Raw genomic sequence first — 56,459 nt, 5'->3', positions numbered from 1 at the left:
GCGGCACCAAAGGTTCCGATGACACTCATCGCGGGCGTGCCAATCAAAAGTGAGACGACAAGCCAGAAAAAGCCGGGCAAAGGCAAATTAAGCAGAACGCCCAGGAAGGGCGCGGCCAGAACCAGTGGCAAGCCCGTAGTCAGCCAATGCGCCAAAGACTTGATCGTTACGACCGCTTCTAACGGCAGGGGCGCCGTCGCCAATAGGTCGAGCGAGCCGTCCTCCCAATCCAGCGCAAGCAGCCGGTCAAGTGACAGAAGGCAGGCCAAAAGCGCCCCCAGCCATAGCACGCCAGGTGCAATCTTGGACAACAACGCGGATTGCGGGCCAACTGAAAAAGGCACCAGCACGGTGACGATAAGAAAAAATGCCAGGCCAAGGCCAAACCCACCGCCCGCACGGAAGGCCAGTTTCAAATCACGTAAAAGTAGGGCGATCACAGGAAACCTCCGTCGAGATCATCGACAGGTTTCGGTTTAGCCTTGTTGGGCCCCACATCCAGGACCTCTCCGTCCAGACCAAGGTCGATATGGGTGGCAATCAGGGCAGACCCACCCTGCCCCAGATGCGCGCGCACCGCGTCAGCAAACATCTGCACTGCATTCTTATCCAGCGACACAGTGGGCTCATCCAACATCCAGATCGGTCGTTCGGTGACCAACATCCGCGCCAACCCCAATCGACGTTTCTGGCCTGCCGACAGATTGCCTGCATGGCGATCCGACAGCTCAGTCAAAGCAAACGCATCCAGGGCCGGTTGAATGCTGTGACTGCCGAAGACCTGCGCCCAGAACGACAGGTTTTCCACCACGGTCAGAGTCGGCTTGAGTCCGTCGGAATGTGAGGCATAGGCGATCCGGTCCTCAGCCCCGTCGATCTGCCCCTCAAGCGGAGGCTGCAGGCCCGCCAGCGTTCGCAGCAGCGTTGTTTTACCGATCCCGTTCGGCCCGCGCAGGATAAGCGCCTTTCCGGGCTCCAGCGAAAAGCTGAGATTTTCCAGCACAGGAACGCCCCCTCGGGCGATCGACAGGTCGGTCACGGTCAATGTCATGAATCCCGCTTATCCTATTGCCGTCAGAGGCAAAAGGCGGGATTTGCCGCAGCATACCGACAGCAACGTATTTGGGTGGCATCTAAGCGCAAGGCCAGAGGAAAAGAATCCGATCAGACCGGTAGCAGCGCCAGCGCAATACGGCGCCCTTCGGATAACAGGATATTGTATGTGCGGCACGCGGACGGAGAGTTCATGATCTCAACCCCGATCCCCGAATCTTCCAAGGCGGCGCGCAGATCAGAAGGAATATGGGCCAGCTCAGCGCCGGTTCCGATAAACAGCACATCGACCTGACCCGCCAATTTCAACAGACCATCCCTGTCGTCGTACCCGCCCCATTTCGCTGATCCTGCAGGGCCGGTCAGCACCGACCCGTCATAGACCTGACCACCGATGCGGAAAAACCCAGGACCATATCCGTCAACAGGGGCCGCATTGTCATAAGAGATTTCATTCATACGCATAGGAGGCATCTAGCCCCAAAGCGGTAAGCCCGACAAGGCTGCAAGCGCTATCGCCAAATACGCTGCGGCACGATACAGCTTTTCCCGCTCGGGCCGGAACATCCAACCACCCAGCCAATTACCAGCCAGATTGGGGACTGCCAGAGCCAGACCCAATATAACAGCAGGCAACGTGATACGGTCCATGCCAGTCAGGTACCCGAGCAGAAGAAAATCAAAGGCGAAAAGGTATAACAGAATCGTCGCACGGATCACGGCCACGGGCAGAGGTCGAGACATATAGAACAAGATAACGGCCGGTCCGGGCAGGCCCGCGACACCGCCCAAAAACCCACCAGCGCCTCCTATTCCCAAAACCATTTTGCGGCTGACATGACCGTGATAGCGCAGACCGAACACCAGAATAGCCAGCATAAGAAACGCCAACAGGCTAACGGTATAGCGAAATACATGTGGATCGACCGTGGTCAGCAACCACAGCCCCAATGGCAGAGCGAGTGCGCACCCTCCCACCAGACGGACCAGATCACCCCTGTCGACCTCGCGCCAGGCCCGGCGAAGGTTGGGCAGCGGGCCCAGAATATCCATGATTGTCAGGCAGGTCAGCGCCTTGAAAGGATCAAGGAATGGGGTTGCGATAGGCAGGAAAATCAGGGCGGTCCCAAATCCGGAAAAGCCGCGCACAACACCGCCAAGAAAGGCAGCAAATACTATGATGGCCAGCCCTGTGGGGGACTGGCCAAAATACTCAGGCATCGATGTTGGCAAACTGGTTGCCAGAAGTGTTTGATGGCTTGGACCAGTCGCGCTTGACGCCCAGCCACAACAGGATGGTTGAGGCCACAAAGACGGACGAATAGGTACCTACGATCACACCCCAAATCATAGCAAAGACAAACCCGCGGATCACATCCCCACCCAGAACATAGAGCGAAATCAACGCCAGCAAGGTGGTGACAGAGGTCATGACTGTCCGGCTGAGCGTTTCGTTGATCGAAAGGTTCAAAACCTCCTTTAGGTCCTTTTTCTTGTATTTCCGCAAGTTCTCGCGCACCCGGTCGAACACGACCACCGTATCATTCAACGAATAGCCCACGATGGTCAGCAGCGCAGCGATGATCGCCAGATCAAAGCGGATCTGCAGTTCGGAAAAGATGCCGATAGTCAGGATGACGTCATGCACCAGCGCAGCGACAGCCCCCAGCGCAAACTGCCATTCAAACCGCAGCCAGATGTAGACAAGCACCGCCCCAATGGCGAGCACCACCGCGATTACGGCGGTCTGGATAAGCTCTCCCGAGACTTTGGGTCCTACAGATTCGACGCTTTCGAAGGGCAGTTTCAACCCGGGGTCCGCTGCGGCAAGAGCTTCGCCAATTTGTTCAATCGTGGCCGCATTGACAGCCTCAGCATCATCCTGCGCCTGAATGCGGATCATCGCGACATGTTGATCTGGCCCGAAGCTCGGATCGAAAATCTCGGTGATCGTCACGTCGCCAAGTCCAAGCGGCGCAATAGCGTCACGATATGTGCCGACATCGATTTCCTGCGCGCTTTGGGTCCGAATGGTGGTCCCTCCACGGAAATCAATGCCGAAATTCAGGCCCTGCAGCATGAATGACGTAAACGCGACAATCATCATCAAGGCCGAGATACCCAGCCAGATCTTCCAGCGACTGAAGAAATCGAACGAGGTATTCTGGGGTACGAGTTTCAGTCTCATGTCAAACCTCGATCGTTTTCGGACGGCGGCGTTCGAACCAAATCACGATCATCAGGCGCGTCACGAAGATCGCGGTGAAGACCGAGGTCAGAATACCCAGACCCAAAGTGATTGCGAACCCGCGCACTGGCCCGCTGCCCATAGCAAACAGGATTACAGCGGTAATGAAGGTGGTCACGTTGGCGTCCAGAATGGCCGACAGCGCTTTTTCATAACCCAGCTCAATCGCGCGGGCAGGACCTTTGGCAGATTTCAGTTCCTCTCGGATACGCTCGAAGATCAGTACGTTGGCATCCACCGCCATACCTACCGTCAGAACGATCCCCGCGATCCCAGGCAGGGTCAACGTCGCCCCAATCAGGGAAAGCAGACCGAACAACAGGCCAACGTTGATGATCAGCGCAATATTGGCGAAGATACCAAACAGGCCATAGCTGAGCGCCATGAATGTCAGCACCGCGACAAAGGCCACGACGGTTGCCACCTTACCCGCGTCGATACTGTCCTGGCCCAGCTCGGGACCGATGGTTCTTTCTTCCAGAAACTCCAGCCCGGCGGGCAGTGCCCCTGCGCGCAACAGGACAGCCAGATTTGTACTTTCCTCAACGGTGAAATTACCGGTGATGATACCAGACCCACCGGGGATATGACTTTGGATCACCGGGGCTGAGATCACTTCGTCATCCAGAACGATGGCAAAGGGTGCCCCGATGTTTTCCAGCGTGTAATCACCAAATTTGCGCGCGCCTGAGGTGTTAAAGCGGAAACTCACCGCCGGGCGGCCATTCTGGTCAAACGCGGGCTGCGCATCGACCAGTTCCTCGCCCGTTACAACAGGCGCGGCATCCAACGTGTAATAGACGCCATTTTCGTCAATCGACGGCACCACCTCTTCGCCAACGCCCGCTATCGCATCGGGGTCGGTTCCGCGCCCAACGACGGGGTTAAAGGTCAGTTGCGCGGTCGTGCCGATGATCTCTTTCAACTCTCCTGCGCTGCCGATACCTGGCACCTGGATCAGGATACGGTCGGTGCCTTGCCTTTGGATGGTCGGCTCGCGGGTGCCCACCTCGTCAATCCGGCGGCGAATGATTTCCAGCGATTGACGCACGGTGCGGTCGTCTGAGGCCAGTTTCTCGGCCTCAGAAAGTTGCACAATGATCGTATCACCTTCGGCGCGAGCCTCGATATCCGTGGCCCCTACACCGCTGAGGGTCTGCACCTGACGGGCCAGACCGCGGACAACCTCCAGCGCGCGGGACATGCCCTCGGGCTGACTGATGCGAAGGCGAATCTCAGCAGGCGCCGAGTCCTGGCGACGGATGGTGCCCACGGTGGCACGTTCGTCCCGCAGCGCATCCCGAATTTCGGGCCACATGGCGTCCATGCGGGATTCGTAGACGTCACCCACCCGAACTTCGGCCAAAAGATGCGCGCCACCACGCAGATCCAGCCCTAGATTGACCAGCGACGACGGCAGCCAGTTCGGCCATTGCGCCGCCTCGGCCTGCATTTCAGGAGTGTCGAAGCCAAGCTCAATCGCCGCCTTGGCGTCATTGGATTGTTCAACGCGCGTATAAAACGCATTCGGCAGGGCCATCAGCAAGCCAGTCACGCAGACCAGCCAGATCAGAACCCGCTTCCAGGTATCAATTTGCAGCATTACCCTGCCTTTTCAAGGGATTATATCGCGAAGTTACTTCGCCGGCTCAGTCTTGTTCAGAACCTGCGAAATGGTCGATTTAACCACGCGGACTTTGACTCCCTCGGCGATTTCGACTTCGATCTCGTTATCGCCTTCTTTGACCTTGGCCACTTTACCAATCAGCCCACCCTGGGTAACGACCTGATCGCCCCGGCGCACGGCCTCGACCATGGCTTGATGTTCCTTCATTTTCTTCTGCTGTGGACGGATCAGCAGGAAATACATGATCGCAAAAATCAGGATCAGCGGGAGAAACTGGGCGATTGCGCCACCTTCCATGGGATATTCCTTTTGGTTTGGTACTGCGAAAATGCTCCGCAAATTTTGCGAGAACCTATTCTCTGAACCACCTGTTTGCAAGGAATGGCAGCACAGGTTTTTACAATGATTGGCTCATAATGATCAAAGAAATACGCCGGGGTCGCAGATCGGTCCTTTGATCCGGGCTCGGCTGGGATATAGTTGGCCGGCAGGAGGACCGATGATTCAATTAATCCAAACGCTTGGCACGCTTTCGCGCATCTGGTTCACGCTTGTCTGGATTATGTTCAGCACAGCGATGGCGCTAGCACAGGATGCGCCAATCGAAACGCCTGAAACCTCTGAACAATCAGAGAATTTCAAAGCACCGGTCATCATCGACGGCGAAAGCCTGTTTTTCCTGCGCGGATCCAGCGCCCTGCCCGCGCCCGAACGGGCCGAGACCGTTCAGAACAACATTATCCAAGTGGCCCTATCCTCGGAAAATCCTGAGGTTACCGTTACTTATGAGGATACGGAACTGGGCACGCGTATTCTAGTTGATGGCGTGCCGGTATCGACGGTCACCGTCGCCGATGCCGAAATGGACCAGATGGAGCTGGACGTCATCACCTATCTCCATGGCTCGGCCATCCATGATGCGATTGTCGCCTACCGCGCAAACCGAACCGAACAGGCGCGTGTATCCGGCGCGCTTGAGGCTTTGGGCTGGACGTTGGGGTTTGCCGTATTCATCGCCTTTATTCTGTGGCTGCACCGGCGCATCAGACGGCGTACCCTGAAATTCGTATCGCGCCATCTGAAGGACGTGGAAACGGCAACAGCCAAAAGCGTTCAAGCCGAAGCCATTGCAGCCCTCGTCAGTTACGGTCTGAACTTCATATTGCTGGTCGTCTTCTTTCTGGGCTTTTACTACTACCTGTCTTTTGTTCTGCTTTCCTTTGCCGAAACCCGTTATTTCGCTCAGCTGTTGCTGACCTATCTGACCGAACCGGTTCTGCTGATCTTCAAAGGAGTGGTCAGCTATATCCCCAACCTTATCATGCTGGCGCTGATCGCCTGGTTGGCGATGTATATCATCAAAGGGATGCGCGTGTTCTTTGACGCGGTCGAGGCCGGCACATTCGAGCTGGGCGATTTTGAAAGCCATTGGGTAAACCCGACATTCAACATTGCCCGCGTTTTGGTCATCCTGATCGCATTGGTGTTTGCAGTACCCTATATCCCAGGCTCGGATTCCGCAGCGTTTCAGGGGCTGACTATTCTGGTGGGTGCGATGCTATCGCTTGGTGCGAATTCGGTGGTCTCCAACATGCTGGCTGGGCTGTTTGTGATCTACCGCCGCTCAACCTCGATTGGCGATCGCATCCAGATTGGCGACCACATCGGTGACGTTGTTCGGATCAAACTGATGGAGACTCATCTGAAGTCGATCAAGAACGAGTTGATCTCGATCCCGAATGCACAGCTGATGAATTCGGATGTGATCAATTTCTCAAAGAAAACAGATGGTAGCGGGCTGTTGCTGCACACCACTGTCGGTATCGGCTATGAGGAGCCTTCGGAGAAGGTCGAGGCGATGCTGATCGAAGCCGCGCGCCGAACAAAGGCGATCAAGGCAAAGCCGGAACCTTTCGTTTTGTGGACCGCCCTGGCCGACTATGCGATCAACTATCAGATCAACGGCTATACCACGCGGGGCAGCATCATCCCGAAAATCCGGTCAGACCTGCATCGCAATATCGTGGCCGTGTTCAACGAGAACAATGTGCAGATCATGACCCCGTCCTACATGGCTGATCCTCCCGAGCCTAAAATCCCCACAGAAGCCTGGCATGGCCATCTGGCACATGAAGCACACGAGGGAACGGATAAGTCGTAACCGGTGCTACACCCCGCCTTTCATATGGTGCATAAGCGGGGTCAGTGATTCACGCATTAAGGACCTGAACCATGCACGACATCCGCGCCATACGCGAAAACCCAGCCGCCTTCGACGCCGCCCTTGCGCGCCGTGGGGACGCGCCGGTGTCGTCGGACCTGTTGCGCCTGGATGAAAGCCGCCGTGCCAAGATTCTGGCCGCCGAAACCGCTCAGGCTGAACAGAACAAGGCCTCTAAAGAGGTGGGCGCGGCCAAGGGGCGCGGCGATGAGGTCGAGTTCGAGCGCCTGCGCGCGCTGGTCGCCGAGAAAAAGGCCGAGATCGCCCAGATGCAGACCGAAGCCAAGGATCTGGACGCCCTTCTGACCGATCAACTGATCCGCATCGCCAACCTGCCCGCCGAAGATGTTCCCGAAGGTGCGGATGAAAACGACAATGTCGAAGTCAACCGCTGGGGCACTCCGCCCACGCTGGATTTTGCGCCCAAAGAGCATTTTGAGATCGAAGCCGTCCAGACCGGTATGGATTTTGAGACCGCCGCGAAACTGTCCGGCTCGCGTTTTGTGCTGCTGTCCGGTGGCGTAGCCCGCATTCACCGCGCATTGGCGCAGTTCATGCTGGACACACATATCAACGAAAACGAACTAACCGAGGTCAACGGCCCGGTTCTGGTTCTCTCCGAAATGATGCAGGGCACCGGGCAACTGCCGAAGTTTGGCGAAGACAGCTATCAGACCCGTGAAGGCTGGTGGCTGATCCCGACCTCCGAAGTGTCGCTGACCAATATCGTCAATGAAACGCTGATCGAAGAAAGCTATCTGCCTCGCCGCTATACCGCGCATTCCCTGTGCTTCCGGTCCGAGGCTGGCAGCGCTGGCAGAGACACCCGTGGGATGCTGCGCCAGCACCAGTTCGAAAAGGTCGAGATGGTCTCGGTCACCCATCCGGACAAATCGGATAAGGAACAAAAGCGCATGTTACGCTGCGCCGAAGGTATTCTGGAAAAATTGGGCATACCCTATCGCACCGTGATCCTGTGTACGGGCGACATGGGCTTTGGCGCGCGCCGTACCTATGACATCGAGGCGTGGTTGCCCGGACAGGATACCTATCGCGAGATCAGCTCGGTCTCGACTTGTGGTGATTTTCAGGCCCGCCGCATGAACGCGCGGTTCCGCCCCGAAGCGGGTGGCAAACCGGAATACGTCCATACACTGAACGGCTCCGGTCTGGCTGTCGGTCGTTGCCTGATCGCCGTGCTGGAAAATGGTCAGAACGCAGATGGTACCGTGACCTTGCCCAAGGTTCTGGCCCCCTATCTTGGCGGTAAACTGACCTTACAGCGGGACGGCACGCTGGTATAAGAAAACCGGCGCTAACCAACTGCGCCGGTCCTGAGAAAATCAAAAGGTGGAGGAGGTCTACTTCTTCGCCTTTTTCTTATCTTTTTTCTTACTCTTCTTCTTGCCGACTTTCTCTTTGGCGTCCTGTTTCTTTTGATCTTTTTTCTTGTCGTCCTTTTTGGACTTTTTATCCTTTTTGGCTTTGGCTTTCACCTTGTCCTTTGCCTTTGAGAATGCGGCCTCCATTTCCAGCAGCTTTTTGGCAGCTTTCTCAGCCTTGGCTTTTGCCTTGGCCTTTTTTCGCGCTTTGGCTTCAGCAGCGGCTTTCTCTTCAGCAGCCTTCTGGGCGGTTTCCTCAGCCCGCTTCCGGGCGGCGGCAGTAACGCCCTTCCGAGCAGCTGGGCGCTTGGATGCCGCGCGCGCAATCGTGGTTTTGGCTGAAACAGCTGCTTTCGCCGCCGCTATAAGAACCGGTGCCCGTGCCACACCAATGCGGGGAACTTTGACGAGCTCTGCGGGTTTCGCGCTCGCAAGGTCTTCTGCGGTCTTGAAGCCATTGGCAATCAACGCTTGCCCAAGCACCTCGCCTACACCCTTTACATCGGTCACTGCGGTCATCAGAGTTCCTTTCCTTCTCACATCGGGCCGGAATACCGGCTAGCTGCTATGGGCCAGCCCCCGGGATTGATCCTTAGGAGGGAAAGGCACAAGCCGTTTGGTGTCCTCATCCCAAAGTTTCAGATTCAAAGCCGCTACCGCCTCGGGGAATTTGATCCGGCGCGGCGTATATTCGGACGGCAGGTTATAGTGGCATTCCCGCAGCCGGTAAGACGGGATGCGCGCGTTGAAGTGGTGTATGTCGTGCAATGTGATGCAGGCCACCGCATTATCAAACCACCAGCCGAAATCCAGCGCCGACGACCCCTGCAGCGCGGCCAATTTCGGATCCAGATCTGGGCGACGGTCCCAGTATGTGTCTTCGAAATTATGCTGAAGATAGACTAAGAAAACTCCCAGCATCCCGCCAAGGAAGGAAAAGGCCACCCAAACCAAAATACCGGTCGCACCGGCGATCAGATACAGCAGGCCCAGGAAAATCAGGATCGACAGGTTGTGCAGCAGCACGCCTTTGACGCCGAACCGCACCGTATTCTTGGGCCAGCGGTAGCGAATGAAATAAGTAAACAGTGCTCCGACCGGTACCAGCACAAACGGGTTGCGGTATAGGCGATAATACAGCCGCGACCACCAGTTCGCCGCATTCCATTCCCTCACGGTCATGGTATGAATTTCGCCGGTCTCACGATGTTCCAGATTGCCGATGCCGGAATGATGCAGGTTGTGGTTTTGCTTCATCACTTCGAATGGAGCGAAAGTGAACGGGGAAAGCCCATGCCCTGCCCATTCATTCTGTGCACGCGTTTCAAATAGCGAATGATGCCCGCAATCGTGCTGCAGCACGTAAAGGCGAACAGCGGAAAACGCGAAAACCACCCCGGCCGGCATCATGACATACCAGCGGTCCACATAGATGATGGCTAATGCCAACGATGAGAAATAAACCGCGAAAGTCCCAAAGTAGCTGATCGCGGCCAATCCATTATCCTGAACCGCGTATTGACGTGTGTATTCTCTCAAATCCATTCCGTCGGCTCCCCACAATGGCCCGTTGCAATGTGATTCTAAAAATGGGTGCGGTCTTCCCGCAAACAAGCGACACGCTTGGAAACAAAAGCGCGCCAGCGAATGCTAGCGCGCCATCAAAGGGCTGTCACGCCCCGAGATGAAAAATGCAACAGATTGGCGCAGTTACGCGCGTCCCTTCAAATGTTTGGCCAAGGCACCTGCGTTTTTCTTACGCCGTCCCTTATAAGGGTTCTTGTCTCCCTGTCCGCGCAAGGTCAGTCGGATGGGGGTCCCGGGCATATCGAAACTCTCACGCAGGCCGTTGACCAGATAACGGTTATAGCTTTCAGGCATCTTGTCGGGGTGCGAACACATAACCACGAATCCAGGGGGGCGGGTTTTGGCCTGAGTCATATACCGCAGCTTGATCCGGCGACCCTGCGGCGCTGGCGGCGGGTGCTGTTCCAGCATTGCGATCAACCAACGGTTCAAAGCAGCAGTCGGCACACGTCGGTTCCAGATATCATGGGCGCGTAGGATAGCAGCTCGCAGGCGCTCAAGCCCCCGCCCTGTTTTGGCCGAAACCGTGACCAGTGGCGCGCCGCGCAACTGCGGCAGAAGACGTTCGAACGATTCTTTCAGATCGCGCAGTTTTTCCTGCTTGTCCTCTTCGATATCCCATTTGTTAATGGCGACAACGACGGCTCGGCCCTCGCGTTCGGCCAGATCCGCGATGCGCAGATCCTGCTGTTCAAACGGAATCGCCGCATCCAGCAACACCACCACAACCTCGGCAAATTTTACTGCACGCAAACCATCCGATACAGAAAGCTTCTCGAGTTTTTCCTGTACCTTGGCTTTTTTGCGCATCCCCGCCGTATCGAAGATCCGCATCGGCGTGCTTTCACCCTCGGGGTCGGCCCAGTCGATCCGCAGGCTGATTGCATCGCGTGTGATCCCGGCCTCGGGTCCGGTCAACAAGCGATCTTCGCCAACGATCTTGTTGATCAGGGTGGATTTTCCAGCATTCGGGCGACCAACAACGGCAACTTGCAACGGCTTGGCGTCGGTGATCAACGGGGTTACGGCTTCGCCGTCTTCATCAAGCTCGATATCAGTCACGGGCGCTTCTTCGATCGCTTTTTCCGCAGCAGCATCCGCCAGAGGCATCAGATGTGCGTAAAGATCGGTCATCCCTTCGCCATGTTCACCCGACAGGCGGACCGGCTCGCCCAGACCCAGATTATAAGCTTCGAGCACACCGGCATCAGCCGCCGAACCTTCGGCTTTGTTGGCCGCAAGGATCACGTGTTTCGATCGTTTGCGCAGAATCTCGGCAAACATCTCATCTGTGGGCGTCAACCCCACACGCGCGTCGATCATGAACAGGCACACATCAGCCATGTCCACGGCGCGCTCGGTCAGGCGTCGCATCCGGCCTTCAAGGCTGTCGTCTGTCGCATCCTCAAGACCCGCCGTATCAATAACGGTAAAGCGCAGATCGCCCAGACGCGCTTCGCCTTCGCGCAAATCGCGCGTAACACCTGGCTGGTCGTCGACCAATGCCAGTCGTTTGCCGACGAGGCGGTTGAACAAAGTGGATTTGCCCACATTGGGGCGCCCCACGATAGCGAGGGTCAGGGACATGATACTCAACTTTCAAGACTCAGACGCGCCCTTTAGCGCATCTTGTCGTCAACGGAAAGCGTGCAGTTCACCTTTGGTCGAAACGACGTACAAGGTTTGCCCGGCAACAACTGGCGCCGTAGTGGCACCGCCGGGAACCTCGACGCGGTGAACCAGCGTGCCGTCGAGCGGGTTATAGAACCTTAGATAACCATCGTTCGATGCAACAACGATACGCCCACCAGCCATGATCGGCCCGTAATGCGCATAGATTGCGCCACGCCGACCGGGCTTGTCCTTGACGAATCCAGGCAAGTCCTGCGCCCACACAATCGAGCCATCCGAGGCATCCAGACGCACCAACTGACTGCGATCACTAATCAGGAAGATGCTGTTTCCAGCCGGCCAAACCGTATCAACGGCGCCTTCATCCGCGGTCCATCTCCGCTCACCCGAAGTGGAATCGAATGCCACGGTGCGGCCTGAATGGTTGCCGATATAGATGGTATCGCCGACCACCATCGGGCCGCCTGTTACGTCAACGATCTGCGCTGCGGCGCGCCCTCGACGCCCACCAGCAACCGACGCGTTCCAGCGGCGAATACCACCTCTGCGGAACGTTGCAGCTATATCGCCCGAGCCAAATGCAAACACCGAGAAATCCGAGGCAATCACCGGCGCAGGCGCGCCCAATACATTGCCAACGCTTGGGGTGCCCTGAACCTGCCAGAGGATGCGCCCATCTTTTGTATCAATCGTCCATCCGATTTCATCTCCGGCGACAAGATACAGCAGGCCATCATTGATCAGAGGTGAGCCGCTGCCCGTAGCATTCAGGCGCTTTTGCCAACGAATGGCACCGGTTTTGCCATCCAGAGCGGTCAGGCGACCAAAACCAGAAGACACATAAAGAACGCCATTAGCATAGGCCAATCCACCGCCAGTTGCATCTGAATCTCCGTCGGTGCCAGGGATTAGATCTGTACTCCAGGCAACCTGCCCCTGCGGTGAGACCGCTGAAACGGTCGCTCCGGAATCCAGCGTGTAGACCAAACCACCTGCAACGACCGGCTCGGCCGTGATGCGCTGCTTGCGCGAATCTCCATCACCGATCGACGTTGACCACAGTTTCTGTGGAGTATTACGCAAAGAGGCATTTGTCGTCCGATACGCAGCGGTTCCCGGGCTTTGTGACCAGTTGGCATTGGCCGTCTGGGCAGGAAGGCTGATCGGCTTGGCTCCCTGGGTCTCAACCGTTTCATTGTCGGATGTGGGTCGGATGTCCTCACGAGCTCCGGGCAGGATGACCTCGGGCTCCTGACAAGCCGCCAGCAATGTCAGGGAAACAACCGCGACCGGCAACCCAATACGGGGGAAGAGACTAATCACCATGATACTCCGAACTTGCCTGTCATTTATTTTCTACCGGTTCAGCTTTGCCGTGCGACCAGCGGTTCCGGTTCACCACCCAGCGCAACAATCAACTGTGTTGCGCGTTGCTGCAGATCTACGCCGATTTCAGCGTCCTGCCGCATTGCCTGCAAACGGGAAATGGCGGCATCGACTTGACCTTCGGACACTTCGATCAGTGCCAGTTGCTCCTCTGCCAGCAACCGCAATGGGGCTCCCGGCACGGCCAGCGCTTCGAATTGCTGACGTCGGTCTGCTACCGGCATTGTCTCGCTTTGCAGCAGCAAAGCCTTGAAGGTCGCGATGGCCCGGTAAATTTCAGGCAGATCACCCTGAACCGCAATGGCGTTCAGACTCTCAACAGCGCCCTGCCCGGACTCGATTTCGGTCTGCGAGGCAGAAAGCAGCATCTTTACAATCGCATCTCCACCGGGTGTTGGTGCAGGTACCAAGGCAAGATCATCGGCACGATCGGCGGACTCATTCTGTGCCATAGCGGCCAGAATCGCATCTCCCAGATCCTGTGCCTGACTGGTTGCGCGCGCCTTGCGTAGTTCGTTGAACGCGGCACCACCAACGATCAGAACAACCGCCACTACGCCAACCCAACCCCAACGGCGCAAAAGCAAGAACAGACGGTCGCGGCGCACCTCTTCGGTCACCTCATCAATGAAACTGTCGACGTCGCTCATCCCTGCTCCCCGGGCTTGTGTTCTGTGATATTGGGCAATGTCATACCCCGCTGCCATTGCCAAGCCAAGGGTCCGATTTCATACAATTCCCCCACCTGCGGATACCCTTGCAGAAAAAAGTGAACCGAACTATTCAGTTTAGTGTGGAAAAGATGAGGCCCCGCCCCCATTTCTAAGCATGCGCGCCGAGGGACAGTCGGCAAAGAATTCTGGGAGAGACCCTGTATGCGTTTGATTTCATTCGTAAACGCCTTTTTGGTGATTGTTGCCTTATTCTATTTGGTATTCGAAAGGGATGCATTATTAGCATTCGCCGGCCGCGATGATTCAAATTCGGGCACTACGTCCGAGGCAGAATCTTCTGAAATTCCCGCAGAGGATCGGCACGTAATCCGTGTAGTTGCACAGCGCTCTGTCGCCCGCGAAGTAGACAGTGCAGTGACTCTGCGTGGACAAACCAGAGCAAACCGCGAGGTCGAAGTTCTGGCCGAAACGACGTCAACTGTCGTATCAGAACCCAAGCGCAAGGGCAGTTTTGTCGAAGCCGGTGATTTGTTATGTGAGCTGGATCCAGGCACCCGTCCGGCAAGCCTGGCCGAAGCAGCAGCCGCCAAGCTTGAAGCCAAAAGCCGGGTGCCCGAAGCCGAAGCGCGTCTGCTGGAAGCACATGCGCGCGTGGCCGAAGCCGAAATCAACTTGAAAGCCGCACGAAAGCTATCAGAGACCGGTTTTGGGTCGGAAACCCGCAGGATTTCCAGCGAGGCAGAAATGAGTACAGCCCAGGCTGGTATCAAAAGCGCCGAAGCCGGGCTGGAAGCAACACGTGCCGGTATCGAAGCGGCATCAGCCGAAGTCGAGGCCGCCGAACGTGAAATCGAACGCCAGACGATCGAAGCTCCATTCAAGGGTCTGTTAGAAAGTGACACAGCTGAGCTTGGAAGCCTTATGCAACCAGGGTCGCTGTGTGCGACTGTGATCCAGTTGGATCCAATCAAGTTGGTCGGGTTTGTTCCCGAGGCAGATGTAAACCGGATCATCGTAGGGTCCGAGGCTTCGGCCCAGCTGATCTCGGGGCTTCAGGTCTCTGGGCGGGTCACCTTCCTTAGCCGGTCGGCCGATGAGACCACCCGGACCTTTGAGGTCGAGATTACCGTTCCTAACCCCGACCTGACAATTCGGGACGGTCAGACTGCAGACATCCGAATCTCGGCTGAAGGGACCAAGGCACATCTGTTGCCTCAGTCCGCACTGACGCTGAATAACGATGGAAAAGTTGGTGTACGGACCGTTGGAAATGGGAACATTGTGGATTTCCTGCCGGTCACTTTGTTGCGCGACACTTCCGAAGGTGTCTGGGTCGACGGGTTGCCGGAAACGGCGGACATCATCATTGTCGGGCAAGAATTCGTGACTCGCGGCGTGATGGTTGAACCAACTTATCGGGATGCAGTGCAATGACCGGAATAGTAAGCTGGGCCGCTGGCCGAGCCCGAATGGTTCTGGCATTTATCGCGATTTCCTTGATCGTAGGTGGATACGCCTATGTTGGCCTGCCGAAAGAAGGTGAGCCGGATATCGAAATCCCTGCGCTTTTCGTCTCGGTTCAGTTCCCCGGCATTTCCGCTGAAGACTCGGAAAACCTGCTGGTCAAGCCGATGGAAACCGAGCTGGCTGATCTGGACGGTCTCAAAGAAATGACGTCGACGGCTGCCGAAGGCTATGCCGGTGTCGCGCTGGAATTCGATTTTGGATGGGACAAGACGGCGATCATGGCCGATGTCCGCGACGCCATGAACAGCGCCCAGGCCGATTTTCCTGAAGGGGCTGAGCAATATACCCTGACCGAGATCAACTTTTCTGAATTCCCGATTGTGATTGTCAATCTGACCGGGGCTGTTCCTGAAAGAACAATGGCCCGTGTCGCCAAAGATTTGCAGGATGATCTGGAAGCATTGGATTCCGTGCTTGAGGCAGGGATAGCTGGCAATCGAGACGAATTGCTAGAGGTGATCATCGACCCGCTGCGGCTGGAAGCGTATAACGTTACCGCCGCCGAGCTGATCAATGTTGTTCAGAACAACAACCAGCTGATCGCCGCTGGTGAGGTAGAAACCGATCAAGGCACCTTCTCGGTCAAGATCCCTTCGTCTTTCAAGACTGCCCAGGACGTGTATGACCTACCCGTCAAGGTCAATGGCGACCGCGTCGTGACCATGGGCGAGCTGGCGCAAATCAACTATACTTTCGAAGATCGCGAAGGCACCGCCCGCTTCAACGGCGAGGCCACCGTGGCACTGCAGGTCGTCAAACGCAAAGGCTATAACCTGATCGACACGGTCGACGAGGTCAAAGCCTCTATCGCAGCGGCCCAATCCAAATGGCCAGCCGAGATGCAGGCTGCGATCAAACTGGGCACCTCGAACGACCAGAGCCGGATCGTAGGGTCGATGGTCAGCCAGCTTGAGGGTTCGGTTCTTACCGCTATTGCGCTGGTTATGATTGTCATTCTGGCCTCGCTTGGGACCCGTGCCGCCCTGCTGGTGGGTTTTGCGATTCCAACCTCATTCCTGCTGTGCTTTGCATTCCTTGCGGTGATGGGGGTCAGCATTTCGAACATCGTCATGTTCGGTTTGATTCTTGCGGTCGGAATGCTGGTCGACGGGGCCATCGTGGTGGTTGAATATGCCGACAAGCGGATCAACGAGGGCGTGGGTCCCATGCATGCCTATGTCGAAGCCGCACAACGGATGTTCTGGCCGATCGTATCCTCGACAGCTACGACATTATGCGCCTTTTTGCCTATGCTCTTTTGGCCCGGCGTTCCGGGCGAATTCATGGGGATGCTGCCAGTTACGCTGATATTCGTTTTGTCGGCGTCGTTGATCGTTGCATTGATCTACCTGCCCGTGATGGGCGGCGTTTCAGGCCGCCTCAGCCGCGTGTTTGACCGGTCGTCGAACTGGCTGAGGGCGCGAACAGCCTGGTGGGTTCGGGCAGCGATGGTTCCCCCGTCGTTATACCTGATCTTCCTGGGGGCGATGCAGACACTGAACCCGGACTACCTGGTCGATTCAGGTAGTTCGGTTCTTGGAATGATCCTGTTCATGCTAGGTGCGTTTGCCGGGTCGGTCACCCTTAGCGCGGCAAAAATCGAACGCGCCCCGGTTGAGCATGTGCAGACCAGCCGCGAACACACACGCTTTGGGCATGTGGTGAAGTTCCTTGTGGGCAACCCGGTCATGCCGCTTGTGTCAATCCTTGTGATTGGCTTCGCCGTGTATTTGGTCATGACGGCATTTGGGGAAAACAACCGCGGAGTTGAATTCTTCGTTGAAAGCGAACCAGAGCAGGCCACGGCCTATGTCCGTGCGCGCGGCAATATCTCTTTGGCCGAAAAGGACCAGATGGTACTCGCCGCAGAAGAGATTATCAGTGCGCACCCGGCTGTTATCAACGTCTTTGCATTCGCTGGTGAAGGTGGTTTGGACACCGGTGGACCCGGTGGCCAATCCCCGGCTGATACCGTTGGTCAGGTTCAGTTCGAGATCATCCCTTGGGAAGACAGACCGAACGTCTCGGAACCGATTTTCGGAGGATTGTTGGACCGGCACACAGTGGCGCCAGACTATGACGGCGACTATGTTCTGGAAGAGTTGAACCGGGAGCTTGCGCAGCTACCGGGGATCATCGTTGAGACCTTGCCGCTTGAGCAAGGGCCAGGCTCTTCCAAACCTGTCCATCTGCGGATCAAGGCCGATGGCTGGCAAGAGCTGACATCAGCCACTTTGGCCGCACGTGAGGCATTCGACGCCACCCCGGGCCTTATTAAGATCGAGGACACGCTGCCCCTGCCCGGTATCGATTGGCAGATTGACGTTGATGTCGCCAAAGCAGGCCGGTTTGGCGCAGACGTAGCCACCGTCGGTGCGATGGTACAGCTTGTTACGCGTGGCCTTTTGCTGGGCGAAATGCGCCCGGACAACGTGGATGATGAAATCGAAATCCGTGTTCGCCTGCCTGATCAGGATCGTGTCTTGTCAACGCTTGACACGCTCAAGGTCCGCACGGTCGATGGTTTGGTGCCACTGTCCAACTTTGTCTCGCGCAAACCAGTCGCCAAACTGGCCGAAATCAACCGTGTCGATCAGGAACGTTATTTTGACGTGAAGGCGGATGTTGAGCCCGGCCTGAGCAATGTTGTGGTCACAGGACCGGATGGCGCCGATCAAAGATTGGCAGTGGTGCGCGAACTCGCAGAGGATGAAAGCCCCACAGCTAGCGCATTGGCATTTCCCGATGGCACTCAGTTCGAACTGATCATGCTGACCGAGGCAGAAAGCACCGATGCTTTGCGCACACTGATCGAATCCGGTGACGCGCGCACCAGTCTGATTAACCCGAACGAACGGATTGTTGTGTTGACTGAATGGCTGGAAACCGATCCTTTTGGCAGTTCCGTCAGCTGGACATGGACAGGTGATCAGGAGGATCAGGCCGAATCCGGGGCGTTTCTTGTGAATGCCTTTATGGGCGCGTTGGGGCTGATGTTCGTTATTCTGCTCGCGCAGTTCAACTCGTTCTACAATTCGATCCTGGTTCTGCTGGCCGTGGTACTGTCCACAACAGGTGTTCTGATCGGTATGATGGTGATGCAACAGCCCTTCTCGATCATCATGACAGGAACGGGTATTGTGGCTCTGGCTGGGATCGTGGTGAACAACAACATTGTTCTGATCGACACCTATCAGGAATATAGCCAGTACATGCCAAGGATCGAGGCGATCATACGCACTGCCGAGGCACGCATTCGTCCGGTTCTGTTGACCACACTCACCACGATGGCTGGCCTTACCCCGATGATGTTCGGGCTGTCGCTGGACTTTATCAACGGCGGGTATTCGATCAACAGCCCCACAGCGCTGTGGTGGAAACAGCTGGCAACCGCAGTTGTCTTTGGCCTTGGTATCGCGACGGTACTGACGCTGATCGTGACGCCTTCGCTTTTGGCTATGCGGGTCTGGGTGACAACCTATGCCATCTGGTTGGGTAAGATTTTGGCTCGCGCCACAGCGGGAAAATCCAGCCAGGTGGCGCTGGATATGGCCATCGGTAAAGCCGCGATGAATGCTCAGGCAACCGAAATGGTCTGGGATGATGAGCTGCGTACCGACGATCCGAGCGCTGACAGTTCCGGGAAAGAACCGACCGGTTCACCGCTGAAAGCAGCCGAATAAAGAGCAACAGGGTTGGGCAATCCAGCCCTGTTTTACTCGCGCGTCCAGGTTTGATGCGCACAAATGTGATGTTCACACCCTTTGACCATCAGAGTGTCACCCTTCAGCGTCATTTGCGGAACTGCATCAACATCCACTAACGGTACCCAGAATTCACCCCCGCCATATTTACCACCGCCTTGGCTGCCGACATCCCAGAACAGTTTCTTTCCGATATTCGGCGTCTGTACTGCTTTTCCGCTGGCGTCATATGCAGATAAAATCTGACCACAGAACTTGTCACCGCAGGCTGTAATTTTGATGTCAGAGACGAGGTTCTTCCGGTCCGGCTCGGTCTTCCAAATTCCGATGATGGGGTCTCCAAGCGCATAGACCGGTGTAAGTGTGGCAACTGCCGCTATGGCTGGCACAATGAACTTGCGGAAATATTTATGCATAACAAAACCTCAGATGAGTGATCTGTAGTGTAACATAGTTTGGGCCGCCTATCAGGCCGCCTGCATATCCGATTGCTGGCGATTCCAAAGCTGGGCATAACGCCCCTCACGTTTCAGCAACTCATCATGCGTGCCTTGCTCCAGGATTTTGCCACGCTCTAGCACTACAATACTGTCTGCCTCGGCGATTGTGCTCAGGCGATGGGCAATCGTCAGAACCGTACGCCCCTCGCCCGCATGGGCCAAAGCATCCTTGATGTCTTGTTCGGTATCTGTGTCCAGCGCCGATGTCGCCTCGTCCAGCAAAAGGATCGGCGGGTTTTTCAGCAGCGTTCTGGCAATACCGACCCGCTGCTTTTCCCCACCCGACAGCTTTAGCCCGCGCTCACCGACTGTGGTGTCATAGCCTTCGGGCAACGTAACTATGAAATCGTGGATCTGGGCAGCCCGGGCGGCGGCTTCGACATCTTCCTGCGTGGCCCCGTCGCGTCCATAGGCAATGTTATAGCGAATGGTATCGTTAAACAGCACGGTATCCTGCGGCACCACTCCGATTGCCGCGTGCAGGCTGGTCTGCGTGACGTCGCGCACATCCTGCCCATCAATTTTCAGCGCACCCCCGGTGACATCGTAGAACCGGAACAGCAACCGACCGATGGTGGATTTACCCGACCCCGTCGCACCCACAATCGCTACGGTTTGGCCCGCAGGAATGGTTAGGGAAACACCTTTGAGAATTTCCCGCTCAGCATCATATCCGAATTGTACATCATGCAAGGTAACCTCACCCCCTGTTACATCCAGATCCGGTGCATCGGTCTTGTCGACCACTTCGGCGGGTTGTTCCAACAGGTCAAACATCTGGCCCATATCGACCAGAGATTGGCGGATTTCCCGATACACCGTACCCAAAAAATTCAGCGGTACGGTAATCTGGATCATATAGGCGTTGACCATAACGAAATCGCCCACGGTCAGCGTCCCGGCCTGCACCCCAATGGCTGCCAAGACCATTACACCGATCAATCCGCAGGTGATCAGAAAGGACTGCCCGAAATTTAGAAACGCCAGAGAATACGCCGTCTTGAGAGCCGCCCCCGCATAGGCTTTCATTGACACATCATACCGTTCAGCTTCACGCGTTTCGGCATTGAAATACTTGACGGTTTCAAAATTCAGCAGGCTGTCGATGGCGCGCTGGTTCGCCTCGGTATCCTGATCATTCATCTCGCGGCGCAGTTTCACGCGCCACTCGGTCACCGCAAATGTGAACCAGATATACAGCGCGATCGTTGCCGCGACGACCACCAGATACCAGACATCAAACAGCCACATCAGAATGATCGCAACAAGCAGCAGTTCAAGGATCAAAGGCCCGATGGAAAACAGCAGGAAACGCAAGAGGAACTCGACCCCTTTTACGCCGCGCTCGATAATACGGCTCAGACCGCCCGTGCGCCGCGTCACGTGATAGCGCATCGACAACTGGTGGATATGCTGGAAAGTTTCCAATGCCAGTGCGCGCAATGCCCGCTGCCCGACAGGAGCAAAGGCCGCATCCCGCAACTGCTGCAAACCAACAGTCATCATGCGCGCGACACCATATGCCACCGTCAACCCAACAGCACCCAGCGCAACGGGGGGAACGCCCTCGCCCGCCAGGCTATCAACCGCGCCTTTGTACAAAATCGGGGTGTAGACCGCGATCAACTTGGCCAGAACCAACATGCCCATTGCAATCAGAACGCGGCGCTTAACCCAGGGTTCATCCTCGGGCCAGAGATAAGGCGCAACTTTCCGGATTGTACGCCAGCCAGAGCTGCGCGCGTCCAATTTTGGGATATTGTCGGAATTCATCGGGGCTACTCGTCTCTTCACGTACCGGAACTGCGGTCAGAGAGTGCCCCTGACCCCGGAAGGTCAGAGGTACAGGATTATTCCGGAATGGTGAATACCTGCCCCGGATAGATCAGATCCGGGTCGCGGATCGCGCCTCGGTTGGCTTCGAACAGTTTGACATACAAGACACCATCGCCAAATCGTTCCCGAGAGATAGCCCAAAGCGTATCACCCTTTTGTACTGTAACCGAACGGATGGCCGGTGTTTCCTGAGAGGGTGCTGGCCCATCGTCCACTTCGGCCACGCTCAGAACTTCTAGAGGCTCACGCTTGAACGGGGTTTCCAGACGGCTTTTAACCGTGCCGTCCGAGGCAACCTCATCCACACGCAACGTATACACACCGGGATCAATGCCTTCGATCTCGCCGCGCCATTTTCCATCATCCGTGGGCTGCATATCAGCGACCAGTTGGTTGTCCAGGTACACGCGTACCGCGGAACCATCAGCCACGCGGCCGGTCAGCTCGACCTCACCCGTGTCTGAATACCCGATCGTATCCAACGCGACCTGATCAGGTTCGGTGCTCTGAGGCGTCGCAGGTTGGACAAGCTCGACCCCGTCTTCCCCCGATCGCAGGATCGCAACCTGTTGTCCTTGCGTGGAATCTGCCGTTTCTTCAGAAGATGTGTCGCCGGTTTGAGCGACCTGCCCCGCCTCGGTTTCATCGCCGCCTGCGGATTCGTCGGCTAGGGTGGTTTCCGCCGTATCAACCGATGCGACCTCTGGTTCGGGTTCAGGCAAAGCCGCAATCAGATAGTCATCAGAGCGGACCGGTTGATCGACCCCATCGGTTTCCAGTGTCAGACCGCGTGCGGCCGTGGAAAACGGGATCGACACGAATTCGGCAAACTGCCCGCTGTCATCAACGGTAAAGCTGTGAACTGCCTCACCGTCCAGCAATACCCGCACCTTGGCGCCGGGTTCTGCATTTCCGGACAGAACAGCATTCCCGTCAGGCTCCACGAAGATCTGATCCAGGGCCGGAGGCGTAACTTCGGCAACATTTTCAGCCGGTTCAGCGGTCTCGTCAGCCTCTTCGGTCGGCGCCTCGGCTGCTGCCATATCCGTATCAGTCGCAGCATCGGCCTGCGCGGTTTCCTCGGTGTCAGAGGCAACAGAGGTGCTCTCGGAGGCATCCTCAACCACATCTTCCTGCGCTGTTGGGTCGAGAGGCGTGCCGTTAAACGCGCCGGAAAAATATGCGCCGCCGACGCCCAACAGAACCAGCAAACCGGCGATCACCCCCCAGGTGAAAGATCTGGGGCTCTCGCTTCCCGAATTGGAATCCATACTCTTCCTTTCACTCCGCAGCGCAAATGCCTTATCTACAACGCATTCTGCCTGACGGTTGAGCCAATCTATCAATACCGCTATCACGGGTCAAAACCCCAGATACAACCCCGGAGAACCCTCCCGATGTCTCAGAAATCCGTCTGTGTGTATTGCGGGTCACGCAATGGCGCCCAAACCAGCTATTCCGACGCCGCCCGGTCCTTTGGCCAGCTTCTGGCGCAGGAGGACTGGCGACTGGTCTATGGTGCTGGCGATGTGGGCCTGATGGGCGAAGTTGCGCGTGCGGCGCAATCCGCCGGAGGCGACACATTCGGCGTAATTCCCGTTCACCTGTTAAAGCGCGAGGTCGGCAAGACCGACCTGACGCGTTTCGTGATTACCGAAACGATGCACGAGCGGAAAAAGGTCATGATCATGAACGCCGATGCCGTGGTCGTCCTGCCGGGTGGTCCGGGTTCACTGGACGAATTGTTCGAAGCCCTGACATGGCGACAGTTGGGTCTGCACGACAAGCCCATTCTGGTCATGAATGTTGATGGATATTGGGATGCCCTGCATGATCTTGTGCAGCAGGTCATCGGCCAGGGATTTGCGGACACATCTCTGGCCGATTTCATAACGTGGGTCGACAGCCCGGAAACGGCGATGTCGACCCTGAGGGCGATGCTGGTCCCGCATAAGGGCTAGTCGGGCAGTATGGTCCGTCCGCAGATCGCCGGATACTCAACTGGCCGGTTTTAGACGGCTGATCAGAACCTGTTCCACTTTGTTCAGCGGGTGGTTGGTCAGGGTCTTATCAACCTCGGCAACCACTTTCCTTAAGACTTCGCTGTGCAGGCGGCGACGCAGAAGGCCCAAAACATGGGGGCTGGCGACCAAAACCAGGCGTTTATATGCCCCCTTCAAACCTTTGCGATTCAACAGGTTAGCCACATCCTGCACGAACAAAGACTTGGCCTGAGATTTCCACTTGGGTTCTTCGACCGCTGATTTCTGATTTGGGCCATTGTCCGAGCGCCGCCCCGCCCGATCAGAGGGCCTAGCGTTTGGGACATCGCTTTCTTCGACCGAGACAACCACCAGATTGGGGTCTTCGGCATCCGTGATATTCTCCATGAACAGCGCCTTTTCCCCGTCGGCGATGACAATCCATGTTCCCTGCGTTAATGCGACCATTGTGATCTCCTGATTTGGTTTTTCTGAGACCATCCCTCGGGTTTCAGGCACGGCTAACCGTTTGTGCAGCTTTGTTTTTCGCCGCGCCGCCTGTGTTTTTTGCAAGTGATTGGCGGCTCTCTCCTCCGCTCCCTTTAAGGTAGGCACTGCGCGCCATCTTACAATCCGGCCGGGTACCGAAACTGCCGCTATAGGCGGGTTTTCACCGGTCAGAAGGACAGTTCGATGACCGTAATCTCGGGCGTTACGCCAAAACGGACGGGCAGGATCGAACATCCGATGCCCCCGGACACCACCAGATCACGATTGCCTTCGCGCACATGCCCATAGGCATAGCGATTGCCGAATTTCGAGGGCACCACCGGCGACCAGCCAAGCAGCCGTACCTGCCCTCCATGAGTATGACCTGACAGGGTCAGGGCCACGCGATCAGGAACTTTGGGGAAGATATCCGGTTCATGCGCCATCATCACCACCGGGGCATCATCCGTGATCTGCCCAAGCGTCGCAGGCAGGTCATCCAGCCCTTGGTATCGACCATTGCCCGTATGAATCGCCAACTGATCTTCGAGGCCTGCAAGCCAAATCCCGGCACCATCCAGTTTGAAGGCCTCGTTTGAAAGCACCCGGATACCATTCCGCCTCAGCGCATCTCCGTACAGATTCGGCCCGCCCCTGCGCTTTTGGGCTGACCGGTCATCCCACCAATCGTGATTTCCCAGAACCGCATAGACACCGTGCTTTGCCTGCAACCCGGACAACACCGGCGCCAGATCGGCAATTTTAACCGGTTGTATATTTATCCTGTGCCCGGCGGCATAGTCACCCAACAGCAGGATAAGGTCAGGTGATAGAGCGTTTGTGCGCCGAACGATCTGCTGGACTCTTTTCAACCCCACATAGGGCTCACCCACATGCAGATCAGCCAGCACCGCGATCCGCAGCGGCGGTGCGGTCCAGTCCGCGCGCCGGATCCGCCACTTACGAACACGCAGGCGCAGCGCGGGTTCGATGAAAAAACCATACGTGGCAGCAAAAAGGCCTGCCAGCATCACTGCCAGCAGGCCCTTTATGAACCCTCTACGGGTCACTGGATCACATCCGCGAAGCGACGTTTTCCCAGTTCACCAGATTGTCGAGGAAGTTCGACAGGTACACCGGACGCTTGTTGCGGAAGTCGATGTAATAGGAATGCTCCCACACGTCGCAACCCAACAGAGCAGTCTGACCAAAGCACAGCGGGTTCACGCCGTTTTCGGTCTTGGTCACTGCCAACGAACCGTCCGCATTCTTGACCAGCCACGCCCAGCCCGAGCCGAACTGACCGGCACCAGCTGCGCTGAACTGCGACTTGAACTCGTCAACCGAGCCAAAGCATTCGACCAGCGCCTTTTCCAGCTCGCCAGGCATGGCGTTGTCGCCGGGGCCCATCATCTCCCAGAACTGGTTGTGGTTCCAAAGCTGACTGATGTTGTTGAAGATGCCGTTTTGCGCGACGGCATTTGCGTCGTAGGTGCCGGTGATGATCTCTTCCAGCGACTTGCCGTCCCACTCGGTACCGGCGATCAGCTTGTTGCCGTTGTCGACATAGGCCTTGTGGTGCAGGTCGTGGTGAAATTCCAATGTTTCGGCGGACATGCCCTTGGCTGCCAGCGCGTCGTGTGCATAAGGAAGATCAGGAAGTTCAAAAGCCATCTCGGCCCCCTGTTGAAAATGAATGTTGCGGTTTCCAAAGGTTAAATGCTTTGGCAAGTGCCGCAGGTCAAGGGCAGAGATCATAAAACCCGGAGGTCCGCGATGCTAACTCAGGCGCGCAAGATGTTTTACCGCGCCCGCGGATACTATGCGGGCAGCCTGAATGGCGAGCCTTTCCGGCTGGATCCCTACCACTCGAAGTTCTGGCGCAAGGCCTCGGCCGGCGCCTGGGAGCCCGAGACTTTTGCCGTGCTGGATAGATATCTAACGCCGGACAGCGACTATCTGGACATCGGGGCATGGATCGGCCCAACGGTGCTGTACGGTGCCCGCAAAGCCCGCCACGTATGGTGTTTCGAACCGGACCCTACCGCGTTTCGGCATCTGGCGTGGAATCTGGACCTGAACGACATTCGCAATGTTTCGGCATTTGGCGTCGCATTGTCGGATCAATTCGGCGTGGCCCGTATGGCATCCATTCGCGGTGAACCCGGGGATTCCACCAGTTCACTGTTGCATGACGGGGTGCATGGGATAGATGCATTGACCATCGAGTGGGATCAGTTCGAGGCCGTAAATGACCTATCGGGTGTATCTCTGGTCAAAATGGATATTGAGGGGGCTGAGTTTTTTGTACTGCCGACGATCCTGCCCTGGTTGAAACGGACGCGACCCACTCTGTACCTCTCACTCCACTCACCGCTTTTGGCTGAAGAGGACAGACATCAGCGGACATACGACCTGCTGAACAGCCTCTCCTTTTATTCTAAAATTACTGACGAAACCGGACGCCCGCTGGATGTTCAGAAAGCGCTCAGCCCAACGGAAATGACACGATACCATACGGTTTTATTTACTGGGTAGTAATGCGGCCATTAGCCCTGTCGAAGTAGGTGTTTCCCCACTTGCAACCCAAGTGTGAGCTCGTAGAAGTGCGCCCACGGATTAGTATGAAGGATAACAAAAATGAAAGCTTCGCTTTCGGCGATTGCTGCGATGATCGTTTCCGCGCATTCAGTTTTAGCTGGTACTGTCGAATACAAATGTGAAATCACGAAGCCGGACGGCCACGGCTGGATCGCGCCCGAATATTTTTTTCAAGTAGATACTGACACGCGTGAGGCCAAAGTTGTCAGCGGCCATCACGATTGGACCAGCGCCCAACTTAAAGTGAAAAAAATTGGCGAATATCGCTTGCTTTGGAACGTCACCCTCCGGTCAAGCGAAGGACAAAATCTGCGCATGAAATATCAGGCAAATCTTAATTCAGCAAAAAACACTGTCAAAGTTCGCGCCAGTTTTGCTCATATAAGCGCTGCCAACAAGCCATATGGATCCGGAGTCTGCAGCGTATTCACCAGGTAAAGAAAGCCCCGGTGTGACCGGGGCTTTTTAGTTCACTTCGGTTCAGTAAATCCCGACGCCGCTGCCGGGCTGCGCCGCAACTTTAAGCAGTTTGAACACGTAGTCTGCGGTTGACCGGAAGCAGACGACGCGGAGAGTTTCGGCGTCATCCATCCAGAACGCACCGGCAACCTGCGCCAAGCGCGAACGGCGGATTTGGCCGGGTTGGAAGGCGTCAGCCGACAGATCTACCGGAGCCAGTTTGCCCAGAACTTCGCGAGCGTTCGCGCCCGAGATGCTGAACACCGCGCGGGCATCCGAGACGTTGACCGCCAGGGCATGCACACCGCTCAGCGCGTTGGTCATCGCGGCCAGTTTGGCCTCGACCTCGGCATATTGGACAAGCACAAGCAATTCGTCGGTGGACATCCAGCAAACACCGCTGTCTCCGTCGACAAATGCCTCGCGCTGGCCGGGTACTTTCTGGCCGGTGGCGTCTTTGACGGCCCTGGCCAGAACCTTGTCGGACAGGTCGCCGCGCAGGGTGATCATGCCCTGCAGGCCGCATTCTTCAACCTTGGCGATGCCCTCATAGCTGGCGTGGTTCAGTGCGCTGATGGGTTCAGACATTCTGCTTCTCCCCGTCCTTGTCGAAGAAGATCGGATCCACGATCTTTGCTTTGTAGGATTTGCCATCGGTGCCGGGGAACTCGACAATCTCGCCCATGCGGTCAGGACCATGCTTGATCAAGCCCATGGCGATGCCTTTGCCCAGATTGGCCGAATAATAGGTTGAGGTCACACGACCGATCATGTTGCGCTGACCGTTGGCGTTGACACCCTCGCCCACTGCGTAAGCCCCATCCGGGATGACAGAACCATCCACAGTCTCAAGACCCACCAGTTTCCAGCGCTCTGGATCGGCCATGTGGCTGCGCGAATGGGCGCGTTTGCCAAGGTAATCCTCTTTCTTTTTCGACAGCGCCCAATGCAGCCCCAGATCCTGCGGGATCACGGTTCCATCGGTTTCGTCGCCGATCATGATAAAGCCCTTCTCGGCCCGCAGGATGTGCAGACATTCAGTGCCATAGGGCATCACGCCGAATTCCTTGCCTGCATCCATCAGCGCATTCCAGAAGGCCTGCCCTTGTGATGCAGGGACGGCGATCTCGTACGACAGCTCACCCGAGAACGAGATGCGATAAGCCCGGCAATCAAAGTCGCCGATCTTGCCATCGCGCCACTCCATGAAGTGCAGCGCCTCTTTCGACACATCCATGCCGCCGAGCTTTTCAAGCACCTTGCGGGCGTTGGGGCCAACAACGGCGACCTGCGCATATTGCTCGGTCACGTTGGCAACATAGACTTTCCAGTCCCACCATTCGGTTTGCAGCCATTCTTCCATGTGACCGTGGATACGTTCGGCCCCGCCGGTGGTGGTGTGGCACAACCATGTGTCTTCGTCGATCCTGGCAACAACACCGTCATCGATCAGAAAGCCATTTTCGGAACACATCAGGCCATAGCGGCATTTGCCGATCTTCAGCGTAGACATCATGTTGGTGTACATCATGTCCAGGAACTTGCCTGCGTCCGGCCCTTTTACGATCAGCTTGCCCAGGGTCGAGGCATCCAGCAGACCGAGGTTCTCGCGGGTGTTTTTCACCTCACGGTTCACGGCGTCATGCACGGATTCACCCGGACGAACATAGGCATAAGTCCGGCGCCAGTGGCCGACCGGCTCCCAATCGGCGCCGTTCTTGTCGTGCCAGTTATGCATCGGAGTCTGGCGGATTGGCTGGAACACCTCACCACGTGCCTCACCGCCGATAGATGCCATTGAAATTGGAGTGTAAGGCGGGCGGAACGTTGTTGTTCCAACCTTCGGGATTTCGGAGTCCAACGCATCGGCTAGGATCGCCAATCCGTTGATGTTACTCAGTTTACCCTGATCCGTTGCCATGCCCAGAGTGGTGTAACGCTTGGTATGTTCAACGCTCTCATACCCCTCACGCGCGGCAAGTTGCACGTCCGAAACTTTGACGTCGTTTTGGAAGTCCAGCCAGGACTTCATCCGCAGTTGAATATCCGCGTTCGCAGGCATCAACCAGACCGCAGCCATAGGTGCCTCGGACGTAGTTTCCCCGACAGGCGCTTTGGTGCGTTTGGTTTTGAATCCAGCCGCTTTGGCTGCGGCCTTACCGGCTGCATCGGCATCGGCCAGCACATCGCCCAGCGCCATCGGGCCATTCGATGCCCCGGCGGCCACGACGAACCCTTCGCCATCGGCCCCAAGCGGGGGTCGTGCAGGATCCGGCCGGAAATGCGCATTGGCATCGTCCCAGATCAGCTTGCCGCCGCAATGCGACCACATATGCACGACCGGAGACCAACCGCCCGACATCGCAACCGCATCGCATTCCACCTCTTCACGGGCGCCACCGATGCCGTCCTGATTGCAGATGGCAACTTTCTTGACGCGTTTGCCGCCTTTGACTTTGGCAATAGCCTTGCCCACATCGACGCGGATACCCAGTTGGCGCGCCTCTTCAGCCAGAGGGCCCGAGGTAGCCCTTGCGTCAACCACACGCAAGATATCCACACCGGCCTGTTTCAGGGTGATCGCAGTCCGGTAGGCGTCGTCATTATTGGTGGCCACAATCACCTTTTCACCGGGTGTCACACCCCAGTTCACGACATAGTCCCGCATGGCCGAGGCCAGCATGACACCTGGCACATCATTGCCCGCAAAGGACAACGGACGCTCAATCGCTCCGGTAGCAGTCACGACCTGTTTCGCCCGAATACGCCACAGACGATGGCGCGGGCCCTGTGCACCAGGCTTGTGGTCTGTCAGGCGTTCATAGCCCAGCACATAGCCATGGTCATAGACCCCTGCACCCATGCAGCGATTGCGCAAGATGACGTTGTCCATTGTTTCAAGTTCGGAAACAATTTGTTCCACGAACTTATCCACAGGCTCATCATTGATTGTGCCGCCATCAACTGGGGCACGGCCACCCCAATGCGCGGTCTGCTCAATCAACATGACCTTTGCACCGGACTGAGCGGCCACTTTGGCAGCCTGCAAACCGGCCACACCGCCACCGATCACCAATACATCGACGAAGTTGTAGAAATGCTCATAGGTATCCGCATCACGGCTGTCCTTGTCGGGGGCTTTGCCCAGACCGGCAGATTGGCGGATGAACGGCTCGTAGACATGTTTCCAGAACGGCTTGGGATGAATGAACATCTTGTAATAGAAGCCAGCCGGCAGGAACCGCGACAGGTGCGTATTGATCGCACCGATATCAAATTCCAGGTTCGGCCAGTGGTTCTGAGAAATCGAGGTCAGACCGTTGAACAGCTCGGTCGTGGTGGCGCGCTGGTTCGGCTCGAACCGATTGCCCTGCCCCAGACCGACCAGAGCGTTGGGTTCTTCCGCACCACTGGCGACAACACCACGCGGGCGGTGATACTTGAACGAACGGCCCATCATCATCTGATCATTAGCCAGCAAGGCCGAGGCAAGCGTGTCGCCTTCGTAGCCCTGCATCGAAGTGCCGTTGAAGGAGAATGTGACCTGTTTCGACCGGTCAATCAGCCGGCCTTGATTTGCGAGACGGGTGCTCATGATGCGGACCTTTCGCAGGCGGAATTACGGGTGGTGGCGCGGATCATTTGTATTCTCTCCACGTCCAGCCAGGGCGCTTGGCGGTGATCGCCTCGCGAATTTCTTTGGGCGGCTCAAACACCTGGGCAGAGTAGGTGCCGAAAACTTCGAGCGTTTGCGTGCAGCGCGCCGCGTGGAACCACTTGCCGCATCCATTCGCATGGCGCCAGCGTTCGAAATGAACGCCTTTAGGGTTTTCACGCATGAACAGGTAATCGTGGAAATCACCATCTGATGAGCCCGGACCGAAACGCTTCAGATGCGCCTCGCCACCGGCGGCCAGTTCGGTTTCTTCGGCATCGACACCGCAATAGGGGCAATTCAGGATCAGCATATGTTCATCCTCTCGGCAGCAGGCGAGACCATGCTGCATGCGAAATCTAAGTAACGGGTGCGCGAGATTTTTCGCCGAAAAATCTCCATCAGTGCGCCACCCCGGCCGCGACGCTTTCGTCGATGAAGCGGCCTTCTTTGAAACGATCCAACGAGAACGCCTCGGTCAGCGGTGAATGACCCGTGGCCATCAGCTGTGCCATGCCCCAGCCGGACCCCGGAATGGCCTTGAAGCCACCGGTGCCCCAGCCACCGTTGATGAAACAGTTCCCCAGGGGTGTTTTTGACAGGATGGGCGAGCGGTCGCCGGTCATATCCACGATCCCGCCCCATTGCCGCAGCATTTTCAGACGTGAGATCATCGGGAAGGTCTCGACCAACGCGCGCACAGTTTCTTCGATATGGTGGAAGCTGCCGCGTTGGGTGTAGTTGTTGAACCCGTCGGTGCCGCCACCGATCACCATCTCTCCCTTGTCGGATTGCGACATGTAGCCATGCACCGTGTTGGCCATCACGACCACGTCCATGCAGGGTTTGATCGGCTCAGACACCAGCGCCTGAAGAGCAATCGCCTCAAGCGGCAGACGGAAGCCCGCCATTTCGGCCAGTTGACCGGAATGGCCCGCAACCACGATGCCCAGCTTGTCACAGTCGATCGCACCTTTGGTGGTGTCAACACCGACAACACGACCATCCTGTGACCGAACCCCGGTCACTTCGCATTGCTGGATGATATCCATGCCCATAGCGGAACAAGCGCGCGCATAGCCCCAAGCCACCGCATCGTGACGGGCGGTGCCACCGCGTTCCTGCCACAGCGCACCCAGAACCGGATAGCGCGGGCCTTCGAGATTGATGATTGGCACCAGTTCCTTGACCCGTTCAGGTGTGATCCATTCAGTCTTTACACCCTGCAGCGCATTCGCATGAGCCGTGCGCTGATAGCCGCGGATTTCATGCTGGGTCTGCGCCAGCATCATCACGCCGCGCGGGCTGAACATGACGTTATAATTCAGGTCCTGGCTCAGATCCTCATAAAGGCTGCGCGCCTTTTCATAGATCGCGGCAGACGGATCCTGCAGATAGTTCGAGCGGATGATGGTTGTGTTCCGACCGGTATTACCACCGCCCAACCAGCCTTTTTCGATCACAGCGACATTCTGGATGCCATAGTTCTTACCCAGGTAATAGGCGGTTGCCAGACCATGGCCACCCGCCCCCACAATGATGGCGTCATAGCGTTTCTTGGGCTCGGGCGAACGCCAGGCGCGTTCCCATCCGGTATGATAGCGCAGCGCTTCGCGCGCCACAGCAAAGGCTGAATAGTGTTTCATAAGCGAATCCATCCGGTTCGGTGATTGGCGCAGGTATGCCGTGTAACCGCCTTTGGCCCCTGCCGTGCAACGCCATAATATCGCACTATTGCGACATCGCCCTTATTATTGCGACATGAAGCCCCCTCGCGGCCATTTGTCCCTTTTTTCCGCCCCGCCACAGGTCTAAGTCAGGACAGCCATCTTGGAGTTATCATGACCTTCTGGGCCCTCATCATAGCCACCGCCGTCCTGATAGCGGCTTTTCTTGGGATTTCGATACTGCGTAGGCGAGATACGCGCGAACCATCCACTGCGTATGACTTGCAGGTCTATCGTGAACAGTTGGCCAGCGTAGATCGAGACCTGGCCCGTGGTGTCATCGCTGACGCAGATGCCGAGCGAGTTCGCACGGAAATTTCACGCCGCATTCTTGCGGCTGATGCGCAGATGCAATCTTTGTCTGAACCGCAAGGGCCGTCCAAATGGATCTCGGTTGTGGCATCCGTATTTGTCGCGGCCATCCTAGTTGGCGGAGGATCCTGGATGTATCTGAAGCTTGGTGCAGCCGGGCTCCCCGATCAGCCCCTGTCATTGCGGCTAGAAATGGCCGATGCCCTGCGCACGGAGCGCCCCAGTCAGGCCGAGGCAGAGGCCGCCACGCCACCCGCACCACTGCCACAGCTTGACGAAAGCTATGCCTCTCTTCTCGGGCAACTACGCGAAACCGTTTCCGGTCGTCCTGATGACCTACAAGGACATATCCTTCTTGCCCAGCACGAGGCGAACGCAGGTAACTTCCATGCCGCCTACAAAGCGCAGCAACGTGTGATCGAACTGTCCGGGAATACGGCACCCGCAGATGCCTATTCGCATCTTGCCGAGATGATGATCCTTGCTACCAACGGATATATCTCGCCCGAAGCTGAAGACGCATTGAAACAGTCATTGCAGCGTGATCCACGCCATGGTCCGGCTTTGTATTACCTGGGACAGATGATGGTACAGGTCGGACGACCTGATATCGGTTACAGGATCTGGGTGGATGCACTTGGAAGCGCGCCGACAAATGCACCCTGGGCAACGGCCATTCGCGCACAGATGGACGATCTGGCCTTTCGTGCGGGTGTGTTCAATGCCGCCCCTATACCCGCAGGGAACCCAGGCCCCGGTGAGGATGACATCGAGGCCGCTGCATCTCTGACCGCACAAGAGCGCCAAGAGATGATCCTTGGCATGGTCGAGCAACTGTCAGACAGGCTTGCAACCGAAGGCGGTTCCCCCGAAGAATGGGCCCGGCTGATCGGTGCCCTTGGGGTGATTGGCGACATCGACCGGGCCACCGCGATCTACGCCGAAGCCCAATCCGTATTCTTGGACAATGACAACGCACTGGATATCCTTGGTGCAGCAGCAGCTCAGGCTGGGGTGACCCAATGATCCATGACATTTTTGAGGAATTTGCAGGCTCGCTTGCGCCTATGAGCGCGTTGATCGGTCTCGATCTGGGAGAAAAGACTATCGGGGTTGCAGTCTCGGACCGGATGCGCGGTGTTGCTAGCCCGCTGGAGACCGTAAGGCGCAAGAAATTCACTCTGGATTCTGCCCGTCTGCTGGAAATCATAGCCGACCGTGAGATCGGGGGCATCCTACTGGGTCTGCCGAAAAACATGGATGGCAGCGAAGGGCCGCGCTGCCAGTCCACCCGTGCCTTTGCCCGAAACCTGTCCCGTTTGACCGAAGTTCCGATCGGGTTCTGGGACGAACGGCTCAGCACGGTTGCGGCAGAAAAGGCACTGCTTGAGGCGGATACGACACGAAAGCGTCGCGGACAGGTTATCGACCACGTCGCGGCAGGCTATATTCTGCAAGGCGCGCTGGACAGAATGCGCTTTCTTTAAGGATCGGAAAACGCTGATGTCGAACATGGTTTGGAAAAGGAACGAGGTCGAAAGCCCGTGCATCCAGATCTGCGTTGTGCACCCGACCGAGCGTATTTGTACCGGTTGCTACCGCACGATCGACGAAATCTCTCGCTGGTCGAAAATGGACAGCTCTGAGCGCGCCGATATCATGGCAGACCTACCGTCTCGCAAACCGCTGCTTGCCAAACGGCGCGGCGGCCGGGCGGCGCGGCTCAACAAGGCCTGAGATTTCCACAAAAGGATGTGATTGCTGAATCTGCACCGCTGCGGGCTGGTCTGAACCACGAGGGGGTCAAGTTCGTTGACAGTTGGCGAGTGAGTGGCAACCCACAGCGGCGCGTTTCAACAATCGATCCTCTGCAGTGGCTCGGCAGAGGAGTTCGATCTGTGTACGTCTTTTTTGACCAATCGATCAAGAAAAATCCTCGCTGATATTTCTGTGCCCTGACGTAAATGTCACAGCAGGCTCAAGCCGCTGCGTTTCTACCCAGACGCAAGCCATGTTTTGGCGTTCTGAATTTCCTCGGCGGGAAAGAACTGAGTGCGTGTGCCAAGGATGTGGCTGGCCACCCGTTGGGCCAGATGTTGCCAGGCTTTGTCGCCAACAACCGCTGCCCGATCCAGATTACCAATATGCCCCCGGGCCAGCCGAAAATGCGAGGCAAGCGCCGTAAGGCCTTGCCATCCGTCAAACTTGGACAGATCAATCAGCAGGCGAAACCCCTGTTTCTCCCGCAAAATGTAGTCCAGATCGGTTTCGGCCTTTTTGAATTCGTCAGGGTCGAGTTTTCCCATCAGGCTGACCTGCACGCAGGGGCCGCCCAGATCCATAACGTGAATAGAGCCCAGAGATTCGCGCAACCATCGGCGCGCTTCTTCAATATTCGCGTGATCGAATACCTGCACAGGGCAAGGGAAAAGCGGAGCCGCAAGCCGGATACTGGTCTGAACCCAACCCTGATCCGCCACCACTCCAATTCGGTCAAAGCCGCGCCAGTGGCTGAGGCCCAATTTTGTATCCGACCAAACCGCATTCAGATCGTACCCTTTGAACTCTGGCTGCACGATCGCCAACAACCGCACCGTATCGTGTTCGGCCAGTGCGGCCTCAATCGCCGGGATCAATGTTGTGGAATAGTCCGTACCTGTCACTTCGCCGGAAAGCTCGATTTCAATCAATGCTCCGTCAGAGTTTTTGTGGACAGCAATCATCAAAAAATCCTCCAAATCTGTATAATGACAGAACGTTAGGAGGATTTGAACCATTCGGCCACACCGCCAGCGCATTCAGGCCTAAAATAGGCGATCATCCGGCCATCCGACCCAGCCTCAGCCCCGCTGCCCCATGGCGCTACCCCGTGCAGGCAGTGGCGGTGCAGTAGATAGGTCTCGCCCGGACGTGCGGGCAGTACGATGCGACGGCAAGTATCAAAGACCTCACGACGGGCAGCCTGATAAACATCTGTTATATCCACCTGATCCAGAGTGTCCGGGCGCTTGTCTTCAAGTGCATCCGCAAATGCAGCCTGCATGATCTTGTGGCTACCTTCCCAAAGAACCATCGGGGACGCATTCTCGCTGGCATCGTTCAATGGAATGCCCAGTATCCACGCATGCGGTTCCTCGACCCTGCGGCGCCTGTCCGGGCCGGACGGGCGTAAACCATCCACATGGGCCGCATCCCGCTTTGCTCGATACCGGGCAGCAGCCTCGCCCTCTCCGCGTCGGGGCAACGGGTAGCCGGGGTAAATGACCGAGACCTGGGCTTTGTGCAATGGCAACGACCCATAACGCGACACTATGAAATCCATGACGGCCCCGGTCAGAACCGGGGAACCCTGGACCCTGCCCTCGGTGTCGTTGTTCAGCGCGTCGACCCCAATGAACCAAGTCCCTTCACAGTCCAGCCAATGCGCGAATTCCGGATCCGCCGCAGCAGCGCGTGCTGCGGGCAGCGCATAAGATACCCAGTCCAGAATAGCCCGGTCGTGGGGAAATTTCACCCAACCCTTTTCCTCGAAAGAACTCAAAAACCCAACGCCTTGCGCAACATATTCAGGGCGACCAGAGTCAGGAAGACCGCGAATATCCGCTTGAGCGGCTTTGGATCCATCGCATGGGCCAACTTAACGCCCCAAGGCGCAGTGATCATGGTCATGGCGACCACAATCCCAAAGGCAATCAAGTTGACGGCGCCGATGGTAAAGGGCGGGCGGTGTTCAGGGGCAATTTCGAGAAACAGGAACCCCATGACCGAGGGCACAGCGATGATCACGCCAAACCCGGCTGCCGTGGCCACAGCCCGGTGAATTGGCGTGTTGAACAAGCTCATTAACGGCACGCCAAAGCTGCCGCCGCCGATACCCATCAGAACGGATAGGAAGCCGACCGAGGGCGACAGGAGCGCGCGTTTCAGGCCCTTGGGCATGGCGTCTCCAAGCCGCCATTCGGATTTACCCAGACCAAGATAGGCGCCAATCACCATACCCAATACACCGAACAGGGCTTGCAATGCCTCGGTCCGAAGAGCGGATGCCACCATCACGCCCAACACCGCACCGATGGCGATGCCCGGACCCCAACTGCGCAGGATATCCCAATCAACGGCACCCTTTTTGTTATGTGCCAGAACCGACCGCAGTGAGGTTACGATAATCGTTGCCAGTGAGGTGGCGAGGCACAGCTGCATCAACTGCGGACCGCCATACCCAAGGGTCTGAAACGCATAGAAAAAAGCAGGGACCAGCACGATGCCTCCGCCGACACCCAACAGACCCGCCAAAACGCCCGCCAGCGCTCCGATCACCAGCAGAAGAACCAGCATCTGAGCAAGCAACATTACTTCGGGCATCATTCCCCCCAACCGACCTTTTGCCGTATTGCCACCATTCAGGCCTCGGTCAGAGGCGCGACATGATCCAGTGCCTGCAACATAACCTCGGGGCCCGCCCCGTCATGCACTGCACCTTCAGACAGGGTCCGCCGCCAAGCCCGCGCACCCGGCCGCCCTGCGAACAGGCCCAGCATATGTCGCGTAATCTGGTGCAAGCGCCCCCCGCCAGCAAGATGGCATTCGATATAAGGCACCATTTTCCGGACAACAGCAAACGGGTCGGCGGCCTGACCGACCCCAAAAATCACAGGATCCGCTGTGGACAGAACATCTGACGGCTGATGATACGCAGCCCGCCCGATCATGACACCATCCAACCCTGCGTCCAGATGCCCGCGCGCCTGTTCCAGATCAGCAATGCCACCATTTATCGAGATGTGCATATCCGGGAATTCCGCCTTCATCCGATGCACGAGATCATAATCCAGGGGTGGAATATCCCGGTTTTCTTTGGGGCTGAGCCCTTGCAGCCAGGCTTTGCGCGCGTGGATCGTGACCCGTGTGCATCCCGCTTGCCTGATCTGGCTCAGAAACTCAGGCAAAATGTCTTCGGGCTGTTGGTCGTCGACTCCAATGCGGCATTTGACCGTGACATCTACGTCCACGGCTTCGCGCATTGCGGCAACACAATCCGCAACGCGGTCAGGGGATTTCATCAGCACCGCACCAAAAGTGCCAGATTGTACTCGATCAGACGGGCAGCCACAATTCAGATTGATCTCATCATAACCAGCATCCGCCCCCAACCGGGCCGCTTGTGCCAATTCCTGAGGGTCCGACCCGCCCAGTTGCAGGGCCACGGGATGCTCCTGCGGGTTGTGGTCCAGCAAATGCAGCGCGCCACCCCGAACTAACGCAGGCGCTGTGACCATTTCAGTGTACAGCAGCGCCTCGGTGCTCAGCAACCGATGCAGATAGCGACAATGCCTGTCCGTCCAATCCATCATAGGGGCGACGCTCAGGCGTGCGGCTTGTCTTACCTTGTCATTCAATGCTGAGCCCTCGTCGCACCCGGTATCCAATCAGACGGATCGAAACCGCAAATTCCTGCCCCTCGAATCGGGCAGCCTGGGGTTTAGCATATTCGAAAGGGGTCGTCCCTGTGCCTGCCAACCGCGTCACCGATTGTCGACACCGTACCGGCAAATCATCATTTCGACGCTGCGCTGAATGGTATCAGACATTTCTTCCTGACTAAGTACGGACCCGCAAAAAACCATAGGCCAGAATGCCCTGCTCTTGATCAATCCGATGAATTCACGGCCTGCGACCTCAGGGTTGTCGATGCGCAGCTGACCATCTTCCGCTGCTTCTTTCAGCATGACTGAGAAAATAGCGGTTTTGTCCAGCTTACCCTGCGCGGCGACCGCAAGGTCGGGTTTGCGCAAGGTTTCGCTGATCACCATACGCGACATCGCCATCACCTCGGGTGACATCAGAATGCGCCCCTCGGCCCAGGCCAGATCGGTCAGTTGCTCTTGGATATCCCGGCCCTTTTCGTATCTGATATCCAACACCTCAGAGAAGCGGTTCGACAGCTCAACCACGATCGAGCGGAACAGGTTTTCCTTACTTTCGAAATACTTGTACAGTGTGCGCTTGGAGACCTCGGCCCGTGCCGAGATCCGATCCATACTGGCCGCCGAGAACCCCTTTTCCTGGAATTCAGCTACGGCAGCCTCGATGATCTGGGCATGCTTTGATGCTTTCGGTGCGCTGAGGTCATTCATGCTCCAAAGCTATAGACCCTTTGATATGAGCCGGTCAAACGCTAGGTAAACTCTCGGGTTTACAACGCCCTGCCCCCTGCCTAAGGTAAACCCGCGAGTTTACCGATTCAGGTAGCCAGCCCAACAGGAGATCCCCCCAATGGCTTTGACATTGAAACTGAACGGCCAGACCCACACGGTTGAGGCCGAGCCCGGCACGCCCCTGCTGTGGGTAATCCGGGACGAACTGAAGATGACAGGAACCAAATTCGGCTGCGGTGTCGCCTCGTGCGGGGCCTGTACCGTGCATCTGGACGGAGAGCCGGTGCGCTCGTGCCAGACATATATCGAGGATGTCGAAGGTGCCGAAATCACCACGATCGAAGCGGTGGGCGAAAATGATATCGGCGCTGCTGTCCAGCAGGCTTGGGTCGAGCTGGACGTGGTTCAATGCGGCTATTGCCAGTCGGGTCAGGTGATGTCGGCGGTCGGATTGCTGTCCGAGAATCCAAAGCCCAGCGTTGAAGAAATCGACGATTACATGTCCGGCAACGCCTGTCGCTGTGCCACCTATCAACGCATCCGCGCCGGTATCCAGCGCGCATCCGAAATTCTGGAGGCCTGATCCATGACCATCAACACCTCTCGCCGTAGTTTTCTGAAAGGCGCTGCTGCTACCGGTGCCGTCTTGCTGATTGGCGCCCGCCCCGATGGCGTTCTGGCTGCGGCCTCGTCCGAGATGACGCAGCTCAACCCATTTGTGAAGATTGACGCGGACGGCACTGTGACTGCCATCGTCAAACACTTCGAAAAGGGTCAGGGGCCGGCGACCGGCCTGCCGACGCTTATCGCCGAGGAAATCGGCGTCACAATGGACCAGATAGACTACGAATTCGCGCCGTCGAACCCCCAAGTCTATAACAACCTGCTGTTCGGCCCCTTCCAGGGCACCGGCGGCTCGACCGCGATGGCGAATTCCTGGCTGCAATACCGTCAGGCTGGCGCTGCCGCCCGCGAGATGCTGATCAATGCCGCCGCCCAAAGCTGGGGTGTGGATGCATCAGGCATCACCATTGAGGAGGGTATCGTCAAAGCAGGTGATCAATCCGCCCCGATTGCCGATTTTGTGGCGGCCGCTTCGCAGATTGAGGCGCCGACCGAGCCGCGCCTGAAAGACCCCTCGGAATTCCGCCTGATCGGAAACGAGGCCGTGCGTCGCACGGATTCGACCATCAAGGGCAACGGACAAGCGATGTACGCCATGGATGTCCACCTGCCCAACCAGATGGTTGCAATGATCAAACGTCCGGAGTCGCGCGGTGGTGTTGTCATCAGCTTTGACGACAGCGCCTCGAAAGAGATCAAAGGCTATATCAGCGCCGCTGCATTGCCCAATCAGGCGGGCGTTGCGGTCTATGCCGAAGATACCTGGGCCGCGATTCAGGCGCGTGACGCGCTTGAGGTCGAATGGGACATGTCCGGCGCTGAAACCCGCCACTCGGATCAGATCAAGGCCGAGATCATGGACGCGCTGAATGCCGCGCCCGCCTATAACGTGAACAAGGCAGATATGGCCACGGTTTCGGCGGCGATCGACGCGGCGGATACGGTCGTAGAAAAAACTTTTTACTACCCGCTCCTCGCCCATGCTCCGATGGAGCCACTGAACTGCACAATCGAACAGACAGCAGAGGGTGACATCGTTCTGCATGATGGCGCTCAGATGCCAACCGGCCCGCACATGGCGTATCAGCAAATCTTTCAGCTGCCACCCGAGAAAATCCACATCAGAACGATGCTGGCCGGCGGGTCTTTCGGGCGTCGCGCAACACCGGATGCGGATTATCAGGTTGAGGCCGCATTGGCCTTTGTTGTCACCGACCGCTCGCGCCCGGTCAAACTGGTCTGGACGCGGGAAGACGACATTCGCAGCGGGTATTACCGCCCGGCCTTCGGCCACAAAGTTCGTGTCGGGTTGAATGCGGAGGGGAATATCGTGGGATGGCAGCATCAGGTTGCTGGGCAATCGATCATGAAGGGCACCCCGTTCGAAGCGGTTGCAGTGCATGACGACGTCGACCACAGCTCGATCGAGGGCATCGCAGACAGCCCCTATGATATTCCGGGGATGGCGCTTGGACTGACCGACACACCCAAGGCCACATCGGTCCTATGGTGGCGGTCGGTAGGACATACCCACACTGCCTATACGATGGAAACAATGATGGATTTGGCCGCCACCGCCGCAGGCCGTGACCCGGTTGAGTTCCGTCTCGCACATCTGGCGGATGCGGGTAATGCAGACCAACAGCGCAAGGCCTCAGTTCTGAAACTTGCGGCCGAGAAAGCAGATTGGGGCAACGTCCCTGCCGGTCGCGCGCAAGGTATTGCGGTGCACAAATCCTTTGGTTCTTATGTGGCTGAGGTGGTCGAAATTTCAGGCGATCCGGATGACGGCATCAAGATCGAAAAGGTCACCTGTGCTGTCGATTGCGGTATCGCGGTGAACCCCGACGTGGTGCGTGCCCAGATGGAAGGTGGGATTGGCTATGGCATCGGGCATGTGATGCGCGATCAGATCACACTGACCGGCGGTTCCGTGGATCAATACAACTTCCCGGATTACGAGCCCCTTCGGATCGGCGATATAGCTACAATCGACGTCCACATCCTCCCCTCGGCCGAAGCCCCCACGGGCGTGGGCGAACCCGGCACGCCGCCCTCGGCCCCCGCGCTCGCGAACGCAATCAAGGCAATGTCGGGGACCTTGATTGCCGATCTGCCGATGGCCGAGAACGGCATAAGCTTTGCATAAGGTCCCGACCCCGCGCCGAAAAAAACGGCGCGGGGATAATTTGATCAAATTTCGTGACAAGGCGCTTTGTGTCGATTAAACCTCGGGGTACCAGAGTGATGGAGACGCCGATGGACCTGAACGCCCTACACAGTTTTCGCGTAGCGGCCTGCGACCTTAACGGTCAGCTGCGCGGCAAACGCGTGCCTCCTTCTTATGCTGACAAGCTGAGTAAAGGTGTGGTGCGGATGCCCTTTTCGGCATTGAATGTTGATCTGTGGGGCGCGGATATCGAGGATAGCCCGCTTGTGTTTGAATCAGGCGACGCGGACGGCATATTACTGCCAACCGAGCGTGGCCCCGTCCCAGTTCCCTGGCTTGAAACCGAAACAGCGCTGGTATTGATGTCCCTGTATGACGATCAGGGCACGCCCTTTGCCGGCGACCCTCGCCATGCTCTGACCTCGGTGCTGCAACGCTATGCCGAGCGTGGCTGGTCCGTTGTCGCGGCGACCGAGCTGGAATTCACGCTATTGGACTCATCAGGTGCACGACCGGTGCCTCCGATCAATCCTTTGACGGGACGACGGCTGGTCGACGAGGCAGTCCTGTCCATGGCGGAAATGGATGCGTTCGACGCCTTTTTCACAGACCTCTATGACGGATGCGAGGCAATGAGCATCCCGGCTCAAACCGCCATTTCCGAAAGCGGGATTGGCCAGTTTGAAATCAACCTGAACCATCAGGACGCCATGCGCTGCGCAGATGATACGTTGCTTTTCAAGGTGTTGACTCGTGGCCTTGCACGCAAACATGGGTTTACCGCAACTTTCATGGCCAAACCCTATGCCCAGGATGCGGGCAATGGGATGCATGTCCATTTTTCGGTCGTCGACCAGGATGGGCAAAATATCTTTGACAATGGCGGGCCTGAAGGCACTGATCATTTGCGCTCGGCCATAGCCGGATGTCTGTCTGCAATGCCTGGTTCAACTCTGATTTTTGCACCGCACGGGAACTCCTACACCCGGCTTGTCCCCGGCGCCCATGCCCCAACTGAGGCATGCTGGGCTTATGAAAATCGCACTGCCGCGCTGCGCGTTCCCGGCGGCGCGCCCTCTGCCCGCAGGATCGAACATCGCGTTGCTGGTGGTGACATCAATCCCTACCTCATGCTGAGCGCCGTGCTCGGTGCGGCGCTGAACGGCATCGAGGACGGAACTGATCCGCCAGCTCCGATCACGGGCAACGCATATGAGATCGACGGCCTGCCGCAACTCGCTGGCGACTGGGCTTCAGCCATCACCGCCCTTGAAACCGATCCGCAAGTTGCGCGCATCTTTCCCGCCCCGCTGATCAGCAATCTTGCCATGACAAAGCGACAAGAGATCCTGCGCTTTGACGAACGCCCACCCGAGGAGCATTGGCTAAGTTATCTCGAGGCGGTTTGAGCCCCCTTGCCCGCTTCGTTCTGCTCAGCTAGAATAAATTTGATCAAATTTGGTGACCCATGAAAATCGGTATCCTTGTAACCGGCCACCCCCCTGACGAATTGCACGATCAGTTCGGTGAGTATGACGGCATGTTTCGCGCGCTGCTGGATGGCAACGGCTTTGAGTTTGTGACCTATGCGGTTGTCGACGATCACTTTCCGCAAAGTTTTGACGATGCTGATGGATGGATCATCACCGGCTCGCGCTATGGCGCCTATGAGGACCATGCCTGGATTCGCAAGCTCGAAGCGCTGATCCGCGACATCCATCAAAGCGGCAAACCACTGATCGGCATATGCTTTGGTCATCAAGTCATTGCGCAAGCCCTTGGCGGGAAAGTTGAAAAGTTCAAACAGGGCTGGGCCGTGGGGCGGACGGACTACGATTTGGACGGACAGACCGTCACTTTGAATGCCTGGCATCAGGACCAGGTGGTAGAGCTGCCCGCCGGTGCACAAGTAACCGGTTCGAACGCCTTTTGCCAGAATGCCATGCTGGCCTATGGCGACACGATCTGGACCGTTCAGGCCCACCCGGAGTATGGCGACAGCTTCATCGAAGGGCTGATGGACACTCGCGGCAAAGGTGTCGTTCCAGACAATCTGATGCAGGCCGCCGCCGACCGCCTGCCCACCCGCGACGACAGTCCGAAGATCGGACAGTTCATGGCAGAGTTTTTGAAGAAAGAGAGGGCCTGATGGCCGATTGGACAGAACAACTGCCACAGGCAGCCCGTACCTATTTTGAAGGTCACCGATTGGATGAGGTCGAGTGCATCATCTCTGACCTGCCCGGCATCGCGCGCGGGAAAGCGGTTCCGGCCACCAAATTTGCACGCCAGTCCTACTTCCATCTACCCGATAGTATCTTTTACCAGACTATCACCGGGGACTGGGGCGAAGCCGCCGGAGAGGACGGCTTCATTGAACGGGACATGATCCTTAAGCCTGACTTTTCGACTGCTTCCGCTGCTCCTTGGACGGGTGACTGGACGCTGCAGGTGATCCACGACGCCTATGACCGGGACGGAGAGCCGATCCCGTTCAGCCCACGCAACGTGTTGAAGCGCGTCGTAAAAATGTATCACGACAAAGGCTGGAAACCGATTGTCGCGCCAGAGATGGAGTTCTTTCTGGTCGCCCCCAATGTCGACCCCGCGCAGGGGATCAAACCGATGATGGGCCGTTCGGGTCGTCCGGCGGCCGCGCGGCAGGCCTATTCGATGACAGCGGTGGATGAATTCGGCCCGGTGATCGACGACATCTATGACTTTGCCGAACATCAGGGATTCGAGATTGACGGCATCACCCAGGAAGGCGGCGCCGGACAGCTTGAAATCAACCTGCGCCATGGTGATCCGGTCAAGTTGGCAGATGAAGTGTTCTATTTCAAACGCCTGATCCGCGAAGCCGCGTTGCGACACAACTGCTTTGCGACCTTCATGGCGAAACCGATTGCGGATGAGCCCGGATCGGCCATGCACATCCACCACTCGATCACCGAGATCGAAACCGGACAGAATATCTTTTCCGGACCTCAGGGCGGCGAAACGGATGCATTCTATAACTTCATTGCAGGGCTGCAAAACCACTTGCCTGCAGGCCTGGCAGTCATGGCACCTTATGTGAACTCGTACCGCCGCTATGTGAAAGACCATGCCGCGCCGATCAATCTGGAATGGGCTCGTGACAACCGCACGACCGGCATCCGTGTTCCCCTGTCCGGCCCCGAGGCGCGGCGCGTTGAAAATCGTATCGCAGGCATGGATTGCAACCCTTATCTGGGCATCGCCTTGTCGCTTGCCTGCGGCTATCTCGGCCTGACCCAGCAGGAACGCCCGCGCCGTCAGTTTTATGGCGACGCCTACGAAGGTGACGGTGATATCCCGCAGGTCATGGGCAATGCGCTGGACCTGTTCGACGAGGCCACCGCCCTGCACGAAGTGCTGGGTCCGGAATTTGCCCGCGTCTATGGCATTGTCAAACGTGCCGAGTATGAAGAATTTCTACAGGTCATCTCTCCGTGGGAGCGTGAGCACCTGCTCATGAACGTTTAAGCCGCGATGAATCTCCTCTATTCCAACGACCGCAAGGCCGAGTATCCGGCCAGCTGGTATGCCGCGACGGCCAACACGCTCGACCGTTTTCCAGCGCTTGCTGGGGATACCAAAGCGGATGTCTGTGTGGTCGGTGGCGGCTATACTGGCCTGTCCGCCGCGCTGCATCTGGCCGAGGCCGGGTTCGACGTCGTGCTGCTTGAGGCGCATCGCGTTGGTTTCGGAGCGTCAGGCCGCAATGGCGGGCAGCTGGGCAGCGCCCAGCGGATGGATCAGGAAGACCTTGAACGCCTGGTCGGCGATGACGATGCCGCCAAGCTGTGGGATCTGGCTGAAGATGCCAAGGATCTGGTCAAATCGCTGATCGAAAAGCACAAAATCGACTGTGATCTGAAACCGGGCGTGGCGGTTCTGGGCCTCAGCACCGGGGATCAGCAAGACCTCCACGATCACGCCGCGCATCTGTCGGCGCGATATGGTTATGACCATATGGAGCTGCTGGACGAAGGCGCGGCGCATGGCTTGTGCCCATCCCCAACCTATCGCGGAGGTTATCTGGACATGGGAGCGGCCCATCTGCACCCGCTGAACTTTGCCTTGGGGCTGGCTGATGCCGCAGCCAAGGCCGGCGTGCGCATCTTTGAGGGTACCGAAGTCACCGGGATCGACGAGACCGATCCGGCCATCGTGCAAACCCCACAGGGAAAGGTGACGGCCAACCACGTCATATTGGCCTGCAACGGGTATCTCGGCGATCTGAACGGCAAGGTGGCGTCGCGCGTCATGCCGATCAACAATTTCATAGCCGCGACCGAGCCTTTGGGCACCGATGCCGCCCGCGTCCTGACCCGGGATGTCGCCGTCGCTGATACCAAGTTTGTGGTGAACTATTTTCGCCTCAGCGCCGACAACCGCCTGCTATTCGGCGGCGGGGAAAGCTATGGCTACCGTTTCCCGACAGATATCGCCTCCAAGGTGCGCAAACCAATGACCGAGATTTTCCCGCATCTGCGCGATGTGAAGATCGACTATGCCTGGGGCGGTACTCTGGGCATCACCATGCGGCGAATGCCCTACCTGACGCGGGTTGCGCCCAATATCCTGTCGGCCTCGGGCTATTCCGGCCATGGGGTCGGCACGGCCACCCATGCCGGGCAGTTGATGGCGATGGCCATTCAGGGCCAGGCCGAGGGGTTCGACACCATGTCCCGCGTACCCGCCATGCCCTTCCCCGGAGGCCCTTCCCTGCGCAGCCCCTTGCTGGTGCTGGCGATGACATGGTTTTCCCTACGGGACCGACTTGGCCTGTGATTGCAAGGCACTCAGAGGGTTTATTTCAACTCCCTCAAAACACGGAACCCCTTAGACGTAGAACCAACGTCATCTGAGCCACCGCCTCGGGTCGCAACGCGAGAGAAATCCATCGCGATCCAATATGTGCCACCGCGCGAGACACGACGCTCACAGCCCGGCGCAAGTGCCATTTTCAGGTAAAAGCTGGATCTACTCCACTCTTTGTGCGTTTCCGTCCAGCAGGACATCGTAATTTCCGCAACATTCCCCGACATATGCCGCAGCCCCCAATCATTGGCTGCATCCAACGCATCAACGGGCACAGGATAGCCGCGACGGGCCAGATCAGGTCGCTTCACTCCCAACATTTCTTCCGTTGGTTTGCCGTGGAAGTTAACCTGATCCGTCGAGACCTCTTCTCCTTGCGCAAAAGGTGTTTGTGTCCCAGCACGAGCGGCATATTCCCACTCAGCTTCCGTAGGTAGACGATAAACATCCGCCCCTATTTTGTTGTTTAGCCACCCAGTGTAAGACACGGCATCCTGATAGGACACGTCTACAACTGGATGATTTCCCTTGGTTTCTACGCAGGGGCCGTCAATCTGCAAAATGCAGTCTCGCGGGGTATACCCACCACAACCGCCATCAATCACACAAGCCATCCACTGGTCATGAGTGACTTCATTCCGCCCCATGGCGACGGGCATATCTATCGTGACCTTATGAACCGGACCTTCATGATGTGCGATATACGGCTCTTCCGGTGTCGCGGGGCGGAGCCCTTTTTCATCCCAATGAAAGTTTCGTTTCGACTCCCCCGGTGGGCCACCCATCATGAACTCACCCATAGGCAAGGCAATCATCTCAGGGCAAACATCGCATTCCTGAAACATCTGAAGCGGCGCAACTTCAGTGCCATCCGACAGAAGATAATCTGCGTGAACCGCCGAAGCGAAAGTTGAAAGCGCGCCCCAAAGGGCCAAACGAATGATAGTCAATGCAGTGATCCAACCCATCATACGAGAACAACGTCAAAGAAGATCCATTGCCACCGTACTTCCCCCAAAGTTGCAAGTTCAAAAGAATTTCCCGCTACGCGGGGTAAGCCAACCTGTGTCTCTCTGACTACGACAGAATAGTGAAATTTCGCCACCCTGAAGATTAAGGGCTTGGATTGACACTTCATTAGCTTTATCTTTCCCAAAGATAGAATTCAGGAATGCCAAATATGACGCTGCCTCCTAACGTCCATGACGCCGAACCCATCCCCGCGGCCGCCCGCGACGCCATTGATGCCTTGATGCAGTCAGGCGACCTGTTCCGCTACACTGCGCCGCAGGACGCTCCGGTTGCGCTGCTCGAGTCGGAATTCGCGGCACTGCTGGGCACGAAATACGCGCTGGCTGTATCGTCCTGCTCGGCGGCGCTGTTCCTATCGCTCAAGGCGCTGGGTTTGCCGCGGGACGCGCGGGTGCTGATACCGGGCTTTACCTTTGCGGCGGTGCCCTCATCGGTCATACATGCGGATTGCATCCCCGTATTGTGTGAGGTGGGTGACAATTATCGCATCGACATGGATGACTTTGCCGCCAAACTGGATAACGTGCAGGCCGTGATCATTAGCCATATGCGCGGACATACTTCGGATATGGACGCGATCATGACTCTGTGTAGCGCGCGCGACATTCCGGTGATCGAGGACGCAGCCCATTCGCTGGGGACAACTTGGCATGGCCGCAATATTGGGACGATTGGCAAGATCGGCTGTTTCTCGTTTCAGTCCTACAAGATGATCAATGCGGGCGAAGGTGGCATTCTGATAACCGACGACGCTGATCTGGTCGCGCGTGCCGTGATCATGTCCGGCGCCTACGAACATAACTGGAAGAAACACAAAGGCCCGCGTGGCGACAACTCATCGGAACTCGAGCAGGCCTTTGGCCGCTGGCAGAACCAGTTGCCGCTGTATAACCTGCGGATGAGCAACCTGAGCGCTGCAGTAATCCGTCCCCAGATGCCTGAATTGGCACGCCGTGTCCGCGATGGGTTGCAAAACCACGACTATGTGGCAGAGCGCCTGAACTCATCGCCCTATATCAACGTGCCTGCCCCGCTGGTGCCAGAGCGCAGGGCGCCGGACTCGATCCAGTTCAATCTGGTTGACCTAAGCGATGATGATATCCGCGCCTTTGCCGCAGCATCCGAAGCACGCGGGGTGAAAGTTCAGGTATTCGGCCTGAGTGAAGACAACGCCCGTGCCTTTTGGAACTGGCAATTCCTGCCGGAACAGACCGAGCTGCCACAAACGCGAAACATGCTGATGAAAGCTTGCGACGTGCGCCTGCCTGTACGCCTGACAGGCGCGGAACTGGATGTGATCGCTGATATTCTGTTGGCTTCAGTAGGGGAAATTACCGCCCCGAAAATCGCATTTGGAACCTGAACAAGCTGAATTCAAACGAAAAGGCCCGCCAGCGGCGGGCCTATTTCATTGTGTGGACAAATTCAGTTCAGTTTAGACAGCTTTTGCTGCAACTCCGCCAACTGCTTCTTGATGTCGTCCAGATCCTCACTCGACTGGGGTTTGGCCTCGCTATCCGTTTCCGGACCGGACCAACTGCCGGAAATGCCGCTGGTCATCGCCTTCAGAAATGCCTTTTGCTGCGCTTGCAGTGCTTCGAAACCCGGAATCTGGGTCATCGGATTCATCGCAGACATGTTTTCCATCATTTTGCTTTGGCTTTCGCGCAGCATTTCGAACGAGCTTTGCAGGAATTGCGGCATCACTCCTCCGCCCGGCAACATATAGCTGCGCACAAGATCGTTCAGCACGTTCACCGGCAGGACATTCTCACCGCGGCTTTCATGCTCGGCAATGATTTGCAGCAGATATTGCCGTGTCAGATCATCCCCAGTCTTCAGGTCTATGATCTGAACTTCGCGACCGTCACGTATGAATGCCGCAATATCTTCGAGCGTGACATAGTCACTGGTTTCAGTGTTATACAGCCGACGGCTGGCATATCGTTTGATTAGCAACGGTTTTTCTTGTTCTGACACCGTCTACCCTCCCCAAGGAATGATGCATTGCAGCAGAGATTATGCGAGTGCAGAACAAAAAGAAAGGGCAGGTCTTTCGACCCGCCCAACGCGATTGCACCAAATGGGAGGAGTGGGTGCGCCTCGCTATCTTACCTTACTTGGCGCCAGCTGCTTTTTTCGCAGCAGTGGACACGTCGTTGGTTGCTTTTTTGACAACGGCAGTTGCGTCTTCTGCAGCGTTTTTGCCAGCAGCCATCAGCAGCTCAACGGTTTCCGACTGAACTTTTTTCGCAATTTCAGCGAAAGCAGCCAGGTTTTCAGCAGCAACTTCAGCCGACGCGCTTGCGTAGTCGGTTGCAGCTTTTGCGTAATCTGCAGGGTCAGATTTCGCTTTCGACATATCGGACAGTTTGGCCAGGGTTTCCTTGGTCCATTTGTTCGAAATCTCAGCCGATTTCTCAGCCGCTTCCAGAGCAACGCCCGACAGCTTTTCGTTCAGGGTCGCGGTGGTGTTGAACGCACCTTCCAGAGCGGTGGTGTCAACAGGGAATGCACCCATCATGTCTTTCAGGGTCGCGGTAAAGTCTTGAGTCTTTGCCATTGTCCAAATCCTTTGCTTGCCGATCCGGGCCAACCCCGGGCTTCATCAGCTTGAGGACAATATCGTTGCTGCATCGCAGCATTGCAAGTTTTTTCTTGCTGCACTGCAGCAATATTTTTCTAAACTGTTAAAAATCAATCTGTTGCCTTCACCAAAACATAGGTTCCTGGTGCCTCGGCCAGGGAAACGTATCCCGAATCGCCCACTTGGCGCGCGGGGATTTGCTTGCCAGATCTCTTCTTCAGCCAGGCTTCCCACTGCGGCCACCAGGACCCTTTATGAAAATCGGCCTCTTTCATCCATGTATCGGCATCCGCATTCAGATCAGGGTTGGTGTAGTGGCCGTATTTCTTCTTGCTCGGCGGGTTCACGATGCCTGCTATGTGACCGGATTCCGAAACGACAAACGTCTTCGAACGTGACCCCATCTGCTGCACACCCCGATAACAATCTTTCCAGGCGGCGATATGGTCGGTTTCACAGCTGATGGCCATCAAAGGAACATCAACGTCGCGGATATGTAGTTTGTGCCCAAGCAAATCGAAACCGTCGGTCACAAATTGATTTTTCTGACAAAGCCCCCGCAGATACTCGATTGCCATTTTGCCCGGAAGATTTGCGCCATCCCCGTTCCAGTAGAGCAAATCAAACGCCGGAGGGGTCTCGCCCATCATATAGCTTCGAATGGCGGGGCCGTAGATCAGGTCATTCGATCGCAGGAACGACATGGTACGACCTATGACCCATGCTTTTAGGATACCGTCTTTCGTCACTTGTTCTTGAATGCCGTCGACAAAGTCGTTCTGTAGGAACGGCGTGAATTCCCCCTGTTCACCGAAATCGGTCAAGGTTGTGAAGAAGGTCGCCGATTTGATGGATTTGTCGCCACGCTGCTTCATCAGGGACAGCGTCAAGCTCAACGTGGTGCCGGCAATGCAATATCCCACCGCATTGACCTGCTTGACCTTACAGATCGACTTGACGGTCTCGATGGCGGTCAGAAATCCCTCTTCGACATAGTCGCCCATACCGACCTCGGCATGAGAAGCATCCGCATTAACCCAACTTACAACAAACAGGGTATAGCCTTGCTCGGTCACCCATTTGATGAGGCTGTTCTGCGCCTTAAGGTCCAGAATATAGTATTTGTTGATCCAGGGCGGAAACAGAACGATCGGGGTCTCGTGTACGGTCTCGGTCGTGGGTTTGTACTGGATCAACTCCATAAGCCTGTTGCGATAGACCACGTCGCCCGGAGTTGTCGCGATATTCTCGCCAAGCTTGAACGCGGATTCATCCGCCAGTCTGACAACCATTTCACCATTATTGGCTTCTAGGTCCGCAACTAGATTCTCTAGCCCTTTGATCAGCGATTGCCCTTCCGTCTCGACCGCCTTTTCCAGCGCGTCGGGATTGGAGGCCAGAAAATTCGTCGGAGACATCAAGTCAATGATCTGTTGCGAAAAGAAATGCAGCCTCTGCTTGTCCTTGCCGTCCAGATCGTCGACCGAAGCAACCGCCTGCGCGATTGCATCGGCGTTTGTCTGATACTGCTGGCGAATAAACCGGAAATAGGGATTGGTGTCCCAAAGAGGGTTTGAGAACCGTTTATCCTTGGGTCCGGGTTCGCTGTCCTCGACCCCGCCGGCGGCCAGCGTCTGCTGAGCCTCAGCAAAGTTCATAACGGATTGTCCCCAGAAAGCGACCTGATGTTCCAGAAGCTTGGCGGGATTCTGCCACGCTTCGGCGAAATACGAAGTTGCTGCTCTTGCGAAAAGATCTTGATTCGGACCGTCCAACGCGGGAGTGTGCGCCTCTTTGCCAGCCATCACATCGATCAGCCTTTTCGACAATTCTTCGACTTTCGTCATATTTTCTCTAATCCGTTCAAGGTGTTCCTCGGACAGCTCTGGCGCGTTATCTTCACTTGTTGTCATTTTAACAATTCCACCCTAACCTCGCTGCTATGCAGAATAACGTCGTGGGCGTCGGGGGGCAAAGCGACGAATGGTCCGAATTATCAGGCTGACACTCAGGAGGCCCATTTCATGCGCTACATGATGACCTACGATCTGATGGAAACGATGCGCAACACCAATCAGTGGATGGGTGCTACGGCAAGTGCCATGGCTTCTTATCCGCTGTTTTCGATGGTGCCCAACCCTGCGTTCAGCATGATGGCCGCCTGGGGCGAGGTGACTGAGCGGACGTTCCAGCGCATGGTTGTAAAACCCGACTGGGGAATCCGTACATTCACTTGCGAAGACGGCAAGGATCATCTGGTCGATATTGTCCCGGTGATCGAACGCCCTTTTGGTGACTTGATACATATTCGTGTCAATGGCCGCGCCGAACAGCCCCGCAAGGTGCTGTTGGTCGCCCCGATGTCTGGACATTACGCCACTTTGCTTCGGTCCACCGTAAAAAGCCTCTTGGTGAATTGCGAAGTTTATATCACTGACTGGCATAATGCGCGCGATATCCCCGTGTCCGAAGGTAAGTTTGATGTAGAGGATTATACACTTTACCTTGTCGATTTCATGAAAGAATTGGGACCGGACACCCATGTTGTAGCCGTCTGCCAACCGGCGCCGCTGACTCTGGCCGCCACAGCCTATCTGGCCGAGGTCGAACCCAAAGCCCAACCCAGCACGCTGACATTGATCGGCGGACCTGTTGACCCGGATGCCACACCTACCGACGTGACCGATTTTGGACGTCGCGTGACAATGGGACAGCTGGAAGAAACCATGATTCAGCGCGTCGGCTTCAAGTATAAGGGCGTCGGGCGCATGGTGTATCCCGGCCTGCTGCAGTTGGCCTCGTTCATGTCGATGAATTCGGACCGGCATTCGCAGGCGTTTTCCGAGCAGATCCAGAGGGTTATGCGGGACGAGGCTTCGGATCACGATGCCCATAACAGATTCTACGATGAATACCTCGCCGTCATGGACATGACCGCCGAGTTCTACCTTTCAACCGTCGAACGCGTCTTCAAAAACCGCGAAATCGCGCGCAACGAGTTTGTTGTTGCAGGGCACAAGGTAGATATCGGCAAAATTACAAACGTTGCTGTCAAAACAGTCGAAGGTGCGAATGACGACATCTCGGCCCCTGGCCAGTGCATTGCTGCGCTCGAGCTGTGTACAGGGCTGCCGGATTCGAAAAAAGCCAGCCATGTCGAATCTGGCGCAGGTCACTATGGCATCTTCGCCGGCCGCAGCTGGCGCGACAATATCCGCCCATTGGTGATCGAATTTATGAACGCCAACGCCCGCAAACCCTCGCGCAAAGCGGCCAACCGCAACAAAGTAGCCTAACGCCGATGGGAAAAAAAGTCGCCAAACAGACGGCTTTCGCCTGCAACTGTGGAAAACTCTTTGGCAGCATTACAGCCAGAGGCGTTCAGTACGGCACGCATGTAGTCTGCTTTTGCCGTGATTGCCGGGCCGCGCAGATATATTTCGGGCAACCGGACCCTGCGCCGGAACCGGTGGACATTTTCCAAATGGCCCCTGAAGAAATCAGGATCGACGGCGGCATCGAACACCTGGCCGCGATGCGCCTTGGCCCCAAGGGGATGCTGCGCTGGTATGCCAGCTGCTGCAATGCACCGCTGGCGACGACATCAAATACTCCAAAATTTCCGTTTGCGGGCTTTGATGTGAAACGAGTTTCCGATCCGGACTGTTTAGGGCCGGTTACGACCCAAGGGTTCATTCCGCAGGCCGATGGAAAACACAAACACAAGCGACTGGGTTACGCTGTCGCCGGGATTGTTACGCGGGTACTAAAATCCCGGCTTTCTGGCAGCTGGAGGGACACCCCGTTCTTTGATCAGAATACGGGCCAGACGATCTCAACCCCGGTCATTCTCAGCAAAGAACAGCGTAAAGCGCTCTACGCGTAATCCAGCGCAGGCTTCACGCTGAGCCAGGTCTTCAGCGCCTCGGTGACATTTTCAGGCGATTCCAACGTAGGCAAATGTCCTGCATCCTTGATGACGTGCAGTTCTGCATTTGGGATCAGGTCCGCCATGAACGCATGCCTTCGCACCGGAACAACCGTGTCATGCGCCCCACATAGCACCAAAGTCGGGGCCGTGATCCGGCGCAGGTTGCCCTGCTGATCCGGGCGACGCTGCAGCGCACGAATCTGACGCTCGAACACCTGCGGGCCCAAATCCAACGCCATCGAGATGACATCAGCAAGAATGGGAATACGCCGAGGCCCCGGGGCCAGCGAATCCGATCCAATCAGCCGACGCATCACTTCCTCTAACCGACCCATCTTGGCGGCGACCAACAGCTCCTCCCGCGCGGCTGCGGTCTGGGGCGATTCCGAATGCGCATCCGAAGCCATCAGACACAAGCGCGACACCCTCTCGGGTGCATATCGGACAATTTCCAAAGCGACTACTGCGCCCAGGCTTAGGCCCGCCAACGCAAAGCGTTGTGGCAACTGAACCAATAGGCCCCGCGCAATCTCTTCAATCCGTTCAGCGGTCGAAACCGAAGCGACCGTCACGGCGCGATCACGTGACAGGGCGCGCATCTGATGCTCAAATACCCGCGCATCACACATCAAACCGGGCAAAAGAACCAACGGCTCGATCAAACAACGCCTCCTTTGGAAAAGTCACTCAAATCGTCGTCATTAGTTTCAGGATGAGAGGTTTTGTATGGTTCGGCAAGTTAAAGTTCAGGGGTAGCGGATACCGCGAAAAGCGGGGAAGTCCGCATATAGTCTTTGCCGCTCAAGTTCACCCTCGCCAGGCGTGCCTCCTGGGCGCAGAAGGCAGCCCCGCGGCGCGATATAGCTGTCGATGCGCTTATGAGGCACAGGCCTCCAGACCAGATTGAAAGCACAGAGTTTTGGAAAGAACCAGATTTCGGAATATTCCAGATGGTCGTGCATCCACCACGCCAAATCCCGCCAATCCCGCCCCGCCTCATATTGATCGGCAAACCATGGGATCACGATCGATGCACCAGCAATCCGATCATCACCCACCGCGCGATCCCAGATGTGACATTCCAGCGGGTTATCATTTCGCGCGCAATTCAGCCGGTTTTCATTACCGAAACGGTTCAATGATGCCGAGCGATAGCCGGATCGTACGGCAATCCGGCCAAAGGTCTCCTCAAGCGGGTCCAGCAGGGTTTCGCAAAGCGCCTTTCCGGTTTCGATGGCAAGGTCGGGATCGTCAGGAAAATTCTGCTTTTCGTGAAAATTGCCTATTTCCGAATACAGAAAATCGCGCATGAAAAAATGACGGGACAGACGCACACGACCGAGGGTTTCAAGGCTCCACATACTGCCTGGTCTGCGCATTGTTTCTTCCTCACTCGATCCCCAAGGTATTCAGCCATCTCAGGATACCAGCCACAACATCGTTGGTCTGCCCCGGAGACATCAACCGCCCGGCGATCACATGGGAATTAGGATCGTCCCCGGGCCCCATTGTTACCAGCTCAACCGACGCAGGGGCGCCCCATGCCTTGGCAATCTCGTGGGTCAGGTCGGCACGCACGACCTGATCTTCATTCGAGAACCAGAACAACGCGGGAACCTTTGCGTCTGAAAAATCCAGCGCATAGACCACATCCACCAGCACTGTCATCGGCACCACAGCCTGCCAAGGGTAGACCGCCGACCAGAATTTGTTCATTTCCGGGTTCACCCCTGCGACGCCCCGGGTTTCACCCATCATCAGGGGCAACCAGATGCGCGCCCAAGGCAATCCGGGTATCCATGCGCCGGCCGCTTTAACGCCGAAATTCGGAGAAACAAATACGATCCCCGCAACGTTTTGGCTCAGCTCTTCATTCAGTGCGGCCGCAGCTGCCAACGTGCCGCCGGTTGATGTCGAAATCACCACGACCTGATCCCCAACCGCCCGTGCGGCAGCCAGCCCTTCGGCAAGATCCTGCATCCAACCCGAGGCCGTCGCCTCACCCATTGCTTCCCCCCCGCGACCATGACCCTGCAACCGCGTGTAGACCAGATTGGCGCCCAACGTTTCGGCGAGCAGATCGGGAACCGGTCGGATCTCTTCGGATGATGCAGAAAACCCGTGCAGATACAGAATCGAAACAGGTGTTCGCTGCTCTTTATAGCCCTCTTGCCAAATAACTCGCTTTTCGACCCCCGGAATGATGTCGGCGAATGCAGATTCTACACTTTCGAAATAGACCTGCACCCCTTCGCCGAATTTGCGCGCGTCAAATGTTGGGGCCAGATCAACCTTCTCACGCGGGCCAAGCCAATAGATCAGGCCAAACGCAACGATCAATGTCAGAAAAACGCGACCCAATATCCGCATTATTGGGCTGCCATCACATCGAGAACAGCTTGTTCAATCAACCCAAGGCATGGGCCATCCGAAAAGCGATGATCGGCGTGCTTGATCAATGACAGGCGCATATCGGGCCCGAACGCATGTTCAATCAGGCGCACTGCTGT

The 56,459-nt window shown here is 56.8% G+C and carries 54 protein-coding genes (2 of these 54 cut by a window edge); 19 read left to right on the top strand and 35 right to left on the bottom strand.

Annotated elements, in window-relative coordinates; genetic code table 11:
- The 7 genes from ccmB to yajC all read right to left on the bottom strand — a co-directional run.
- A protein-coding gene (ccmB, locus tag AC2FH9_RS08550) for a heme exporter protein CcmB (RefSeq protein WP_496692360.1) crosses the window boundary here: on the bottom strand, positions 1–440 show its 5' portion. The gene continues 217 nt to the left of window position 1, outside the view; only the first 440 of its 657 coding nucleotides appear in the window; its start codon is at positions 438–440; its stop codon lies beyond the left edge, outside the window.
- Positions 437–1,051, bottom strand: a complete 615-nt coding sequence (ccmA, locus tag AC2FH9_RS08545; RefSeq protein ID WP_496692361.1) for a heme ABC exporter ATP-binding protein CcmA — start codon at positions 1,049–1,051, stop codon at positions 437–439. The genes ccmB and ccmA overlap by 4 nt, the downstream gene beginning before the upstream one ends.
- A gap of 113 nt (positions 1,052–1,164) precedes the next feature.
- The gene (locus AC2FH9_RS08540) at positions 1,165–1,518 is read right to left on the bottom strand and encodes an Mth938-like domain-containing protein (protein WP_142635082.1); all 354 of its coding nucleotides are present in this window, start codon (positions 1,516–1,518) and stop codon (positions 1,165–1,167) included.
- Positions 1,519–1,527: 9 nt separating this feature from the next.
- Positions 1,528–2,274, bottom strand: coding sequence for a sulfite exporter TauE/SafE family protein (locus AC2FH9_RS08535; protein WP_496676192.1), 747 nt, complete (start codon positions 2,272–2,274; stop codon positions 1,528–1,530).
- Positions 2,267–3,241 carry a protein translocase subunit SecF gene (secF, locus tag AC2FH9_RS08530; protein ID WP_282021836.1) on the bottom strand — a complete coding sequence of 325 codons (975 nt, stop codon included), beginning with the start codon at positions 3,239–3,241 and terminating at the stop codon, positions 2,267–2,269. The genes AC2FH9_RS08535 and secF overlap by 8 nt, the downstream gene beginning before the upstream one ends.
- A gap of 1 nt (position 3,242) precedes the next feature.
- Positions 3,243–4,904, bottom strand: coding sequence for a protein translocase subunit SecD (gene secD, locus AC2FH9_RS08525; protein WP_496871241.1), 1,662 nt, complete (start codon positions 4,902–4,904; stop codon positions 3,243–3,245).
- A gap of 33 nt (positions 4,905–4,937) precedes the next feature.
- A complete protein-coding gene (yajC, locus tag AC2FH9_RS08520) occupies positions 4,938–5,225 on the bottom strand; it encodes a preprotein translocase subunit YajC (protein WP_142633080.1) in 288 nt (95 codons plus the stop codon).
- Between the two features lie 202 nt (positions 5,226–5,427).
- Between yajC and AC2FH9_RS08515 the strand changes: the two genes are divergently transcribed.
- Both AC2FH9_RS08515 and serS read left to right on the top strand, forming a co-directional pair.
- Positions 5,428–7,089: a mechanosensitive ion channel family protein gene (locus tag AC2FH9_RS08515; RefSeq protein WP_496871240.1), complete on the top strand. Its 1,662-nt coding sequence runs from the start codon at positions 5,428–5,430 to the stop codon at positions 7,087–7,089.
- Positions 7,090–7,160: 71 nt separating this feature from the next.
- A complete protein-coding gene (gene serS / locus AC2FH9_RS08510; RefSeq protein WP_496695872.1) occupies positions 7,161–8,453 on the top strand; it encodes a serine--tRNA ligase in 1,293 nt (430 codons plus the stop codon).
- Between the two features lie 57 nt (positions 8,454–8,510).
- Here the strand turns inward: serS and AC2FH9_RS08505 are convergent, their stop codons facing one another.
- The 5 genes from AC2FH9_RS08505 to AC2FH9_RS08485 all read right to left on the bottom strand — a co-directional run bounded on the left by AC2FH9_RS08505 (position 8,511) and on the right by AC2FH9_RS08485 (position 13,786).
- A complete protein-coding gene (locus AC2FH9_RS08505) occupies positions 8,511–9,050 on the bottom strand; it encodes a helix-hairpin-helix domain-containing protein (RefSeq protein ID WP_496871239.1) in 540 nt (179 codons plus the stop codon).
- A gap of 39 nt (positions 9,051–9,089) precedes the next feature.
- Complete coding sequence (locus AC2FH9_RS08500; protein ID WP_496700554.1) at positions 9,090–10,076, bottom strand: fatty acid desaturase; 987 nt, start codon at positions 10,074–10,076, stop codon at positions 9,090–9,092.
- A 165-nt stretch (positions 10,077–10,241) separates the two neighbouring features.
- Positions 10,242–11,705 (bottom strand): ribosome biogenesis GTPase Der, encoded by a 1,464-nt coding sequence (gene der / locus AC2FH9_RS08495; RefSeq protein ID WP_142633070.1) that lies wholly within the window; start codon positions 11,703–11,705, stop codon positions 10,242–10,244.
- A 48-nt stretch (positions 11,706–11,753) separates the two neighbouring features.
- Positions 11,754–13,076 (bottom strand): PQQ-like beta-propeller repeat protein, encoded by a 1,323-nt coding sequence (locus tag AC2FH9_RS08490; RefSeq protein WP_142633068.1) that lies wholly within the window; start codon positions 13,074–13,076, stop codon positions 11,754–11,756.
- Between the two features lie 38 nt (positions 13,077–13,114).
- The gene (locus AC2FH9_RS08485) at positions 13,115–13,786 is read right to left on the bottom strand and encodes a hypothetical protein (protein ID WP_142633066.1); all 672 of its coding nucleotides are present in this window, start codon (positions 13,784–13,786) and stop codon (positions 13,115–13,117) included.
- A gap of 225 nt (positions 13,787–14,011) precedes the next feature.
- On the opposite strand from AC2FH9_RS08485, the gene AC2FH9_RS08480 reads away from it, so the two are divergent.
- Positions 14,012–15,244 (top strand): efflux RND transporter periplasmic adaptor subunit, encoded by a 1,233-nt coding sequence (locus AC2FH9_RS08480; protein WP_496871238.1) that lies wholly within the window; start codon positions 14,012–14,014, stop codon positions 15,242–15,244.
- A complete protein-coding gene (locus tag AC2FH9_RS08475; protein WP_496871237.1) occupies positions 15,241–19,020 on the top strand; it encodes an efflux RND transporter permease subunit in 3,780 nt (1,259 codons plus the stop codon). The genes AC2FH9_RS08480 and AC2FH9_RS08475 overlap by 4 nt, the downstream gene beginning before the upstream one ends.
- A gap of 32 nt (positions 19,021–19,052) precedes the next feature.
- Here AC2FH9_RS08475 and AC2FH9_RS08470 read toward each other — a convergent pair whose 3' ends face one another.
- From AC2FH9_RS08470 to AC2FH9_RS08460, 3 genes are all read right to left on the bottom strand, one after another.
- Entirely contained in the window at positions 19,053–19,457 is a 405-nt protein-coding gene (locus AC2FH9_RS08470) for a DUF2147 domain-containing protein (protein ID WP_496692368.1), read from the bottom strand.
- A 51-nt stretch (positions 19,458–19,508) separates the two neighbouring features.
- Positions 19,509–21,314, bottom strand: a complete 1,806-nt coding sequence (locus AC2FH9_RS08465) for an ABCB family ABC transporter ATP-binding protein/permease (RefSeq protein ID WP_142633058.1) — start codon at positions 21,312–21,314, stop codon at positions 19,509–19,511.
- 77 nt (positions 21,315–21,391) lie between these two features.
- Complete coding sequence (locus AC2FH9_RS08460; protein ID WP_496871236.1) at positions 21,392–22,648, bottom strand: LysM peptidoglycan-binding domain-containing protein; 1,257 nt, start codon at positions 22,646–22,648, stop codon at positions 21,392–21,394.
- Between the two features lie 126 nt (positions 22,649–22,774).
- On the opposite strand from AC2FH9_RS08460, the gene AC2FH9_RS08455 reads away from it, so the two are divergent.
- Entirely contained in the window at positions 22,775–23,338 is a 564-nt protein-coding gene (locus AC2FH9_RS08455; RefSeq protein WP_281994432.1) for an LOG family protein, read from the top strand.
- A gap of 36 nt (positions 23,339–23,374) precedes the next feature.
- Here AC2FH9_RS08455 and AC2FH9_RS08450 read toward each other — a convergent pair whose 3' ends face one another.
- The 3 genes from AC2FH9_RS08450 to AC2FH9_RS08440 form a co-directional block, all read right to left on the bottom strand.
- Positions 23,375–23,827: a host attachment family protein gene (locus AC2FH9_RS08450; RefSeq protein ID WP_142633052.1), complete on the bottom strand. Its 453-nt coding sequence runs from the start codon at positions 23,825–23,827 to the stop codon at positions 23,375–23,377.
- A 209-nt stretch (positions 23,828–24,036) separates the two neighbouring features.
- Positions 24,037–24,918, bottom strand: coding sequence for a metallophosphoesterase (locus AC2FH9_RS08445; protein ID WP_496871235.1), 882 nt, complete (start codon positions 24,916–24,918; stop codon positions 24,037–24,039).
- 4 nt (positions 24,919–24,922) lie between these two features.
- Positions 24,923–25,522, bottom strand: coding sequence for a superoxide dismutase (locus AC2FH9_RS08440; RefSeq protein WP_142633050.1), 600 nt, complete (start codon positions 25,520–25,522; stop codon positions 24,923–24,925).
- A 102-nt stretch (positions 25,523–25,624) separates the two neighbouring features.
- Between AC2FH9_RS08440 and AC2FH9_RS08435 the strand changes: the two genes are divergently transcribed.
- Together AC2FH9_RS08435 and AC2FH9_RS08430 are read left to right on the top strand one after the other, a co-directional pair.
- A complete protein-coding gene (locus AC2FH9_RS08435) occupies positions 25,625–26,386 on the top strand; it encodes an FkbM family methyltransferase (protein ID WP_496871234.1) in 762 nt (253 codons plus the stop codon).
- Between the two features lie 102 nt (positions 26,387–26,488).
- Positions 26,489–26,887 carry a hypothetical protein gene (locus AC2FH9_RS08430; protein ID WP_496871233.1) on the top strand — a complete coding sequence of 133 codons (399 nt, stop codon included), beginning with the start codon at positions 26,489–26,491 and terminating at the stop codon, positions 26,885–26,887.
- Positions 26,888–26,929: 42 nt separating this feature from the next.
- On the opposite strand, the gene AC2FH9_RS08425 is transcribed toward AC2FH9_RS08430, so the two are convergent.
- The 4 genes from AC2FH9_RS08425 to AC2FH9_RS08410 form a co-directional block, all read right to left on the bottom strand.
- Positions 26,930–27,496, bottom strand: coding sequence for a sarcosine oxidase subunit gamma (locus AC2FH9_RS08425; protein WP_496871232.1), 567 nt, complete (start codon positions 27,494–27,496; stop codon positions 26,930–26,932).
- Complete coding sequence (locus AC2FH9_RS08420) at positions 27,489–30,503, bottom strand: sarcosine oxidase subunit alpha family protein (protein ID WP_496871231.1); 3,015 nt, start codon at positions 30,501–30,503, stop codon at positions 27,489–27,491. Before AC2FH9_RS08420 ends, AC2FH9_RS08425 begins: the two co-directional genes overlap by 8 nt.
- A gap of 43 nt (positions 30,504–30,546) precedes the next feature.
- Positions 30,547–30,876: a sarcosine oxidase subunit delta gene (locus AC2FH9_RS08415; protein ID WP_142633040.1), complete on the bottom strand. Its 330-nt coding sequence runs from the start codon at positions 30,874–30,876 to the stop codon at positions 30,547–30,549.
- An 88-nt stretch (positions 30,877–30,964) separates the two neighbouring features.
- A complete protein-coding gene (locus AC2FH9_RS08410; protein ID WP_271947765.1) occupies positions 30,965–32,209 on the bottom strand; it encodes a sarcosine oxidase subunit beta family protein in 1,245 nt (414 codons plus the stop codon).
- A gap of 195 nt (positions 32,210–32,404) precedes the next feature.
- Between AC2FH9_RS08410 and ccmI the strand changes: the two genes are divergently transcribed.
- Genes ccmI through AC2FH9_RS08395 form a run of 3 tightly spaced genes read left to right on the top strand, consistent with a single transcriptional unit; the run spans position 32,405 to position 34,339 of the window.
- On the top strand, positions 32,405–33,628 hold the full coding sequence (gene ccmI, locus AC2FH9_RS08405; RefSeq protein ID WP_496871230.1) for a c-type cytochrome biogenesis protein CcmI: 1,224 nt from the start codon (positions 32,405–32,407) through the stop codon (positions 33,626–33,628).
- Positions 33,625–34,089, top strand: coding sequence for a Holliday junction resolvase RuvX (gene ruvX / locus AC2FH9_RS08400; RefSeq protein WP_271947775.1), 465 nt, complete (start codon positions 33,625–33,627; stop codon positions 34,087–34,089). The genes ccmI and ruvX overlap by 4 nt, the downstream gene beginning before the upstream one ends.
- 16 nt (positions 34,090–34,105) lie before the next feature.
- A complete protein-coding gene (locus AC2FH9_RS08395; protein WP_496871229.1) occupies positions 34,106–34,339 on the top strand; it encodes a DUF1289 domain-containing protein in 234 nt (77 codons plus the stop codon).
- Positions 34,340–34,596: 257 nt separating this feature from the next.
- Here AC2FH9_RS08395 and AC2FH9_RS08390 read toward each other — a convergent pair whose 3' ends face one another.
- The 5 genes from AC2FH9_RS08390 to AC2FH9_RS08370 all read right to left on the bottom strand — a co-directional run bounded on the left by AC2FH9_RS08390 (position 34,597) and on the right by AC2FH9_RS08370 (position 38,736).
- Entirely contained in the window at positions 34,597–35,325 is a 729-nt protein-coding gene (locus tag AC2FH9_RS08390; protein WP_496701371.1) for a SpoIIAA family protein, read from the bottom strand.
- A 35-nt stretch (positions 35,326–35,360) separates the two neighbouring features.
- Positions 35,361–36,116, bottom strand: a complete 756-nt coding sequence (locus tag AC2FH9_RS08385; RefSeq protein ID WP_496871228.1) for a hypothetical protein — start codon at positions 36,114–36,116, stop codon at positions 35,361–35,363.
- 23 nt (positions 36,117–36,139) lie between these two features.
- Entirely contained in the window at positions 36,140–36,964 is an 825-nt protein-coding gene (locus AC2FH9_RS08380; RefSeq protein WP_281971883.1) for a sulfite exporter TauE/SafE family protein, read from the bottom strand.
- A 38-nt stretch (positions 36,965–37,002) separates the two neighbouring features.
- Complete coding sequence (dusA, locus tag AC2FH9_RS08375; RefSeq protein ID WP_496749502.1) at positions 37,003–37,998, bottom strand: tRNA dihydrouridine(20/20a) synthase DusA; 996 nt, start codon at positions 37,996–37,998, stop codon at positions 37,003–37,005.
- Between the two features lie 126 nt (positions 37,999–38,124).
- A complete protein-coding gene (locus AC2FH9_RS08370; RefSeq protein WP_496871227.1) occupies positions 38,125–38,736 on the bottom strand; it encodes a TetR/AcrR family transcriptional regulator in 612 nt (203 codons plus the stop codon).
- Between the two features lie 139 nt (positions 38,737–38,875).
- Here AC2FH9_RS08370 and AC2FH9_RS08365 point away from each other — a divergent pair, with 139 nt between their 5' ends.
- From AC2FH9_RS08365 to AC2FH9_RS08340, 6 genes are all read left to right on the top strand, one after another.
- Complete coding sequence (locus AC2FH9_RS08365) at positions 38,876–39,340, top strand: (2Fe-2S)-binding protein (RefSeq protein WP_142633020.1); 465 nt, start codon at positions 38,876–38,878, stop codon at positions 39,338–39,340.
- Between the two features lie 3 nt (positions 39,341–39,343).
- Positions 39,344–41,530: a molybdopterin cofactor-binding domain-containing protein gene (locus AC2FH9_RS08360; RefSeq protein WP_496871226.1), complete on the top strand. Its 2,187-nt coding sequence runs from the start codon at positions 39,344–39,346 to the stop codon at positions 41,528–41,530.
- 110 nt (positions 41,531–41,640) lie between these two features.
- Positions 41,641–42,960: a glutamine synthetase family protein gene (locus AC2FH9_RS08355; protein WP_496871225.1), complete on the top strand. Its 1,320-nt coding sequence runs from the start codon at positions 41,641–41,643 to the stop codon at positions 42,958–42,960.
- Between the two features lie 59 nt (positions 42,961–43,019).
- Positions 43,020–43,700: a type 1 glutamine amidotransferase gene (locus AC2FH9_RS08350; protein ID WP_142633014.1), complete on the top strand. Its 681-nt coding sequence runs from the start codon at positions 43,020–43,022 to the stop codon at positions 43,698–43,700.
- The gene (locus AC2FH9_RS08345) at positions 43,700–45,058 is read left to right on the top strand and encodes a glutamine synthetase family protein (RefSeq protein ID WP_496688525.1); all 1,359 of its coding nucleotides are present in this window, start codon (positions 43,700–43,702) and stop codon (positions 45,056–45,058) included. The genes AC2FH9_RS08350 and AC2FH9_RS08345 overlap by 1 nt, the downstream gene beginning before the upstream one ends.
- 6 nt (positions 45,059–45,064) lie before the next feature.
- Entirely contained in the window at positions 45,065–46,369 is a 1,305-nt protein-coding gene (locus AC2FH9_RS08340; protein ID WP_496871224.1) for an NAD(P)/FAD-dependent oxidoreductase, read from the top strand.
- Positions 46,370–46,389: 20 nt separating this feature from the next.
- Here the strand turns inward: AC2FH9_RS08340 and AC2FH9_RS08335 are convergent, their stop codons facing one another.
- Positions 46,390–47,367: a formylglycine-generating enzyme family protein gene (locus tag AC2FH9_RS08335; RefSeq protein WP_496871223.1), complete on the bottom strand. Its 978-nt coding sequence runs from the start codon at positions 47,365–47,367 to the stop codon at positions 46,390–46,392.
- 212 nt (positions 47,368–47,579) lie between these two features.
- On the opposite strand from AC2FH9_RS08335, the gene AC2FH9_RS08330 reads away from it, so the two are divergent.
- Positions 47,580–48,794, top strand: a complete 1,215-nt coding sequence (locus AC2FH9_RS08330; RefSeq protein ID WP_496871222.1) for a DegT/DnrJ/EryC1/StrS family aminotransferase — start codon at positions 47,580–47,582, stop codon at positions 48,792–48,794.
- Between the two features lie 62 nt (positions 48,795–48,856).
- Here the strand turns inward: AC2FH9_RS08330 and phaR are convergent, their stop codons facing one another.
- From phaR to AC2FH9_RS08315, 3 genes are all read right to left on the bottom strand, one after another.
- Positions 48,857–49,411, bottom strand: coding sequence for a polyhydroxyalkanoate synthesis repressor PhaR (phaR, locus tag AC2FH9_RS08325; protein ID WP_142633004.1), 555 nt, complete (start codon positions 49,409–49,411; stop codon positions 48,857–48,859).
- A gap of 136 nt (positions 49,412–49,547) precedes the next feature.
- Positions 49,548–49,994 (bottom strand): phasin family protein, encoded by a 447-nt coding sequence (locus tag AC2FH9_RS08320; RefSeq protein ID WP_142633002.1) that lies wholly within the window; start codon positions 49,992–49,994, stop codon positions 49,548–49,550.
- Between the two features lie 134 nt (positions 49,995–50,128).
- A complete protein-coding gene (locus AC2FH9_RS08315) occupies positions 50,129–51,931 on the bottom strand; it encodes a PHA/PHB synthase family protein (protein WP_496871221.1) in 1,803 nt (600 codons plus the stop codon).
- A gap of 111 nt (positions 51,932–52,042) precedes the next feature.
- Between AC2FH9_RS08315 and phaZ the strand changes: the two genes are divergently transcribed.
- Both phaZ and AC2FH9_RS08305 read left to right on the top strand, forming a co-directional pair.
- A complete protein-coding gene (phaZ, locus tag AC2FH9_RS08310; RefSeq protein WP_496871220.1) occupies positions 52,043–53,314 on the top strand; it encodes a polyhydroxyalkanoate depolymerase in 1,272 nt (423 codons plus the stop codon).
- A gap of 5 nt (positions 53,315–53,319) precedes the next feature.
- Positions 53,320–53,904 carry a DUF6151 family protein gene (locus tag AC2FH9_RS08305; RefSeq protein ID WP_496695915.1) on the top strand — a complete coding sequence of 195 codons (585 nt, stop codon included), beginning with the start codon at positions 53,320–53,322 and terminating at the stop codon, positions 53,902–53,904.
- Here the strand turns inward: AC2FH9_RS08305 and AC2FH9_RS08300 are convergent.
- From AC2FH9_RS08300 to AC2FH9_RS08285, 4 genes are all read right to left on the bottom strand, one after another.
- Positions 53,895–54,611, bottom strand: coding sequence for an alpha/beta fold hydrolase (locus AC2FH9_RS08300; protein WP_142632994.1), 717 nt, complete (start codon positions 54,609–54,611; stop codon positions 53,895–53,897). The genes AC2FH9_RS08305 and AC2FH9_RS08300 overlap by 10 nt on opposite strands.
- A gap of 84 nt (positions 54,612–54,695) precedes the next feature.
- A complete protein-coding gene (locus AC2FH9_RS08295) occupies positions 54,696–55,310 on the bottom strand; it encodes a hypothetical protein (RefSeq protein WP_496871374.1) in 615 nt (204 codons plus the stop codon).
- Positions 55,311–55,338: 28 nt separating this feature from the next.
- Positions 55,339–56,319 carry an alpha/beta hydrolase gene (locus tag AC2FH9_RS08290; RefSeq protein ID WP_496871219.1) on the bottom strand — a complete coding sequence of 327 codons (981 nt, stop codon included), beginning with the start codon at positions 56,317–56,319 and terminating at the stop codon, positions 55,339–55,341.
- On the bottom strand, positions 56,319–56,459 hold the final stretch of the coding sequence (locus AC2FH9_RS08285) for an alpha/beta fold hydrolase (RefSeq protein ID WP_282027330.1). It continues 609 nt past the right edge of the window; the window shows 141 of its 750 coding nt (coding positions 610–750); its start codon lies beyond the right edge, outside the window — the gene reads right to left on this strand; its stop codon occupies positions 56,319–56,321. Before AC2FH9_RS08285 ends, AC2FH9_RS08290 begins: the two co-directional genes overlap by 1 nt.

The sequence above is a fragment of the Ruegeria sp. CDSC081 genome (assembly GCF_059610485.1).
Note: the sequence above shows the minus strand (reverse complement) of the source record. Positions and strands in the feature narration are given on the sequence as shown.

Excerpts from the sequence above, each read along its gene's own strand:
- ccmA (WP_496692361.1), bottom strand. The coding sequence starts at position 1,051 with ATGACATTGACCGTGACCGACCTGTCGATCGCCCGAGGGGGCGTTCCT.
- AC2FH9_RS08540 (WP_142635082.1), bottom strand. The coding sequence starts at position 1,518 with ATGCGTATGAATGAAATCTCTTATGACAATGCGGCCCCTGTTGACGGA.
- AC2FH9_RS08535 (WP_496676192.1), bottom strand. The coding sequence starts at position 2,274 with ATGCCTGAGTATTTTGGCCAGTCCCCCACAGGGCTGGCCATCATAGTA.
- secF (WP_282021836.1), bottom strand. The coding sequence starts at position 3,241 with ATGAGACTGAAACTCGTACCCCAGAATACCTCGTTCGATTTCTTCAGT.
- secD (WP_496871241.1), bottom strand. The coding sequence starts at position 4,904 with ATGCTGCAAATTGATACCTGGAAGCGGGTTCTGATCTGGCTGGTCTGC.
- yajC (WP_142633080.1), bottom strand. The coding sequence starts at position 5,225 with ATGGAAGGTGGCGCAATCGCCCAGTTTCTCCCGCTGATCCTGATTTTT.
- AC2FH9_RS08515 (WP_496871240.1), top strand. The coding sequence starts at position 5,428 with ATGATTCAATTAATCCAAACGCTTGGCACGCTTTCGCGCATCTGGTTC.
- serS (WP_496695872.1), top strand. The coding sequence starts at position 7,161 with ATGCACGACATCCGCGCCATACGCGAAAACCCAGCCGCCTTCGACGCC.
- AC2FH9_RS08505 (WP_496871239.1), bottom strand. The coding sequence starts at position 9,050 with ATGACCGCAGTGACCGATGTAAAGGGTGTAGGCGAGGTGCTTGGGCAA.
- AC2FH9_RS08500 (WP_496700554.1), bottom strand. The coding sequence starts at position 10,076 with ATGGATTTGAGAGAATACACACGTCAATACGCGGTTCAGGATAATGGA.
- der (WP_142633070.1), bottom strand. The coding sequence starts at position 11,705 with ATGTCCCTGACCCTCGCTATCGTGGGGCGCCCCAATGTGGGCAAATCC.
- AC2FH9_RS08490 (WP_142633068.1), bottom strand. The coding sequence starts at position 13,076 with ATGGTGATTAGTCTCTTCCCCCGTATTGGGTTGCCGGTCGCGGTTGTT.
- AC2FH9_RS08485 (WP_142633066.1), bottom strand. The coding sequence starts at position 13,786 with ATGAGCGACGTCGACAGTTTCATTGATGAGGTGACCGAAGAGGTGCGC.
- AC2FH9_RS08480 (WP_496871238.1), top strand. The coding sequence starts at position 14,012 with ATGCGTTTGATTTCATTCGTAAACGCCTTTTTGGTGATTGTTGCCTTA.
- AC2FH9_RS08475 (WP_496871237.1), top strand. The coding sequence starts at position 15,241 with ATGACCGGAATAGTAAGCTGGGCCGCTGGCCGAGCCCGAATGGTTCTG.
- AC2FH9_RS08470 (WP_496692368.1), bottom strand. The coding sequence starts at position 19,457 with ATGCATAAATATTTCCGCAAGTTCATTGTGCCAGCCATAGCGGCAGTT.
- AC2FH9_RS08465 (WP_142633058.1), bottom strand. The coding sequence starts at position 21,314 with ATGAATTCCGACAATATCCCAAAATTGGACGCGCGCAGCTCTGGCTGG.
- AC2FH9_RS08460 (WP_496871236.1), bottom strand. The coding sequence starts at position 22,648 with ATGGATTCCAATTCGGGAAGCGAGAGCCCCAGATCTTTCACCTGGGGG.
- AC2FH9_RS08455 (WP_281994432.1), top strand. The coding sequence starts at position 22,775 with ATGTCTCAGAAATCCGTCTGTGTGTATTGCGGGTCACGCAATGGCGCC.
- AC2FH9_RS08450 (WP_142633052.1), bottom strand. The coding sequence starts at position 23,827 with ATGGTCGCATTAACGCAGGGAACATGGATTGTCATCGCCGACGGGGAA.
- AC2FH9_RS08440 (WP_142633050.1), bottom strand. The coding sequence starts at position 25,522 with ATGGCTTTTGAACTTCCTGATCTTCCTTATGCACACGACGCGCTGGCA.
- AC2FH9_RS08435 (WP_496871234.1), top strand. The coding sequence starts at position 25,625 with ATGCTAACTCAGGCGCGCAAGATGTTTTACCGCGCCCGCGGATACTAT.
- AC2FH9_RS08430 (WP_496871233.1), top strand. The coding sequence starts at position 26,489 with ATGAAAGCTTCGCTTTCGGCGATTGCTGCGATGATCGTTTCCGCGCAT.
- AC2FH9_RS08425 (WP_496871232.1), bottom strand. The coding sequence starts at position 27,496 with ATGTCTGAACCCATCAGCGCACTGAACCACGCCAGCTATGAGGGCATC.
- AC2FH9_RS08420 (WP_496871231.1), bottom strand. The coding sequence starts at position 30,503 with ATGAGCACCCGTCTCGCAAATCAAGGCCGGCTGATTGACCGGTCGAAA.
- AC2FH9_RS08415 (WP_142633040.1), bottom strand. The coding sequence starts at position 30,876 with ATGCTGATCCTGAATTGCCCCTATTGCGGTGTCGATGCCGAAGAAACC.
- AC2FH9_RS08410 (WP_271947765.1), bottom strand. The coding sequence starts at position 32,209 with ATGAAACACTATTCAGCCTTTGCTGTGGCGCGCGAAGCGCTGCGCTAT.
- ccmI (WP_496871230.1), top strand. The coding sequence starts at position 32,405 with ATGACCTTCTGGGCCCTCATCATAGCCACCGCCGTCCTGATAGCGGCT.
- ruvX (WP_271947775.1), top strand. The coding sequence starts at position 33,625 with ATGATCCATGACATTTTTGAGGAATTTGCAGGCTCGCTTGCGCCTATG.
- AC2FH9_RS08395 (WP_496871229.1), top strand. The coding sequence starts at position 34,106 with ATGTCGAACATGGTTTGGAAAAGGAACGAGGTCGAAAGCCCGTGCATC.
- AC2FH9_RS08390 (WP_496701371.1), bottom strand. The coding sequence starts at position 35,325 with ATGATTGCTGTCCACAAAAACTCTGACGGAGCATTGATTGAAATCGAG.
- AC2FH9_RS08380 (WP_281971883.1), bottom strand. The coding sequence starts at position 36,964 with ATGCCCGAAGTAATGTTGCTTGCTCAGATGCTGGTTCTTCTGCTGGTG.
- AC2FH9_RS08370 (WP_496871227.1), bottom strand. The coding sequence starts at position 38,736 with ATGAATGACCTCAGCGCACCGAAAGCATCAAAGCATGCCCAGATCATC.
- AC2FH9_RS08365 (WP_142633020.1), top strand. The coding sequence starts at position 38,876 with ATGGCTTTGACATTGAAACTGAACGGCCAGACCCACACGGTTGAGGCC.
- AC2FH9_RS08360 (WP_496871226.1), top strand. The coding sequence starts at position 39,344 with ATGACCATCAACACCTCTCGCCGTAGTTTTCTGAAAGGCGCTGCTGCT.
- AC2FH9_RS08355 (WP_496871225.1), top strand. The coding sequence starts at position 41,641 with ATGGACCTGAACGCCCTACACAGTTTTCGCGTAGCGGCCTGCGACCTT.
- AC2FH9_RS08350 (WP_142633014.1), top strand. The coding sequence starts at position 43,020 with ATGAAAATCGGTATCCTTGTAACCGGCCACCCCCCTGACGAATTGCAC.
- AC2FH9_RS08345 (WP_496688525.1), top strand. The coding sequence starts at position 43,700 with ATGGCCGATTGGACAGAACAACTGCCACAGGCAGCCCGTACCTATTTT.
- AC2FH9_RS08340 (WP_496871224.1), top strand. The coding sequence starts at position 45,065 with ATGAATCTCCTCTATTCCAACGACCGCAAGGCCGAGTATCCGGCCAGC.
- AC2FH9_RS08335 (WP_496871223.1), bottom strand. The coding sequence starts at position 47,367 with ATGGGTTGGATCACTGCATTGACTATCATTCGTTTGGCCCTTTGGGGC.
- AC2FH9_RS08330 (WP_496871222.1), top strand. The coding sequence starts at position 47,580 with ATGACGCTGCCTCCTAACGTCCATGACGCCGAACCCATCCCCGCGGCC.
- AC2FH9_RS08320 (WP_142633002.1), bottom strand. The coding sequence starts at position 49,994 with ATGGCAAAGACTCAAGACTTTACCGCGACCCTGAAAGACATGATGGGT.
- AC2FH9_RS08315 (WP_496871221.1), bottom strand. The coding sequence starts at position 51,931 with ATGACAACAAGTGAAGATAACGCGCCAGAGCTGTCCGAGGAACACCTT.
- phaZ (WP_496871220.1), top strand. The coding sequence starts at position 52,043 with ATGCGCTACATGATGACCTACGATCTGATGGAAACGATGCGCAACACC.
- AC2FH9_RS08305 (WP_496695915.1), top strand. The coding sequence starts at position 53,320 with ATGGGAAAAAAAGTCGCCAAACAGACGGCTTTCGCCTGCAACTGTGGA.
- AC2FH9_RS08295 (WP_496871374.1), bottom strand. The coding sequence starts at position 55,310 with ATGTGGAGCCTTGAAACCCTCGGTCGTGTGCGTCTGTCCCGTCATTTT.
- AC2FH9_RS08290 (WP_496871219.1), bottom strand. The coding sequence starts at position 56,319 with ATGCGGATATTGGGTCGCGTTTTTCTGACATTGATCGTTGCGTTTGGC.